This window comes from Streptomyces sp. NPDC001594 (assembly GCF_042893675.1).
GTDB lineage: Bacteria > Actinomycetota > Actinomycetes > Streptomycetales > Streptomycetaceae > Streptomyces.
In genome coordinates this window covers 168,121-223,641 of record NZ_JBIAVB010000007.1, presented here as the reverse complement: position 1 = coordinate 223,641, position 55,521 = coordinate 168,121, and the positions used below count along the sequence as shown (strand labels likewise).

Annotated in this window: 55 protein-coding genes (2 of these 55 cut by a window edge); 42 read left to right on the top strand and 13 right to left on the bottom strand. The window is 73.3% G+C overall.

Features of this window, described 5'->3' with window-relative positions:
• Nucleotides 1-175, top strand: the 3' portion of a protein-coding gene (locus tag ACFY0O_RS16830; RefSeq protein ID WP_388947435.1) for an ABC transporter ATP-binding protein. The gene continues 536 nt to the left of window position 1, outside the view; the window shows 175 of its 711 coding nt (coding positions 537-711); the start codon falls outside the window, past its left edge; it ends in the stop codon at nt 173-175.
• Nucleotides 176-264: 89 nt separating this feature from the next.
• Here the strand turns inward: ACFY0O_RS16830 and ACFY0O_RS16825 are convergent, their stop codons facing one another.
• Complete coding sequence (locus ACFY0O_RS16825) at nt 265-1,068, bottom strand: IclR family transcriptional regulator (RefSeq protein WP_358894918.1); 804 nt, start codon at nt 1,066-1,068, stop codon at nt 265-267.
• Between the two features lie 335 nt (nt 1,069-1,403).
• Between ACFY0O_RS16825 and allB the strand changes: the two genes are divergently transcribed.
• The gene (allB, locus tag ACFY0O_RS16820) at nt 1,404-2,738 is read left to right on the top strand and encodes an allantoinase AllB (protein WP_388947529.1); all 1,335 of its coding nucleotides are present in this window, start codon (nt 1,404-1,406) and stop codon (nt 2,736-2,738) included.
• Between the two features lie 2 nt (nt 2,739-2,740).
• Nucleotides 2,741-3,859, top strand: a complete 1,119-nt coding sequence (gene alc, locus ACFY0O_RS16815) for an allantoicase (RefSeq protein ID WP_358894916.1) — start codon at nt 2,741-2,743, stop codon at nt 3,857-3,859.
• Nucleotides 3,860-4,019: 160 nt separating this feature from the next.
• Here alc and ACFY0O_RS16810 read toward each other — a convergent pair whose 3' ends face one another.
• On the bottom strand, nt 4,020-4,754 hold the full coding sequence (locus ACFY0O_RS16810; RefSeq protein WP_388947434.1) for an SDR family NAD(P)-dependent oxidoreductase: 735 nt from the start codon (nt 4,752-4,754) through the stop codon (nt 4,020-4,022).
• 181 nt (nt 4,755-4,935) lie between these two features.
• Between ACFY0O_RS16810 and ACFY0O_RS16805 the strand changes: the two genes are divergently transcribed.
• Nucleotides 4,936-5,553 (top strand): dihydrofolate reductase family protein, encoded by a 618-nt coding sequence (locus ACFY0O_RS16805; protein ID WP_388947433.1) that lies wholly within the window; start codon nt 4,936-4,938, stop codon nt 5,551-5,553.
• Between the two features lie 124 nt (nt 5,554-5,677).
• On the opposite strand, the gene ACFY0O_RS16800 is transcribed toward ACFY0O_RS16805, so the two are convergent.
• Nucleotides 5,678-6,682 carry a Gfo/Idh/MocA family oxidoreductase gene (locus ACFY0O_RS16800; protein ID WP_388947432.1) on the bottom strand — a complete coding sequence of 335 codons (1,005 nt, stop codon included), beginning with the start codon at nt 6,680-6,682 and terminating at the stop codon, nt 5,678-5,680.
• A 143-nt stretch (nt 6,683-6,825) separates the two neighbouring features.
• Between ACFY0O_RS16800 and ACFY0O_RS16795 the strand changes: the two genes are divergently transcribed.
• The 12 genes from ACFY0O_RS16795 (at nt 6,826) to ACFY0O_RS16740 (ending at nt 16,799) form a co-directional block, all read left to right on the top strand.
• Nucleotides 6,826-7,836 carry a sugar ABC transporter substrate-binding protein gene (locus tag ACFY0O_RS16795; RefSeq protein WP_388947431.1) on the top strand — a complete coding sequence of 337 codons (1,011 nt, stop codon included), beginning with the start codon at nt 6,826-6,828 and terminating at the stop codon, nt 7,834-7,836.
• Nucleotides 7,833-8,870 (top strand): ABC transporter permease, encoded by a 1,038-nt coding sequence (locus ACFY0O_RS16790; protein WP_388947430.1) that lies wholly within the window; start codon nt 7,833-7,835, stop codon nt 8,868-8,870. Before ACFY0O_RS16795 ends, ACFY0O_RS16790 begins: the two co-directional genes overlap by 4 nt.
• On the top strand, nt 8,867-9,724 hold the full coding sequence (locus ACFY0O_RS16785) for an ATP-binding cassette domain-containing protein (RefSeq protein WP_388947429.1): 858 nt from the start codon (nt 8,867-8,869) through the stop codon (nt 9,722-9,724). Before ACFY0O_RS16790 ends, ACFY0O_RS16785 begins: the two co-directional genes overlap by 4 nt.
• A complete protein-coding gene (locus ACFY0O_RS16780; protein WP_388947428.1) occupies nt 9,721-10,881 on the top strand; it encodes an ROK family glucokinase in 1,161 nt (386 codons plus the stop codon). The genes ACFY0O_RS16785 and ACFY0O_RS16780 overlap by 4 nt, the downstream gene beginning before the upstream one ends.
• Nucleotides 10,878-11,468: a hypothetical protein gene (locus ACFY0O_RS16775; protein ID WP_388947427.1), complete on the top strand. Its 591-nt coding sequence runs from the start codon at nt 10,878-10,880 to the stop codon at nt 11,466-11,468. Before ACFY0O_RS16780 ends, ACFY0O_RS16775 begins: the two co-directional genes overlap by 4 nt.
• A gap of 24 nt (nt 11,469-11,492) precedes the next feature.
• Nucleotides 11,493-12,125 (top strand): MBL fold metallo-hydrolase, encoded by a 633-nt coding sequence (locus ACFY0O_RS16770; RefSeq protein ID WP_388947426.1) that lies wholly within the window; start codon nt 11,493-11,495, stop codon nt 12,123-12,125.
• 30 nt (nt 12,126-12,155) lie between these two features.
• Nucleotides 12,156-12,935, top strand: coding sequence for an exodeoxyribonuclease III (locus ACFY0O_RS16765; protein WP_388947425.1), 780 nt, complete (start codon nt 12,156-12,158; stop codon nt 12,933-12,935).
• 63 nt (nt 12,936-12,998) lie between these two features.
• Complete coding sequence (locus ACFY0O_RS16760; protein WP_388947424.1) at nt 12,999-13,442, top strand: DUF6278 family protein; 444 nt, start codon at nt 12,999-13,001, stop codon at nt 13,440-13,442.
• Nucleotides 13,443-13,582: 140 nt separating this feature from the next.
• A complete protein-coding gene (locus ACFY0O_RS16755) occupies nt 13,583-14,326 on the top strand; it encodes an amino acid ABC transporter ATP-binding protein (RefSeq protein WP_388947423.1) in 744 nt (247 codons plus the stop codon).
• 10 nt (nt 14,327-14,336) lie between these two features.
• Nucleotides 14,337-15,263: a glutamate ABC transporter substrate-binding protein gene (locus ACFY0O_RS16750; protein ID WP_388947422.1), complete on the top strand. Its 927-nt coding sequence runs from the start codon at nt 14,337-14,339 to the stop codon at nt 15,261-15,263.
• A gap of 16 nt (nt 15,264-15,279) precedes the next feature.
• The gene (locus ACFY0O_RS16745) at nt 15,280-15,924 is read left to right on the top strand and encodes an amino acid ABC transporter permease (protein WP_388947421.1); all 645 of its coding nucleotides are present in this window, start codon (nt 15,280-15,282) and stop codon (nt 15,922-15,924) included.
• Nucleotides 15,921-16,799 (top strand): amino acid ABC transporter permease, encoded by an 879-nt coding sequence (locus ACFY0O_RS16740; RefSeq protein ID WP_388947420.1) that lies wholly within the window; start codon nt 15,921-15,923, stop codon nt 16,797-16,799. The genes ACFY0O_RS16745 and ACFY0O_RS16740 overlap by 4 nt, the downstream gene beginning before the upstream one ends.
• Nucleotides 16,800-16,828: 29 nt before the next feature.
• Here ACFY0O_RS16740 and ACFY0O_RS16735 read toward each other — a convergent pair whose 3' ends face one another.
• Nucleotides 16,829-18,421, bottom strand: a complete 1,593-nt coding sequence (locus tag ACFY0O_RS16735; RefSeq protein ID WP_388947419.1) for an alpha/beta fold hydrolase — start codon at nt 18,419-18,421, stop codon at nt 16,829-16,831.
• A 143-nt stretch (nt 18,422-18,564) separates the two neighbouring features.
• Complete coding sequence (locus ACFY0O_RS16730) at nt 18,565-19,791, bottom strand: Ig-like domain-containing protein (protein WP_388947418.1); 1,227 nt, start codon at nt 19,789-19,791, stop codon at nt 18,565-18,567.
• A gap of 293 nt (nt 19,792-20,084) precedes the next feature.
• On the opposite strand from ACFY0O_RS16730, the gene murJ reads away from it, so the two are divergent.
• From murJ to ACFY0O_RS16705, 5 genes are read left to right on the top strand one after another with little or no spacing between them, the layout of a single operon-like run.
• Entirely contained in the window at nt 20,085-21,731 is a 1,647-nt protein-coding gene (gene murJ / locus ACFY0O_RS16725) for a murein biosynthesis integral membrane protein MurJ (protein ID WP_388947417.1), read from the top strand.
• A 42-nt stretch (nt 21,732-21,773) separates the two neighbouring features.
• On the top strand, nt 21,774-22,454 hold the full coding sequence (locus ACFY0O_RS16720) for a response regulator (RefSeq protein WP_388947416.1): 681 nt from the start codon (nt 21,774-21,776) through the stop codon (nt 22,452-22,454).
• A 9-nt stretch (nt 22,455-22,463) separates the two neighbouring features.
• On the top strand, nt 22,464-23,927 hold the full coding sequence (locus ACFY0O_RS16715) for an ATP-binding protein (protein ID WP_388947415.1): 1,464 nt from the start codon (nt 22,464-22,466) through the stop codon (nt 23,925-23,927).
• The gene (locus ACFY0O_RS16710) at nt 23,924-24,430 is read left to right on the top strand and encodes a hypothetical protein (protein WP_388947414.1); all 507 of its coding nucleotides are present in this window, start codon (nt 23,924-23,926) and stop codon (nt 24,428-24,430) included. The genes ACFY0O_RS16715 and ACFY0O_RS16710 overlap by 4 nt, the downstream gene beginning before the upstream one ends.
• 48 nt (nt 24,431-24,478) lie before the next feature.
• Entirely contained in the window at nt 24,479-25,825 is a 1,347-nt protein-coding gene (locus ACFY0O_RS16705) for a cytochrome P450 (RefSeq protein ID WP_388947413.1), read from the top strand.
• Here ACFY0O_RS16705 and ACFY0O_RS16700 read toward each other — a convergent pair.
• Nucleotides 25,785-26,510: a hypothetical protein gene (locus ACFY0O_RS16700; protein ID WP_388947412.1), complete on the bottom strand. Its 726-nt coding sequence runs from the start codon at nt 26,508-26,510 to the stop codon at nt 25,785-25,787. The genes ACFY0O_RS16705 and ACFY0O_RS16700 overlap by 41 nt on opposite strands.
• 101 nt (nt 26,511-26,611) lie before the next feature.
• On the opposite strand from ACFY0O_RS16700, the gene ggt reads away from it, so the two are divergent.
• Nucleotides 26,612-28,423, top strand: a complete 1,812-nt coding sequence (gene ggt, locus ACFY0O_RS16695; protein ID WP_388947411.1) for a gamma-glutamyltransferase — start codon at nt 26,612-26,614, stop codon at nt 28,421-28,423.
• 3 nt (nt 28,424-28,426) lie between these two features.
• Here ggt and map read toward each other — a convergent pair whose 3' ends face one another.
• Complete coding sequence (gene map, locus ACFY0O_RS16690; protein ID WP_388947410.1) at nt 28,427-29,194, bottom strand: type I methionyl aminopeptidase; 768 nt, start codon at nt 29,192-29,194, stop codon at nt 28,427-28,429.
• 64 nt (nt 29,195-29,258) lie between these two features.
• Between map and ACFY0O_RS16685 the strand changes: the two genes are divergently transcribed.
• Entirely contained in the window at nt 29,259-29,513 is a 255-nt protein-coding gene (locus tag ACFY0O_RS16685; protein WP_358894890.1) for a helix-turn-helix transcriptional regulator, read from the top strand.
• Between the two features lie 308 nt (nt 29,514-29,821).
• Nucleotides 29,822-30,979, top strand: a complete 1,158-nt coding sequence (locus ACFY0O_RS16680; RefSeq protein WP_388947409.1) for a hypothetical protein — start codon at nt 29,822-29,824, stop codon at nt 30,977-30,979.
• Nucleotides 30,980-31,017: 38 nt separating this feature from the next.
• On the opposite strand, the gene ACFY0O_RS16675 is transcribed toward ACFY0O_RS16680, so the two are convergent.
• Both ACFY0O_RS16675 and ACFY0O_RS16670 read right to left on the bottom strand, forming a co-directional pair.
• Complete coding sequence (locus ACFY0O_RS16675) at nt 31,018-31,440, bottom strand: hypothetical protein (protein WP_388947408.1); 423 nt, start codon at nt 31,438-31,440, stop codon at nt 31,018-31,020.
• A gap of 13 nt (nt 31,441-31,453) precedes the next feature.
• On the bottom strand, nt 31,454-31,915 hold the full coding sequence (locus tag ACFY0O_RS16670; protein WP_388947407.1) for a MarR family winged helix-turn-helix transcriptional regulator: 462 nt from the start codon (nt 31,913-31,915) through the stop codon (nt 31,454-31,456).
• A 179-nt stretch (nt 31,916-32,094) separates the two neighbouring features.
• Between ACFY0O_RS16670 and ACFY0O_RS16665 the strand changes: the two genes are divergently transcribed.
• The 6 genes from ACFY0O_RS16665 (at nt 32,095) to ACFY0O_RS16640 (ending at nt 39,368) form a co-directional block, all read left to right on the top strand.
• The gene (locus ACFY0O_RS16665) at nt 32,095-33,408 is read left to right on the top strand and encodes an MFS transporter (protein WP_388947406.1); all 1,314 of its coding nucleotides are present in this window, start codon (nt 32,095-32,097) and stop codon (nt 33,406-33,408) included.
• 192 nt (nt 33,409-33,600) lie between these two features.
• Nucleotides 33,601-34,443, top strand: a complete 843-nt coding sequence (locus ACFY0O_RS16660; RefSeq protein ID WP_388947405.1) for a nitrilase-related carbon-nitrogen hydrolase — start codon at nt 33,601-33,603, stop codon at nt 34,441-34,443.
• Complete coding sequence (locus tag ACFY0O_RS16655; RefSeq protein WP_388947404.1) at nt 34,440-35,735, top strand: aspartate aminotransferase family protein; 1,296 nt, start codon at nt 34,440-34,442, stop codon at nt 35,733-35,735. The genes ACFY0O_RS16660 and ACFY0O_RS16655 overlap by 4 nt, the downstream gene beginning before the upstream one ends.
• Before the next feature lie 9 nt (nt 35,736-35,744).
• Nucleotides 35,745-37,145 (top strand): dihydropyrimidinase, encoded by a 1,401-nt coding sequence (hydA, locus tag ACFY0O_RS16650; protein ID WP_388947403.1) that lies wholly within the window; start codon nt 35,745-35,747, stop codon nt 37,143-37,145.
• A 13-nt stretch (nt 37,146-37,158) separates the two neighbouring features.
• Nucleotides 37,159-38,175 (top strand): TIGR03842 family LLM class F420-dependent oxidoreductase, encoded by a 1,017-nt coding sequence (locus ACFY0O_RS16645; protein WP_388947402.1) that lies wholly within the window; start codon nt 37,159-37,161, stop codon nt 38,173-38,175.
• Nucleotides 38,176-38,537: 362 nt separating this feature from the next.
• Nucleotides 38,538-39,368 (top strand): alpha/beta hydrolase, encoded by an 831-nt coding sequence (locus ACFY0O_RS16640; RefSeq protein WP_388947401.1) that lies wholly within the window; start codon nt 38,538-38,540, stop codon nt 39,366-39,368.
• 15 nt (nt 39,369-39,383) lie between these two features.
• Here ACFY0O_RS16640 and ACFY0O_RS16635 read toward each other — a convergent pair whose 3' ends face one another.
• Nucleotides 39,384-40,466 (bottom strand): S1C family serine protease, encoded by a 1,083-nt coding sequence (locus tag ACFY0O_RS16635; protein ID WP_388947400.1) that lies wholly within the window; start codon nt 40,464-40,466, stop codon nt 39,384-39,386.
• A 175-nt stretch (nt 40,467-40,641) separates the two neighbouring features.
• Here ACFY0O_RS16635 and ACFY0O_RS16630 point away from each other — a divergent pair, with 175 nt between their 5' ends.
• From ACFY0O_RS16630 to ACFY0O_RS16620, 3 genes are read left to right on the top strand one after another with little or no spacing between them, the layout of a single operon-like run.
• Nucleotides 40,642-41,493 (top strand): inositol monophosphatase family protein, encoded by an 852-nt coding sequence (locus ACFY0O_RS16630; RefSeq protein ID WP_388947399.1) that lies wholly within the window; start codon nt 40,642-40,644, stop codon nt 41,491-41,493.
• Nucleotides 41,494-41,532: 39 nt separating this feature from the next.
• Nucleotides 41,533-42,951 carry a phytoene desaturase family protein gene (locus ACFY0O_RS16625; RefSeq protein WP_388947398.1) on the top strand — a complete coding sequence of 473 codons (1,419 nt, stop codon included), beginning with the start codon at nt 41,533-41,535 and terminating at the stop codon, nt 42,949-42,951.
• Nucleotides 42,951-43,466: an O-acetyl-ADP-ribose deacetylase gene (locus ACFY0O_RS16620; protein WP_388947397.1), complete on the top strand. Its 516-nt coding sequence runs from the start codon at nt 42,951-42,953 to the stop codon at nt 43,464-43,466. The genes ACFY0O_RS16625 and ACFY0O_RS16620 overlap by 1 nt, the downstream gene beginning before the upstream one ends.
• A gap of 76 nt (nt 43,467-43,542) precedes the next feature.
• Here ACFY0O_RS16620 and ACFY0O_RS16615 read toward each other — a convergent pair whose 3' ends face one another.
• On the bottom strand, nt 43,543-44,304 hold the full coding sequence (locus ACFY0O_RS16615) for a GNAT family N-acetyltransferase (protein WP_388947396.1): 762 nt from the start codon (nt 44,302-44,304) through the stop codon (nt 43,543-43,545).
• Between the two features lie 81 nt (nt 44,305-44,385).
• On the opposite strand from ACFY0O_RS16615, the gene ACFY0O_RS16610 reads away from it, so the two are divergent.
• Nucleotides 44,386-45,348, top strand: coding sequence for a phosphotransferase family protein (locus ACFY0O_RS16610; protein ID WP_388947395.1), 963 nt, complete (start codon nt 44,386-44,388; stop codon nt 45,346-45,348).
• Here the strand turns inward: ACFY0O_RS16610 and ACFY0O_RS16605 are convergent.
• Nucleotides 45,339-46,892 carry an AMP-binding protein gene (locus ACFY0O_RS16605; RefSeq protein ID WP_388947394.1) on the bottom strand — a complete coding sequence of 518 codons (1,554 nt, stop codon included), beginning with the start codon at nt 46,890-46,892 and terminating at the stop codon, nt 45,339-45,341. The two genes, ACFY0O_RS16610 and ACFY0O_RS16605, sit on opposite strands and share 10 nt — an antisense overlap.
• A gap of 73 nt (nt 46,893-46,965) precedes the next feature.
• Here ACFY0O_RS16605 and ACFY0O_RS16600 point away from each other — a divergent pair, with 73 nt between their 5' ends.
• Nucleotides 46,966-47,880, top strand: coding sequence for a LysR family transcriptional regulator (locus ACFY0O_RS16600; RefSeq protein WP_388947393.1), 915 nt, complete (start codon nt 46,966-46,968; stop codon nt 47,878-47,880).
• A gap of 12 nt (nt 47,881-47,892) precedes the next feature.
• On the opposite strand, the gene ACFY0O_RS16595 is transcribed toward ACFY0O_RS16600, so the two are convergent.
• The gene (locus ACFY0O_RS16595) at nt 47,893-48,375 is read right to left on the bottom strand and encodes an Lrp/AsnC family transcriptional regulator (RefSeq protein WP_358894874.1); all 483 of its coding nucleotides are present in this window, start codon (nt 48,373-48,375) and stop codon (nt 47,893-47,895) included.
• A 166-nt stretch (nt 48,376-48,541) separates the two neighbouring features.
• On the opposite strand from ACFY0O_RS16595, the gene ACFY0O_RS16590 reads away from it, so the two are divergent.
• The 7 genes from ACFY0O_RS16590 to ACFY0O_RS16560 form a co-directional block, all read left to right on the top strand.
• Nucleotides 48,542-49,549 carry a DMT family transporter gene (locus ACFY0O_RS16590; RefSeq protein ID WP_358894873.1) on the top strand — a complete coding sequence of 336 codons (1,008 nt, stop codon included), beginning with the start codon at nt 48,542-48,544 and terminating at the stop codon, nt 49,547-49,549.
• Nucleotides 49,542-50,738 (top strand): aromatic amino acid transaminase, encoded by a 1,197-nt coding sequence (locus ACFY0O_RS16585; RefSeq protein WP_388947392.1) that lies wholly within the window; start codon nt 49,542-49,544, stop codon nt 50,736-50,738. The genes ACFY0O_RS16590 and ACFY0O_RS16585 overlap by 8 nt, the downstream gene beginning before the upstream one ends.
• A 130-nt stretch (nt 50,739-50,868) precedes the next feature.
• On the top strand, nt 50,869-51,492 hold the full coding sequence (locus ACFY0O_RS16580) for a hypothetical protein (protein ID WP_388947391.1): 624 nt from the start codon (nt 50,869-50,871) through the stop codon (nt 51,490-51,492).
• Nucleotides 51,489-52,697, top strand: coding sequence for an MAB_1171c family putative transporter (locus ACFY0O_RS16575; protein ID WP_388947390.1), 1,209 nt, complete (start codon nt 51,489-51,491; stop codon nt 52,695-52,697). The genes ACFY0O_RS16580 and ACFY0O_RS16575 overlap by 4 nt, the downstream gene beginning before the upstream one ends.
• Nucleotides 52,694-53,638: a DNA-binding protein gene (locus tag ACFY0O_RS16570; RefSeq protein WP_388947389.1), complete on the top strand. Its 945-nt coding sequence runs from the start codon at nt 52,694-52,696 to the stop codon at nt 53,636-53,638. Before ACFY0O_RS16575 ends, ACFY0O_RS16570 begins: the two co-directional genes overlap by 4 nt.
• Before the next feature lie 99 nt (nt 53,639-53,737).
• Nucleotides 53,738-54,223 (top strand): DUF3574 domain-containing protein, encoded by a 486-nt coding sequence (locus tag ACFY0O_RS16565; protein ID WP_388947388.1) that lies wholly within the window; start codon nt 53,738-53,740, stop codon nt 54,221-54,223.
• 179 nt (nt 54,224-54,402) lie between these two features.
• A protein-coding gene (locus ACFY0O_RS16560) for a SpoIIE family protein phosphatase (protein ID WP_388947387.1) crosses the window boundary here: on the top strand, nt 54,403-55,521 show its 5' portion. Its footprint extends 942 nt past the window's final position; the window shows 1,119 of its 2,061 coding nt (coding positions 1-1,119); it begins with the start codon at nt 54,403-54,405; its stop codon lies beyond the right edge, outside the window.

The following is a 55,521-nucleotide window of genomic DNA, read 5'->3' as shown; positions in this document are numbered from 1 at the left end:
GGCCGTCCTCGACCTGCTGGTCACCCTGACCCGCGAGCGCTCCACCGCCACCGTGCTGGTCACGCACGACCACGCCCACCTGGACCGGATGGACCGCACGGCGACCATGACCGACGGCCGCCTCACCCACGGCGCCCGGCCCGCCGAGCCCTCCGCGGCCGCCCCGGCGGCCTGACCCGGCCCACCCGGGCCCGCGCACGCGAGAGCCCCGGCCGCCCCCCACAGGGGGAGGGGCGGCCGGGGCTCTCGTACGCGCGGACTCCCCTAGGCGGGGGTCTGGCTCTGCAGGGCCACCGACAGCTCCGCGGCCACGCCCTGCAGGATCGGCACGAAGGACTCGGCCACCTCCTGCGTCACCCGGCCTGCCGGTCCCGAGATCGAGATCGCGGCGGCGGTCGGCGAGTTCGGCACCGACACGGCCAGGCAGCGGACCCCTATCTCCTGCTCGTTGTCGTCGACCGCGTACCCCGCCCTGCGGACCTGCTCCAGCGCCTCCAGGAAGCCCTCGGGCGTGGTGATGGTCTTCTCGGTCGCGGCCGGCATCCCGGTGCGCGCCAGCAGGGCCCGTACCTCCTCGGCCGGGGTGTGGGCGAGCAGCGCCTTGCCCACGCCGGTGGAGTGCGGCAGGACCCGGCGGCCGACCTCGGTGAACATGCGCATGGAGTGCTTGGACGGCACCTGGGCGACGTAGACGATCTCGTCCCCGTCGAGCAGGGCCATGTTGGCGGTCTCGCCGGTCTCCTCGACCAGCCGGGCGAGGTAGGGGCGCGCCCAGGTGCCCAGCAGCCGCGACGCGGACTCGCCGAGGCGGATCAGGCGGGGGCCGAGGGAGTACCGTCGGTTGGGCTGCTGCCGGACGTAGCCGCAGGCGACGAGGGTGCGCATCAGGCGGTGGATGGTGGGCAGCGGCAGGCCGCTCGCGGCGGAGAGCTCGCTGAGACCGACTTCGCCCCCGGCGTCGGCCATCCGTTCGAGCAGATCGAAGGCGCGCTCGAGGGACTGGACGCCACCGCTGGCGGCGGTGGGCTTGGCGGAAGCGTCGGTGGTGCTGGCGCTGGACGTCGGCACGGCGCGGTCCTTTCGGTGCTGGCAGGCAAGGGAGCAGCCTACCGGTCGGTCGACGTCGGCCCTAGAGCCGGGCCTCGGCCGTCCCCGCCGGTCAGAGGCGGTTTGTCCTGGTGGCGGACGTCCTCGGAAGTTACCGGCCCGGGGGCCGGTGGTGGTAGCTACATTCTGGATAGTGAAATCTTAATTCCATCTCGTGGAAACATCCAATTGCGGTGCCTACGCGTCAGCGGTCCCTCCGGGCACTCTTGACTGGCCCCGGATCGGGATGGAGACTCCGTCAACAGAACGTTGAATTTCGCTCTGTGGAAGTAGATGGGGAGGTTCCGGTGGCCGACGTGCCTGTGGAACTGGTACTGCGCTCGACGCGCGTCATCACCCCCGAGGGGACGCGCGCCGCCTCGGTGGCCGTCGCCGGCGGGAAGATCGCGGCCGTGCTGGCGTACGAGGCCGAGGTACCGGCCGGGGCCCGGCTCGAGGACTTCGGCGACGACGTCCTGCTCCCCGGTCTCGTGGACACCCACGTCCACGTCAACGACCCGGGCCGCACCGAGTGGGAGGGCTTCTGGACGGCGACCCGCGCGGCCGCCGCCGGCGGCATCACCACCATCCTCGACATGCCCCTCAACTCCCTGCCGCCGACCACCACGGTCGACAACCTCCGCGTCAAGCAGGAGGTCGCCCGGACCAAGGCGCACGTGGACGTGGGCTTCTGGGGCGGCGCCCTGCCCGACAACGTCAAGGACCTGCGCCCGCTGCACGACGCCGGGGTCTACGGCTTCAAGTGCTTCCTGTCGCCCTCCGGCGTGGACGAGTTCCCGCTGCTGGACCAGGAGCAGCTGGCCACCTCCCTCGCCGAGATCACCGGCTTCGGCGGCCTGCTGATCGTGCACGCCGAGGACCCGCACCACCTGGAGTCCGCCCCGCAGAACCCGGGCCCCAAGTACGCCGACTTCCTGGCCTCCCGGCCCCAGGACGCCGAGAACACCGCGATCGAGAACCTGATCGCCCAGGCCAAGCGGCTGAACGCCCGCGTGCACGTCCTGCACCTGTCCTCCGCCTCCGCGCTGCCGCTGCTCGCCGCCGCCAAGGCCGAGGGCGTGCGGATCACGGTCGAGTCCTGCCCGCACTTCCTCACCCTCACCGCCGAGGAAGTCCCGGACGGCGCCACCGAGTTCAAGTGCTGCCCGCCCATCCGCGAGGCCGCCAACCAGGACGTCCTGTGGGACGCGCTCGCCGACGGCACCATCGACTGCATCGTCTCCGACCACTCGCCGTCCACCGCGGACCTGAAGACCGGTGACTTCGCCACCGCCTGGGGCGGCATCTCCTCCCTCCAGCTGGGCCTGCCGGCCATCTGGACCGAGGCCCGCCGGCGCGGCCGCACCCTGGAGGACGTCGTCCGCTGGATATCCGCCGCCCCGGCCGCCCTCGCCGGACTGGCGCAGAAGGGCGCCATCGAGGCCGGCCGCGACGCCGACTTCGCCGTCCTGGCCCCCGAAGAAACGTTCACCGTGGACCCGGCCGAACTCCACCACCGCAACCAGGTCACGGCGTACGCGGGCAAGACCCTGCACGGCGTCGTGAAGTCCACCTGGCTGCGCGGCACGCGGATCGCCGACCACGGCACCCCGACCGAGCCCACGGGCCTCCTCCTCGAAAGGCAGAACTGACAGTGGCGATTGAATCCTTCACCGGCAACGCGAACCCGTACGGGGGCGGCGACCCGTACGCGGACTACCGCACCGCGGACTTCCCGTTCACCCAGTACGCGAACCTCGCCGCCCGTGAGCTGGGCGCCGGTGTCATCGCCGCCAACGACGAGTTCTTCGCCCAGCGCGAGAACCTGCTGATCTCCGAGGCCGCGCACTTCGACCCCGAGGACTTCGGCCACAAGGGCAAGGTCATGGACGGCTGGGAGACCCGCCGCCGCCGCGGCGTCTCCGCCACCCAGCCCTGGCCGACCCCCGAGGACCACGACTGGGCGCTCGTACGCCTGGGCGCCCCCGGCGTGATCCGCGGCATCGTCGTCGACACCGCCCACTTCCGCGGCAACATGCCGCAGGCCGTCTCCGTCGAGGGCACCAACTGGGAGGGCGCCCTGGCGCCGACCCCGGAGGAGCTCCTGGGCGACGACGTGAAGTGGACGACCCTCGTCGAGCGCACCCCGGTCGGCGGCCACGCGGCCAACGGCTTCGAGATCGCCGTGGAGCAGCGCTTCACCCACCTGCGCGTCAACCAGCACCCCGACGGCGGCATCGCCCGCCTGCGCGTCTACGGCGAGGTCCTGCCGGACCCGAAGTGGCTCGCGGCGCTCGGCTCCTTCGACGTGGTGGCGCTGGAGAACGGCGGCTCGGTCCAGGACGCGTCCAACCGCTTCTACTCCCCGCCGACCAACACCATCAACCCGGGCCGCTCCCGCAAGATGGACGACGGCTGGGAGACCGCGCGCCGTCGTGACAACGGCAACGACTGGATCCGCTACCAGCTCGTCACCGAGTCCGAGATCCGCGCCGTCGAGATCGACACCGCGTACCTCAAGGGCAACTCGGCCGGCTGGGCCTCGCTGTCCGTCAAGACGGGCGAGGAGGGCGAGTGGACGGAGTTCCTGCCGCGCACCCGCCTGCAGCCCGACACCAACCACCGCTTCGTGCTGGACACCCCGGCGGTCGGCACGCACGTCCGGATCGACATCTTCCCGGACGGCGGCTTCTCCCGCCTGCGCCTCTTCGGCTCGCTGACGGAGAACGGCGCGGCCGCCCTGGCCGCCCGTCACCAGGAGCTGGGCGGCTGATCAGGCCCGCCTCCGACCCGCCCCGGGGGCCGACACCCCCGGGGTAAGGAAGACGCCGACGGGGCGCACCACTTCGGTGGTGCGCCCCATCGGCGCCTGCCGGGCCCGGGCCCGGCGGGGGCGGCAGCCGCACCGCAGCCCGCACGCCCGGCCCCGAGGGCTACGCGGCGTGGCCGCCGTCCACCGAGAACTCCGCCCCGGTGACGTACCCGGCGTCCGGTCCCGCGAGGAAGGACACCATCGCCGCCACCTCCTCGGCGGTGCCGTAGCGCCCGAGCGCGGTCAGCTCCCGCTGCGGGTCCGCGTACGGTCCGTCGGCCGGGTTCATGTCGGTGTCCGTGGGCCCCGGGTGGACCAGGTTGGCGGTGATGCCGCGGCCGCCGAGCTCCCGGGCGAGGGCCTTCGTCAGGCCCGTCATCGCCGCCTTGCTCATCGCGTACAGCGTGCCGCCCGGGCCGGGGACCCGCGCCACCATGCAGCTGCCGATGGTGACGATCCGTCCGCCGGGGCCCATGTGCCCGGCCGCCGCCTGAGCGGCCAGGAACGCGCCCCGGACGTTGACGCCGAGGACCCGGTCCACATCGGCCGCGCCGAGCGCCTCCACCGGGCCGAGCACGCCCACGCCGGCGTTGTTGACCAGCACGTCGAGCCGTCCGAGGGTGCGGACGGTCTCCTCCACCGCCGTCCGCGGGCCCTCGGGGGCGCCCGCGTCGGCCCGTACCGCCAGGCCCCGTCGGCCGAGCGCCTCGATCCTGCCGACCACCTGTGCCGCGGCCCGTGCGCCGTCCACGTAGGTGAGCGCCACGTCGAAGCCGTCCTCGGCCAGCCGCAGCGCGGTGGCCGCCCCGATCCCCCGGCTGCCGCCCGTCACCAGAGCCACCGTGTCGCCGTTCATTCCCGTTACCTCCCGGAGCAATTGGTTGCGGGTTCAATCAAATCTCGGCGGGCCCGGTGGCGCTGGCGGGAATCCGACCCCGCGTTCACGCGCGCCGCGGCGACGAGTTCCCGGGCGCCCGGGAGTCTGGAACAGGACAGGACAGGACCGGACAGGGCACCGACACGAGGAGCGCCGACCCATGGGCAAGCTGACCCTCACCACCTTCCTCACCCTCGACGGGGTGATGCAGGCCCCCGGAGCGCGGGCGGAGGACGACAGCGACGGCTTCGCCTACGGGGGCTGGCTCGCCCCCCACGCGGACGCGGGCATGCAGGAGTTCATGGAGGAGGTCTTCGGCCGCGCCGGAGCCTTCCTGCTCGGCCGGCGCACGTACGAGATCTTCGCCGCGTACTGGCCGCACCACGACGACCCCGCCAGCCCGATCGCGCACCGGCTGAACCGGCTGACGAAGTACGTCGCCTCCACCACCCTCAAGGAGCCCGCCTGGGGGCCGGCCGCCGTCCTGGACGGGGAGCAGCTCCAGGCGGAGGTCGTGCGGGCCAAGGACGCCACCGAGGGGGAGCTCCAGGTGCACGGCAGCGGGCGGCTCGCGCAGTGGCTGCTCGCGCGGGACCTGGTCGAGGAGCTGAACCTGCTCGTCTTCCCGGTCTTCCTGGGCGCGGGCCGGCGCCTGTTCCCCACCGGCGGGCTGCCCACGGCCTGCGAGCTGACCGCCTCGCGCACCACCGCCAGCGGCACCGCCATCCACACCTACCGCCCCACGGGCCGGGCCCCCTTCCGCGACTTCGAGGCCTGAGCCGGCCGGCCTGGGGGCGGCGCGCGGCGGGCTGAGCCCCGGCGGGCCCGCCGACGGGGCGATTGGCCGACAATCGCCTCATCCGGATTTGATCACCGGGCCTACTGTGACCCGCATGCCCGCCCTACAGGTCCGGGAGCTCCTCCAGCCGTACCGGGCGCCGCTCCCGGCGCGAGCGCTCGCACGCCTCCGCCACCCGGAAGGCGGCCAGTGCCTCCCGCCCGTCGCACGGATTGGCCCCCTCGCCGCGCACCAGTCGCACGAAGGCCGCGAGCTCCGCCTCGTAGGCGGGGCCGAACCGCTCCAGGAACCCGGACCACGGCTTGCTCGCCGGGGGCGGGCCGTGCGGCTCCGTCGAGGCGATCGGCGTCCGGTCGTCCAGCCCGCAGGAGACCTGGTCCCGTTCCCCGGCGAGCTCCATCCGCACGTCGTACCCGGCGCCGTTGCAGCGGGTGCCGGTACAGGTCGCCAGGGTCCCGTCGGCCAGGGTCAGGACGGCCGCCGCCGTGTCGACGTCACCGCTCTCGCGGAAGACGGCCGGCCCGGCGTCCGAACCGGCCGCGTACACCTCGGCGACCTCCCCTCCGGTCACCCAGCGCGTCATGTCGAAGTCGTGCACCAGGCAGTCCCGGTACAGGCCCCCGGAGGCGGCGAGGTAGGCGGCGGGCGGCGGCGCCGGGTCGGCGGTCATCGTGCGGACGGTGTGCAGCCGCCCCAGGGCACCCGAACGGACCAGCTCCCGCGCGGTCCGGTACCCGGCGTCGAAGCGGCGCATGAAGCCGACCTGGAGCACACCGCCGGCGGCGGCCACCTCGCGCAGCACCGCCAGGGTCCGCGCCAGGTCGGGGGCCAGCGGCTTCTCGCAGAACACCGGCAGCCCGCCGCGCACCGCCCGGACGACGAGACCGGCGTGCCCCTCGGTGGAACAGGCCACGACCAGCGCGTCCACGCCCCAGGTGAACACCTGGTCGACGGAGGGCGCGGCGGTCGCGCCCAGCCGCTCCGCGAGCCGCGCGGCCCGCCCCGGTTCGGCGTCGGCCAGCAGCAGCGAGCCGGCATCCGGGTGGCGGGCCAGGGAGGCCGCGTGGAAGGAGCCGATCCGGCCCGTTCCGATGAGCCCGATGCGCATGCACTCAACGTGACCCCGTACGGGGGACCTGTCAATCCGCTCCCGCACGCCCCGATGACCCTTCATGGTCCACTGTGGCGGATACTGGGCGGCTGACACCGGAAATGACCGATTCATGACGGACGAGGGAAGGGCACGGGGACGTGGCTAGGGTTCGGACAGGGGTACGCGTCGTCGGCGCCGTGCTCGCGGCGGTACTGGGGGCCTCCCTCGCGGGCTGCAGCAGCACGGGCGGCAAGCGTGCCGAGGAACGGGCGAAGGCCGCGGAGGCGGGCCGGCCCGCCGTGTCCACGCCGCGCTGGACCTTCGCGATGGTCACGCACGCGGGCGACGGCGACACCTTCTGGGACATCGTGCAGAAGGGCGCCAAGGAGGCGTCGGCGAAGGACAACATCAACTTCGTCTACTCGCACGACGACCAGGCGCAGCAGCAGGCCCAGTTCGTGCAGAACGCCATCGACCAGAAGGTCGACGGGATCATCGTCAGCCTCGCCAAGCCCGAGGCCCTCAAGGACGTCGTCGGCAAGGCGGTGAAGGCGGGCATCCCCGTCATCACGGTCAACTCCGGCTCCGCCCAGTCCGCCGCGTACGGGGCGCTGGCCCACATCGGCCAGGACGAGGAGATCGCCGGCGAGGCCGTCGGCACCGAGATGACCAAGCGGGGCCTGAAGAAGGCGGTCTGCGTCCTGCACGAGCAGGGCAACGTCGGCCACGAGCAGCGCTGCGCCGGGGCGAAGAAGACCTTCGGCGGCAGCCTGGAGAACCTCTACGTCGAGGGCACGAACATGCCCTCCGTCCAGGCCGCCATCCAGGCCAAGCTCCAGGCCGACCCGTCCGTCGACGGCATCCTCACCCTGGGCGCCCCCTTCGCCCCCACCGCCGTCAAGGCCAAGGAGGCGGCGGGCAGCAAGGCCGAGGTGGACACCTTCGACCTCAACGAGTCCGTCGCCCGCGACCTGAAGTCCGGCGCCCTCGGCTTCGCCGTGGACCAGCAGCCCTACCTCCAGGGGTACGAGGCCGTGGACCTGCTGTGGCTCTACCGCTACAACGGCGACGTGCTCGGCGGCGGCCGCCCGGTGCTGACCGGACCGCAGATCGTCACCGCCGACCAGGTCGCCAAGCTGGAGCCGTTCATCAAGCGGGGCAGCCGATGAGCACCGCCGCCCCCGCCGCCGACGAGCGGCTCGCGCCCGTCTCCTCCGTGCGCCGGCTGCTGGGCCGCCCCGAGCTGGGCGCGGTCGTCGGCGCCGCCGCCGTCTTCGTCTTCTTCTCGTTCGCCGCCGACAGCTTCCTGAAGGCCGCCAGCCTCAGCACGGTCCTGTACTCGGCCTCCACCATCGGGATCATGGCCGTCCCGGTGGCCCTGCTGATGATCGGCGGCGAGTTCGACCTGTCCGCCGGCGTCATGGTGACCACCTCGGCGCTGTTCAGCTCGATGTTCAGCTACCAGATGACCGCCAACGTCTGGGTGGGCGTCGGGGTGTCCCTGCTGGTCACCCTCGCCATCGGGTTCTTCAACGGGTTCATGCTGACCCGCACCAGGCTGCCCAGCTTCATCATCACGCTCGGCACCTTCCTGATGCTGACCGGCCTGAACCTCGGCTTCACCAAGCTGATCAGCGGCACCGTCTCCACCAAGACGATCGCCGACATGGAGGGCTTCCCCTCCGCCCGCGCCCTGTTCGCCTCCCAGTGGAACGTCGGCTCGGTCACCCTCAAGGTCACCATCCTGTGGTGGCTGGCCCTGGTCGCCGTCGCCACCTGGATCCTGCTGCGCACCCGCGCCGGGAACTGGATCTTCGCCGTGGGCGGCGGGGCCGACGCGGCCCGCGCCACCGGCGTCCCCGTCGTCAAGACCCGCATCGGCCTCTACATGGGCGTCGCGCTGTGCGCCTGGATCTCCGGGCAGCACATCCTCTTCTCCTTCGACGTCGTCCAGTCGGGGGAGGGCGTCGGCAACGAGTTCCTGTACATCATCGCGGCCGTCATCGGCGGCTGCCTGATGACCGGCGGCTACGGCTCCGCGATCGGCTCGGCCGTCGGCGCGTTCATCTTCGGCATGGCCAGCAACGGCATCGTCTACGCCCAGTGGAACCCCGACTGGTTCAAGTTCTTCCTCGGCGCCATGCTGCTGCTCGCCACGCTGCTCAACGCATGGGTCCGCAAGCGGGCGGAGGCACGGTCATGAGCGAGCCCCTGGTCAAGCTGACCGGAGTCAGCAAGTACTACGGCAGCATCCGCGCCCTGCGCGACGTCTCCCTGGAGGTGTCGGCCGGCGAGATCACCTGCGTCCTCGGCGACAACGGCGCCGGCAAGTCCACCCTCATCAAGATCATCGCGGGGCTGCACCGGCACGACGCCGGAACCTTCGAGATCGAGGGCGAGGAGACCGTGCTGGCCAACCCGCGCGCCGCCCTCGACCGCGGCATCGCCACCGTCTACCAGGACCTCGCCGTCGTCCCCCTGATGCCGGTCTGGCGGAACTTCTTCCTCGGCTCCGAGCCCACCCGGGGCCGCGGCCCCTTCCGCCGCCTCGACGTGGCCCTCATGCGCGAGACCACCCGCGCCGAGCTGCTGCGCATGGGCATCGACCTGCGGGACGTGGACCAGCCGATCGGCACCCTCTCCGGCGGTGAGCGCCAGTGCGTGGCCATCGCCCGCGCGGTCCACTTCGGCGCGAAGGTCCTCGTCCTGGACGAGCCCACCGCCGCGCTCGGCGTCAAGCAGTCCGGCGTGGTCCTCAAGTACGTCGCCGCGGCCCGCGACGCCGGCCTCGGCGTGGTCCTCATCACCCACAACCCGCACCACGCCCACCTGGTCGGGGACCGCTTCGTGCTCCTCAAGCGCGGCACCATGGCGGGCAGTCACACCCGCGACTCCATCACCCTCGACGAGCTCACCCGGCAGATGGCCGGGGGCTCCGAGCTGGAGGAGCTGAGCCACGAACTGGAGCGGGTGGCAGAATCAGCACCGGACACCCCGTCCGGCTCCCTCCCCGCCACCCCCGCCACCGCCTCCGACAGGGACGACACGACTCGATGACCACCTACCGGGACTTCTCGCTCACCCCCCGCGGGTCGGCGCGAGGCACCGTCCTGCGGACCATCGGGACCCGTGAGCGCCGCTCCCACCTGACCGCCCCGCGCGTCCCGACGGTCGGCATCGACATCGGCGGCACCAAGGTGATGGCCGGCGTCGTCGACGCCGACGGGGTCATCCTGGAGAAGATCCGCGCCGAGACCCCCGACAAGTCCAAGAGCCCCAAGGTCGTCGAGGACACCATCGTGGAGCTGGTCCTGGACCTCTCCGACCGGCACGACGTGCACGCCGTGGGCATCGGCGCTGCCGGCTGGGTCGACGCCGACCGCTCCCGGGTCCTCTTCGCCCCCCACCTGGCCTGGCGGGACGAGCCCCTGCGCGACGCCCTCCAGGCCCGGCTCGCCGTCCCGGTCATGGTGGACAACGACGCCAACACCGCCGCCTGGGCCGAATGGCGCTTCGGCGCCGGCCGCGGCGAGGACCACCTGGTCATGATCACGCTGGGCACCGGCATCGGCGGGGCCATCCTGGAGGGCGGCCAGGTCAAGCGCGGCCGCTACGGGGTGGCCGGCGAGTTCGGCCACATGCAGGTCGTCCCCGGCGGACACCGCTGCCCCTGCGGCAACCGCGGCTGCTGGGAGCAGTACAGCTCCGGCAACGCCCTGGTCCGCGAGGCGCGCGAGCTGGCCGCCGCCGACTCCCCGGTGGCGCACGACATCATCGCCCGGGTCGGCGGCAACGTCCACGAGATCACCGGGCCGCTGATCACCGAGCTGGCCCGCGAGGGCGACGCCATGTGCGTCGAGCTGCTCCAGGACATCGGCCAGTGGCTCGGCGTCGGCATCGCCAACCTCGCCGCCGCCCTCGACCCCTCCTGCTTCGTCATCGGCGGGGGCGTCAGCGCCGCCGACGACCTGCTCATCGGCCCCGCCCGGGACGCCTTCCGGCGCCACCTCACCGGCCGCGGCTACCGCCCCGAGGCCCGCATCGCCAAGGCCGAGCTGGGCCCCGAGGCGGGCATGGTCGGCGCCGCCGACCTCGCCCGGCTGGTCGCCCGCCGCTTCCGGCGCGCCACCCGCCGCCGGGTCGAGCGCCACGAGCGCTATGCGCAGTTCGGCCGGCGCGGCGCCGCCGGCCCCGAGGACCAGGAACAGCCGTGACTCCGCCCGCCCTGCCCCGCCAGGCCTCTTCGCCCGAGGCCGGCGGCGACCGGCCGCCCACCGCCGCGGAGCGGCGCCGTACCGTGCGCCGGCGCTGGATCACCGCGATCGTCATCCTGCTGCTCGTCGGCGTCCCGGCCGGCTACCTGGCCATCTCCGCCCAGCAGAGCCGCGAGAGCGGCCGGGACAAGGCGGCGCGGGTCGGCGCCGTCAAGGTCCGCCCGGACTGGCCGTCCAAGGTGCAGCGCAGCATCTACGAGGTGCCGATCCCGATGATGGCCTCGCACGTCGGCTACCTGGAGACCAACAACTGGCACACCAGCCGGCTGTACGTCCAGTTCCAGGTCACCCCCCAGCAGCTGGACACCTTCCTGGCCGACATCGGCACCAGCGTCGGGGCCCTGACCCCCGGCGTCTCGGTCTCCGAGCGCGACGCGCACGTGGCGGGCTGGAGCTGGAGCCCCGCGCACCAGTGGTCCGGGACCACCCTGGAGGCCCAGGACCCGCGCCCCACCCGGGACGTCACGGTCGACTTCACCAACCCCGACGCCCCCCGCGTCTACGTGGTCTCCACCACCGTCCCGTAGTCCGCGCGGCATAGGGTGGGGATCATGAAGCTCACCAAACGGCTGCACTCCTGCGTCCAGTTGGAGAAGGACGGGCAGACGCTCGTCATCGACCCGGGCGCCTTCAGCGAACCGGACGCGGGCCTCGGGGCGGACGCCCTGCTGGTCACCCACGAGCACCCCGACCACTTCGACGAGGGTCGGCTGCGCGCCGCCCTCGACGCCAACCCGGCGGCGGCCCTGTGGACCCTGCGCGGCGTCGCCGAGCGGATGGCCGCCGCCTACCCGGGCCGGGTGCACACCGTCGGGCACGGGGACACCTTCACCGCCGCCGGGTTCGAGGTCCAGGTCCACGGCGAACTGCACGCCGAGATCCACCCGGACATCCCGCGCGTCACCAACGTCGGCTACCTCGTCGAGGGCTCCCTCTTCCATCCCGGGGACGCGCTGACCGTCCCCGGCGCCCCCGTCGACACCCTGATGCTGCCGGTGCACGCCCCCTGGAACAAGATCGCCGAAGTGATCGACTACGTGCGCGAGGTCAAGCCGCGCCGGGCGATCGACATCCACGACGCCTACCTCGCGGACATCGCCCGGCCGATCTACGACACCGCCCTGGCCAACCTCGGCGGCGCCCCCCACAGCAGGCTCGGGGCCGGAGAGAGCGCCGCCCTCTGAGTGTCGGTGCCGGGCGGTAGGTTGGTGGGCATGCGTATCGCCACCTTCAACGTCAACTCGATCACCGCCCGGCTGCCCCGCCTGCTGGCCTGGCTGGAGTCGTCCGGCACCGACGTGCTCTGCGTCCAGGAGACCAAGTGCACGGTCGAGCAGTTCCCGGCCGACGCGCTGCGCGAGCTGGGCTACGAGTCGGCCGTGAACGCCACCGGCCGGTGGAACGGCGTCGCCCTGCTCTCCCGGGTCGGGTTGGAGGACGTCGTCACGGGGCTGCCCGGCGGCCCGGACTACGAGGGCGTGCAGGAGCCCCGCGCCATCTCCGCCACGTGCGGCGGGGTGCGCCTGTGGTCGGTGTACGTGCCCAACGGCCGCGAGGTCGAGCACGACCACTACGGCTACAAGCTGGACTGGTTCCGCGCCCTCACGGCCGCCGTCGCCGAGGACGCGGCCGGTCCCCGCCCCTTCGCGGTGCTCGGCGACTACAACGTGGCCCCCACCGACGAGGACGTGTACGACCCGGCCGTCTTCGAGGGCCTGACCCACGTCACCCCGGCCGAGCGCGCCGCCCTGGAGGCGCTGCGCGGCGCCGGCCTGTCCGACGTGGTGCCGCGCCCCCTCAAGTACGACCGCCCGTACACGTACTGGGACTACCGCCAGCTCTGCTTCCCCAAGAACAGGGGCATGCGCATCGACCTGGTCTACGGCAACGAGCCCTTCGCCAAGGCCGTCAAGGACGCCTACGTGGACCGCGAGGAGCGCAAGGGCAAGGGCGCCTCCGACCACGCCCCGGTCGTGGTCGACCTCGACCTGTAGAAGCCTCCGGAACCGGGGCGCGCCCTGTGGCCAGCGGCGCGTCCGGGTGCCACGCTGGCGGGTATGCGCATCCCCTTCCTGGCCAACTGGCTCCACCGGGACCAGACGGAACACGGCGCCGCGGGACTGGCCGCCTCCCTCGCGGAGGATCCCGAGGGCATCGGCGAACTGTTCGCGGAGTGCGAGCTGCTGCGCGCCCAGGCGAGGTCCGCGGGACTGGAACTGGACCAGACCCCGGACTCGTTGGAGGCCCTCGACCAGCTGATGCCCCGCTGGCGCCGCGACCCGGAGGCGGTGCCCTGGCTCGGCAACGACGCGGGCTTCTACCTCGGGACCGTGATCGTCCGGACCGTGCCCGGTACCGGCTGGCAGATCCGGCCGGGCGGGCAGCCCGTGATCCGGCTGGCCTCGGGGCGGGAGCTGAACGTGGTCGAGTCGGGGGTGTCCTGGGCGATGACCGGATCCCCCGAGCTCAGCCAGGCCTACGCCGAGGCCTCCGAGGGCTGAGCGTGCCGCCGCGCCCCAGGGGCCGCATTAAAGGGGCTATGTGCTTTATGTACCTTTCGGGCGTGTCGCTGTGAAGTGCCCTGTGCGCGCTGGATAGTTTGCGCTGACCTCGACACACCGACAAGTGGGCAGGGCAGCGTATGGCCGTCGAACCGTTGATCGAGCTGCGGGACGTCAACAAGCACTACGGGAATCTGCACGTCCTCCAGGACATCAACCTCACCGTCGGCCGCGGGGAGGTGGTGGTGGTCATCGGCCCCTCCGGCTCCGGGAAGTCCACCCTCTGCCGGACCATCAACCGCCTGGAGACCATCGGATCCGGCGAGATCCTCCTCGACGGCCGGCCGCTGCCCGACGAGGGCAAGGAACTGGCCCAGCTGCGCGCCGAGGTCGGCATGGTCTTCCAGTCCTTCAACCTCTTCGCCCACAAGACCGTCCTCGCCAACGTCTCCCTGGCCCAGGTCAAGGTCAGGAAACGGGGCAGGGAGGAGGCCGACAAGCGCTCCCGCGAGCTCCTGGACCGGGTCGGCCTCGCCGACCAGGCCGAGAAGTTCCCCGCCCAGCTCTCCGGCGGACAGCAGCAGCGCGTGGCCATCGCCCGCGCCCTGGCCATGAACCCCAAGGCCCTGCTCTTCGACGAGCCCACCTCCGCCCTCGACCCCGAGATGATCAACGAGGTGCTGGAGGTCATGCAGCAGCTCGCCGCCGAGGGCATGACCATGGTCGTGGTCACCCACGAGATGGGCTTCGCCCGCTCCGCCGCGAACCGCGTCGTGTTCATGGCGGACGGCAGGATCATCGAGGACCGCACCCCGGAGGCGTTCTTCACCGCCCCGGAGAGCGAACGGGCCAGGGACTTCCTCTCCAAGATCCTCAAGCACTGAGGGCGGCCCGATGAACCACACCCGCCGCGCCCTGCGCGCCCTCGTCCTCGCCGTCGTCGCCCTGGTCCTGCTCGCGGCCGCCTCGGGCTGCGGGAAGAGCGGCAGCCCTCCGGTCAAGGGGCCGCAGCCCGAGGACCTGCCCGTCTACCACGTGGACACCGGCTTCACCCTGCCCGCCTCACCCACCTGGGAGAAGGCCAAGCGGCGCGGCCACCTCGTCGTCGGGGCCAAGGAGGACCAGCCGTACATGGGCGAGAAGGACCCCGCCACCGGCCGCTACTCCGGCTTCGACACCGAGATCGCCAAGATGATGTCCGCCTCGCTCGGCTTCGACCCCAAGACGATCGAGTTCAAGACCATCGCCTCGGCCAACCGCGAGACCGCCCTGCAGAACGGCCAGATCGACTACTACGTGGGCACCTACACCATCAACGACAAGCGCAAGAAGCAGGTCGGCTTCGCCGGGCCCTACTACATGGCCGGCCAGTCCCTGCTGGTCCGCCGGAACGAGAAGGACATCAAGGGCCCCCAGGACCTCGCCGGCAAGCGGGTCTGCTCGGCCGCCGGCTCCACCCCCTACCAGCGTCTCCAGAGCGACTACCCCAAGGCGGTGCTCGTCGCCTACGACACCTACTCGGTGTGCGTGGACAACCTGCTGACCTACCAGGTCGACGCCGTCTCCACCGACGACTCCATCCTCCTCGGCTACGCCGCCAAGGTCCCCGAGGAACTCAAGGTCGTCGGCAAGCCCTTCTCCCGGGAGCCCTACGGCATCGGCGTCCCCCGCTCCGACAACGCCCTGCGCTTCGCCCTCGACGACGCCCTGGAGGCGCACGAGAGGAACGGCGACTGGAAGAAGGCATACGAGGCCACCCTCGGCCTCTCCGGCCGGCCCGCCCCGCAACCGCCCGCCATCGACCGCTACCCCGCGGGCTGAGGGGAGAGCCACCACCATGCACGTACTCACCGAGAACTTCGCCCTCTACGGCAAGGGCTTCCTCGGCACCGTCGAGCTCACCGTCTTCGCCTCGCTGCTCGCCCTGGTCCTCGGCTTCCTGATGGCCTCCTTCCGCGTCGCGCCCGTCGGCTCCTTCCGGGTCTTCGGCACGGTCTGGGTGACCGTGCTGCGCAACACCCCGCTGACCCTGCTGTTCTTCGCCGTGCTGCTGGGGCTGCCGCGCTTCGGACTGGTGCTGCCGTTCCAGCTCTTCGCCGTCCTCGCGCTCGGCTGCTACACCTCGGCCTTCATCTGCGAGGCCCTGCGCTCGGGCATCAACACCGTGCCCAAGGGGCAGGGGGAGGCCGCCCGCAGCCTCGGGATGAACTTCGGGCAGACCCTGGGCACGGTCGTGCTGCCGCAGGCCTTCCGCTCCGTCATCCCGCCCATCGGCTCCACGCTGATCGCCCTCGCCAAGAACTCGGCCATCGCCGGCGCCTTCAGCGTCACCGAGCTGCTGGGCACCTACAAGACCCTCAACGAGCTGGGCTACAGCATCATCTGGACCTTCGTCTGGATCGCCGTCGGCTACCTGATCATCACCCTGTCCATCAGCGCGCTCTTCAACGTGCTGGAGAAGCGCTACGGAGTCGCCCGATGACCGCGCACGCGCTGCACGGGGACCAGCAGTCGACCGCCCTCTACGACCTGCCCGGCCCGAACACCCTGCGCCGCCACTTCCTCTACGGGATCGTCTCGACGGTGGTGATCCTCGGCCTGCTCGCCTGGATCCTCCACCTGCTCTTCGACACCCACCAGTTCACCGGGGCCAAGTGGCGCCCCTTCGCCTACCAGGGCATCCAGGACCTGCTGCTCAAGGGCCTGGGCAACACCCTGAAGGCCTTCGTGTACGCCTCGGTGCTCTCGCTGCTGCTCGGCGCGGTGCTGGCCACCGGACGGCTCTCGGTACACCGGCCGGTGCGCTGGCTGGCGACGCTGTGCGTGGAGTTCTTCCGGGCCATGCCCGTCCTGGTGATGATCTTCTTCATCTTCGTCGCCCTGAAGGTGCAGCCGCTGCCCGCCCTGGTGGCGGGGCTGACCCTGTACAACGGCTCGGTGCTGGCCGAGGTCTTCCGTACGGGCGTCAACTCCGTCGAGCGGGGCCAGCGCGAGGCCGCGTACGCGCTCGGCATGCGCAAGACCCAGGTGATGACCTTCGTGCTGGCGCCGCAGGCGGTGCGGGCGATGCTGCCGACGATCATCAGCCAGCTGGTGGTGGCCCTGAAGGACACCTCGCTGGGCTTCCTGATCACCTACGAGGAGTTCCTGCACGCGGGGAAGCTGATCGCCTCGAACCTGGACTACGACCTGCCGTTCATCCCCGTCGTGATGGTCATCTCGCCGATCTACATCGGGATGTGCATGCTCCTGTCCTGGCTGGCCACCTGGGTGGCCCGGCGGGAGCGCCGCAGCCTCAAGACCAGGGCCGTCGAGGTCGCCCCCGCCGAGCCGGGGCCGGTGCTGCCGGGGAGGTAGGCGCGCGGCCCCCCGGCAGCAGCCGGCGATCACTGCTCGCGCAGGGGCACCGAGACGTACGAGGGGTCGGTGCGCGGCGAGGAGAAGGTCAGCTGCGCGCCGGTGGGGTTGTGCTCGATGTAGAGCGGGTCGACGGTGTCGACGACGAGGGCGAGCCGGTGGCCCTCGGGCACGTCGTAGGCGGTGGAGAAGAGGTCCAGGTCCACGCCGAAGGACTGTCCGGGGGTCTTCCCGTGGAAGGTGTACGGGGCGTTGCTGACCAGTTTGCCGACGCCGAGGGGGCCGACGTCGTAGAGGTAGGCGACGAAGGTCCCGTCGCCCTTGGTGGGGGTGACGGTGGTGTGCAGCCGGACGGTGCCGCGTACGCGGCGCTCCCGCTCGTAGCGCGGGGACTGCCAGACGGCGGCGAAGGCGCGCGGCAGCAGCGGGACGGAGACGACCGGGGGCGCCTTGGCGAACTGGTCGAGGACGCTGGACAGCAGGACGATCCCGCCGTCGGCGCCGGAGTCCACGTTCGCCCGGAGGTGCTCGGTGTCGGCGAGGGGGATCCGCTCCTGGCCGCCGGCGCCGACCGACTTCCAGTCGGGGTAGCCCTCGTAGCCGCCGGTGCTGCGGGACTTGATCCGGACGGGGGCTTCGGTGTCCACCCCGTTGCGCTCGCCCTTGAGGTAGCGGTCGAACCAGCGGTGGGCGTCGGTCCAGGTGTCGTTGGGCAGTCCGAACAGGCCGGTCGCCTCGGCGGTGGCGTGGTCGCCGGGGCGGAACTCCAGCCGCTTGGGGCCGGTGAGCTTCTCGAAGAAGTCCGCGTACTGGTTGGGCGGGAAGACGGTGTCGCCCCAGGCGTTGCCCAGCATGACCGCCGCGCCGTTGGCGTTGATCCGGTCGACCTGCTCGGCGGCGGAGCGCTTCCGGCCCCAGTCGATCATCGACTGCTCGTTCTCCAGCCGGGAGCCCAGGAAGTCGCCGAGGACCTTCTGGAGTTCGGGGCCGGGGCGGCCGGTGAGGTAGCCCGCGGCTCCGAGCAGCCCGGCGGCCTGGAGGTGCTGGGTGCGGCCGGAGTAGATGGACTCGATCAGGTCGGCCCAGCCGCTGAGCGCGACCACGGCCTTGACGCGGGGGTCGTGCGCGGAGGCCAGCAGGCTGATGCCCGCGCCGTAGGAGACCCCGCCCAGGCCCACGTGGTCGGGGTCGGCGGGGGTGTGGGCGAGGGCCCAGTCGATGACGGCGGAGACGTCGGCGACGTCGGCCGGGCCGGCCGTCTCGATCTGCCCGCCGGAGAGCCAGAAGCCCCGTGAGGTGTAACTGACCACGGTGTAGCCGGAGTCGGCCAGTTGCTTGGCCTGGGCGAGGTATTCGATCTGCGGCATGCCCCAGCTGGTGGGGAGCACGATCAGCGGGTACTTCCGGCCCGGCTCGGCGCCGGCCGGGGTGAAGACGTTGCCCTTGAGGGTGATGCCTCCGGAGCCGGGGATGTCGTGGAAGGCCAGGTCCGACGATGACGCCTGGGGGGAGGGCGGCGGGGCGGCGGTTGGGGCCGCCTGGGCCTGGTGGGGGGCCAGGCCCAGCGCGGTGGCCGCGACCAGGGCGGCCGCTGCCGCTGCGGTGTGGGGGCGGGCTCTCATCGAACGCTCCTCGCGTGCGCCGGTGTCCGAAAGTGACCCGACGGTAACGGGAGGGGCTTACTCAAGGTAACCCGCCAGTAAGTTACGTAGCGGTAACAATTGGTGGAACTTCAGGATCCGCCGACGCCCGCACCGGGCCGCGCTCAGCCCGCCTGGGTGGCTCCGGTCAGCGCGCTCTTGGCCTTCCACTGGTCCCAGGGCAGGTTCCACTCGCCGTAGCCGTTGCCGAGGTCCGCCTTGCCCTTCGAGCCGCTGCCGACCACCTCCAGGGGGTCGCCCGGCTGCGCCTGCTCGTAGACGGCCTTGGCGTTGGCGTCGCTCATCCCCACGCAGCCGGAACTGGCGTTGGTCCTGCCGAACTTGTCGTCGTTCCACGGGGCGGCGTGCACGTACATGCCCGACCAGGTCAGCCGCATCGAGTAGTCGACCATCTTGGCGTAGGAGTCGCCGAGGCCCACCGTCTGCGAGTCCATGAAGATGGTGCCCTCCTTCGCCATCAGCACCATCTTCCCGGACCAGGAGGCCTTCTCACCGCCCGGAGTGCCCGCCGAGACGGGAACCGTCTTGACGACCTGGCCGTCCTCGGTGATGGACATCTTCTTGGTGTCGAGGCTGACCTCCATCCGATGGTCCTTGCCTATCTTGAACTCGGTGGTGTAATCGCGGGCGAAGAGTCCGCCGCCGGCGCCGGAGTCCACGCCGTTCAGGTTCATTTCCACCTTCACGTCGGTGCCGGACTTCCAGTAGTCCTTGGGGCGCCAGTCCACCCGGTCGTTGCCGGAATAGTCCTTGACCCAGCCCCAGGAACCCTCGGTGTTGTTCGAGGTGGTCACCTTCAGCTGCTTCTCGACCTCGGCCTTGTTCTTCACCGGATTGTCGAAGACCAGCGAGACCGGCATCGCGACCCCGACCGTGCTGCCCTTCGGGATGTTGATGGAGACCTTGTTCACCTTGTCGGCGGCCGAGGTCTTGAACTGCGTGCCCGCGCTCTGGCTGTCCGTGCTCTGCGCCTCGACCTTGTAGTCCGTGTTCGGTGCGGCGTTGCGGCCCGAGGTCCAGCTCTTGCCGTCGGAGGCGATCTGCCCGGCCAGCTCCCCGCCCTTGCCGTCCGTCACCTTCACCTGGGCCAGCTTGCCGTCGGCGATGGTCACCTTGACCGGCTCGCCCGACTTGACCTGGCCGTCCGTCAGGTTCACCGAAACGGCCATGGGCGCCTTGTTCTTCGCGTCCGCGGCCTTGCCGCCGCCGTTCGCACCGTCGCCGGAGCCGCCCGAGCAGGCGGTCAGCGCGGCGGCCAGCAGTGCGGTGCCGGCGAGCGCGGCATGGCGGACCCGGCGGCGCGGGAGTGCGGTACGGCGTGAGCGGCTCAAGGAAAATCCCTCCGAAGCAATGATCGTCCACAAGGGAGGAGTGAACGGGACGACTTTAGGTTGCGCATTCCCCGGAAAAGACCTTCCCCGGCCTTGTGACGTGGGCCGCAGCGAAACGGTTGCCGAACCGTCACATTCCGCTTCCGAAAGCCGTGTCGGTCCGGATAAAGGACTTCCGGCCCGCGGAAAGGGTCGAACGGCCCCTTCCGGATACGAATTCCGGGGCGGGGGCCGCCGCCCGCGCGGGGTACCCTCCACGTTCGACCCCCGCCCCCGAACCTGGGAGACCGCCCGTGACAGCCACCGACACCAGGCCGGCTCCGGCGGACCAGCCGGCGCCGGCCAAGACCTCGGTGCTGCGCAGCGGCGCCCTCATGGCGGCCGGCTCCGTCGTCTCCCGCGCCACCGGCTTCGTCCGCTCCGCGGTGGTCCTCGCCGCGCTGGGCACCGCGTTCCTCGGTGACGGCTACGCCGTCGCCAACACCGTGCCGAACATCATCTACATGCTGCTCATAGGCGGCGCGCTCAATGCCGTCTTCGTCCCCGAGCTGGTCCGCGCGGCCAAGGAACACCGCGACGGCGGGGCCGCCTACACCGACCGGCTGCTGACCGCCTGCACCGTGGCGCTGCTCGCGCTGACCGCCGCCGCCGTCCTCGCCGCACCGCTGGTCGTGGACGCGTACACCCCCTCCTCCTACACGGACGCGGAGCGCAACACGGTCGTCGCCCTCGCCCGCTTCTGCCTGCCGCAGATCCTCTTCTACGGCCTGTTCACCCTGCTCGGCCAGGTACTGAACGCCCGCGGCCGGTTCGGCGCGATGATGTGGACGCCGGTCCTCAACAACTTCGTGATCATCGCCGTCTTCGGCTGGTTCCTGTACGCCTCCGGCGGCGGCCGGAACGGGCTGACCGCCTCCGAGACGCGGCTGCTGGGCCTCGGCACCACCGCGGGCATCGTCGTCCAGGCCCTCGCCCTGGTCCCCGCCCTGCGCGCCGCCCGCTTCCGCTGGCGCCCCCGCTTCGACTGGCGCGGCAGCGGCCTCACCCGTCCCCTGCGCAACGCGGGCTGGCTGGTCGTGCTCGTGCTCACCAACCAGTTCGCCTACTGGGTGGTGACCAGCCTGTCGACCACCGTCCAGGACCAGCCCGGCGGCGCCGGCTTCGGCTACGCCGCCTACAGCAGCGCCTACCAGCTGTGGATCGTCCCGCAGGGCATCGTCACCGTCTCCCTGGTCACCGCCCTCATGCCCCGGATGAGCGCGGCCGCGGCCGCGGGCGACCTCGGCGCCGTCCGCCGGGACGTCTCCTATGCCCTGCGCTCCAGTGCCGCCCTCGTCCTGCCCGCGGCGACCCTCTTCGCCGCCCTCGCCCCCTGGGTGATGGACTGCGTCTCCGGATACGGCTCCGTCACCACCGAGGGCGTCTCCGCCATGGCCGGCATGCTCATGGCCTTCGCCCCCGGGCTGGTCGCCTACTCCGCCCAGTACGTGCTCGCCCGCGGCTTCTACGCCCTCTCCGACACCCGGACCCCCTTCTTCCTGAACCTGGTCGTCGTGGCCCTCAACGCCGGCCTCTCCTACGCCGCCTACCTGCTGCTGCCCGCCCGCTGGGCGGTCACCGGCATGGCCGCCGCCACCTCCCTCGCCTTCATCGGCGGCGCCGCCGTCACCGCCGCCACCCTCTCCCGCCGGCTCGGCCCGCGCACCGGCCCCCGCGGCGCCACCGCCCTGCACACCCACCTGCGGCTGCTCGCCGCCTGCCTGCCCGCGGCCGCCGCCGGGTACGCGGCCGCCCGCGCCGCCGACGGCCTCGGCGCCTTCGCCGCGGCCGGAGCGGGAACCGCCGCGCTGGCCCTGGTCGTCGTACTCCTCGCCAGGCCCCTGCGCCTGACGGAGATCACCGACCTGCTGGACTCCCTGCGCCGCAAGACCGGCCGGTAGCGGGAGGAAAGGCGGGCAGAACACCTTGGGACACTGGACCGGATGCCACGCGTACTGCTGATCGAGGACGACCCTTCCATCCGGGAAGGCGTCGCCCTCGGCCTACGCCGCAGGGGACACGAGGTCAGAGCAGCCGGCACCGGGGAGGAAGGCCTCGCCCTGACGGGCACCTTCCACCCCGAGCTCGTCCTGCTCGACCTGATGCTCCCCGGGATCAACGGCGTCCAGGTCTGCCGCCGGATCCGCGAGACCAGCCTCGTCCCGATCATCATGCTCACCGCGCGCGGCGACGACTTCGACATCGTCGTCGGCCTGGAGGCCGGGGCCGACGACTACATCGTCAAACCCGCCCGCACCGCGATCATCGAAGCCCGCGTCCGCGCCGTCCTGCGCCGCCGCCCCGCGCCCGGCGGCGGCCTCGGCGTCGAACACCACGGCGAGCTCACCGTCGACCGCGCCGGCCTGACCGTCTCCCGGAACGGCGAACGGCTCGCCCTCGCCCCCAGCGAGATCAAACTGCTCCTCCACCTGTCGGCCGCCCCGGAACAGGTCTTCTCCCGCCAGCAACTGCTGGAGGGCGTGTGGGAGCACAGCTACCACGCCGACGCCCGGCTGGTGGACGCCTGCGTCCGCCGGCTGCGCCACAAGATCGAGGACCCCGCCCACGCCCCCCGCTACATACAGACGGTGCGGGGCTTCGGCTACCGCTTCGGGCCGCTCTAGGAGACCCCTGTGCCCAGCCGCGCGCCGTTCGGCCTGCGCACCCGCCTGATCGCCGCGTTCCTCCTGGTCGCCGCGATCTGCGCGGTCAGCACCGCCGCCCTCACCTACCGGCAGGCGCGCAGCGCCGTCCTCACCCAGAGCCAGGACACCGCCGTCGGCACCCTGCGCGAACAGCTGGAGGCCGTGGCCCTGACCCTCCCGCTGGACCAGCGCCAGCTCCAGCGCGTCGTCGACGACGTCGGCAGGCGCGGCAAGCCCCACCCCTGGGTGGTCTTCGGCGAGTACGGCACCCTGCGCGCCTCCTCCGCCGACCTCGGCGCACCCGTCTCCGACGTCCTCACCGACACCCTGCGCACCCAGGTGTCCACCCACCCCCACGGCGCCTTCCAGCGGGTCACCGACGACCGCGGCGAGCCCTATCTGACCATCGGCATGCCCGCCGTCTTCCTCCACAACGGCGCCCGCGAGGCGACCGGAGCCGTCCTCTACGCCGTCATGCCGCTCTCCACCGAACAGCAGACCGTGGACGCCATGGTCCAGGCCGCCAAGCAGGGCGCCGTCCCGGGCCTGGCGATCTCCGTCGTCCCCGCCCTGCTCGCCGCGCGCAGCGTCCTGCGGCCCGTGCGCGACATGCGCCGCGCCGCCCAGAACCTGGGCCGCGGCCGTCTCGACACCCGGATCGAGGTCCGCGGCGCCGACGAACTGGCCGGCCTCGCCCGCACCTTCAACGAGACCGCGGGAGCCCTGGAGGAGTCCGTGGCCGAACTGCGGGAGGCCGAAGCCCGGGCCCGCCGGTTCGCCGCCGACGTCTCCCACGAACTGCGCACCCCGCTCGCCGGGATGCTCGCCGTCACCGAGGTCCTCGACGAGGACGCCGAACAGCTCGACCCCGACACCGCCAAGGCGCTGCGGCTGATCAGCGCCGAGACCGGCAAACTCGCCGTGCTCGTCGAGGACCTGATGGAGATCTCGCGCTTCGACGCCCGCGCCGCCGGGCTCAACCTGGACGACGTGGACGTGGCCGAGGCCGTGGGCAAGACCCTCCAGCGCCGCCACTGGGACGACGGACGGGTCGTCACCGACCTGCCCGACGGGGTCCGGGCCCGCCTCGACCCCCGCCGCTTCGACGTGGTCCTCGCCAACCTGGTCGGCAACGCGCTGCGGCACGGCGCCGCCCCCGTACGGGTCGCCGTGCGCACCGCCCCCGCGGCGCAGGGGGAGCGGCTCGTCGTGGAGGTCGCCGACAGCGGGCCCGGCATCGGCCCCGAGGTGCTGCCCCACATCTTCGACCGCTTCTTCAAGGCCGACGCCGCCCGCACCCGCTCCGCCGGGAGCGGCCTCGGCCTCGCGATCAGCCAGGAGAACGTCCGGCTGCACGGCGGCACCCTCACCGCCGCCAACACCCCGGAGGGGGCGGACGGCTTCGGGGGAGCGGTGTTCACCCTCGACATGCCGCTGGAGGCCGCCCCGTGAGCCCCCGGCCGCTGCGCCGCCCGGCCGTGGCCGCCGTCCTGCTGGCCCCGCTGCTCGCGGCCACCGCCTGCGGGATCAAGCCCACCGGCGTCGTGGAGAGCGGCGCCGCCGCACGGGTGGCCGTCGCCCGGGCCGGAGCCGCCACGGCCTACTTCGTCACCCACGACGGGCGTCTGGCCCCCACGCCGCTGCCCGAGTACACCCAGGGCGGGCCCCGGGGCAGCGTGATCGGGCTGCTGCGCGGGCCCGGGCCGGCGGAGCAGGACGCGGGGCTGGGCACCCGGGTGCCGGTGCTGGGGGAGGAGGCGGCCGAGGGCGGGGTGAGCGTGACGGTCACCGACCGGCTGGAGGTGAGCCTACCCTTCCCCGTCGCCGGCCTCGGCCCGCTGGGCCGCCGTCAGCTGGTGTGCAGCGCCCTGTCCACGGTGGACCCGGTGTACGAGGTGATCCTGCGCGGCACCGACACGGCCCTGGACCCGGCCCGCTGCGACGCGGGGTACTGACTGACTGTCCCTTGTGGCCGCTGCCCGTGTGGCGGCACCTTGTGGACCATGGAACCCGCCGCACACGATCCCGCCGTTCCCGCCGATCCCGCAGCCCCCTCCGCCTCCCGGGCGCCGGGCGTGCCCGACGTGTTCGACCCGCGCCTGTACGCCGCGGGCGTCCCCCACGAGAGCTACCGGGTGCTGCGCGAGCGGTACCCGGTGGCCTGGCAGGAGGAGCCCGAGGTGGACGGGTGGCCCGCCGGGACCGGCTTCTGGGCCGTCACCCGGCACGCCGACGTCGTCCGCGTCCTGCGCGACCACACCGTGTACTCCTCCTGGCTCGGCGCCACCCAGATCCGCGACCCCGACCCCGCCGACCTGCCCTTCCTGCGCCGCACCATGCTCAACCAGGACCCTTCCCCTCGGCCCTGCGGGCCTGGGGAGACCCCTACCGAGCACGGCCGGCTGCGCCGCCTGGTCTCCCGCGCCTTCACCCCGGGCCGGGTCGACGCCTTCGCCGCCCGCGTCCGCGAGCGCGCCCGTACGCTCCTGGCCGCCGCCCGGGACGGCGCCGAGGACGGCTCCGCCGACCTGGTCCGCGCCGTCACCGACGAGTACGCCCTGCTGAACCTCACCGACCTGCTCGGCGTCCCGGCCGCCGACCGGGGCCTGCTGCTGGAGTGGACCGTACGCGTCATCGGCTACCAGGACCCCGAGGACGCCCCCGCCCCGCTCCTCGGCCCCGACGGCAGGCCGCTCAACCCCCGCTCACCGGCCCTGCTCGGCGAGATGTTCGGCTACGCCCGCGAACTCGCCGCGCACAAGCGCCGCCATCCCGGCGACGACGTGATGACCGTCCTCGCCCAGGGCGGACTCGACCCCGCCGAGCTGGAGATGTTCTTCTTCCTGCTGACCGTCGCCGGGAACGACACCGTCCGCAGCGCGGCCCCCGGCGGCCTCCTCGCCCTGGCCCGCGACCCGGGCGCCTACCGCGCCCTCGCCGACGGCGGCGTCCCGTTCGACCGGGCCGTCGAGGAACTGCTGCGCGTCCACCCGCCGGTGCTCAGCTTCCGCCGCACCGCCGTCCGTGACACCGAACTCGCCGGGACCCCGATCCGCGCCGGGGACAAGGTGGTGGTCTTCCACGCCTCCGCCAACCACGACGCACGCGTCTTCGCCGACCCGCACCGCCTGGACCTCGGCCGCTCCCCGAACCCGCACGTCTCCTTCGGTGACGGCCCGCACGTCTGCCTGGGCGCCCACTTCGCCCGGCTCCAGCTGCGCACCCTCTACGAGGAGTGGCGCACGGCCATGCCCGCGCCCGAACTCGCCGGGGAGCCGCGCCGACTGGTCTCCAACTTCATCAACGGGATCACGCGGCTGCCGCTGCGGGTGTCCGGGCCGCCGGGGTGACGTCCGCGACCAGCTCCGTCACGTCCGGGCCGTACGCGTCGGAGTTGACCACCTTCAGCAGGAGGCAGAAGGGCGCGTCGCGGTAGGTGCGCGCCAGCTCCTCGTGGTGGCGGGCGAGGTAACGGGCCGCGGCCTGGTTGCTGTTGGCCGTCTGCCCCGACAGAAGGAACACCGGGCGTGCGCCCTGGTCCGTCGTCAGCCGCGCCAGCAGCACGTACTCGACCAGGCCCGGCTCCCACCGGTACGCCTCCCCGCCGACGCTGATCGCCCCCCGGTGTTCCTGGTGCGGTTCGGGGGAGAGGTCCACCTGTACCCCCGGCAGCATGGAGCGCAGGTGCGCCACCGTACGGGAGTTGGAGGCGGGCCCGCCGACGCAGAACTCGGCGCGCTCGCCGAACCCCTGGCGCTCCTCGTGGGTGACGATCCGCACCGTCGCCCCGCAGTCCCTGATCAGGGCGGATATCTCCAGCAGCGCGAAGGCGTCGTTGCGGTGCAGCGAGGATTCCGTGCCGCCCATCTGCCGGTTGGCCACGAACAGGCAGTCGGACCCCGCCGGCAGCCCGAAGAAGGCCTGCTTGCGGCGCAGTGCCCTGCGCCACAGGTACGTACGGGTGAACCAGCCGGAACCGCCGCTGATGGCGGTGGCCACCACCCCGAGCACGATGTTGCGCACGTCGTCGTTCATGCGGCGGATGCTAACGGCCGCACCGCCTCCATGACGCGGGGGGTGCGGCGAAGCTAGGCTGCCGGTCCATGGTCTGACAGGCAGTCGACTGGAGGAACCGGATGCGCGCTTCCGCAGCACGTCAGTTAGCGTTCGCAGCCCTCGCCGGGGCGCTCGTCTCCACCGGAGCCGCCGCACCGCCCTCGGCCCCGGCCGCGGCGGAGGCCGCACCGGCCAAGGTGCCGGTGGCCGTCGGCTACGGAGGGGCCGTCGCCAGCGTGGACGCCGACGCCTCGGCGGCCGGGATCGCCGTCCTGCGGGCCGGGGGCAACGCCGTGGACGCGGCCGTCGCCACCGCCGCCGCGCTCGGGGTCACCGAACCCTATTCGGCCGGTGTGGGCGGCGGCGGGTACTTCGTCTACTACGACGCCGCCTCCCACCGGGTGCAGACGATCGACGGCCGTGAGACCGCGCCCGCCACGGCCACCGCGACCCTGTTCCAGGAGAACGGCGCCCCCATCCCCTTCGAGGAGGGCCAGACCAGCGGCCGCAGCGTCGGTGTCCCCGGCACCCCCGCCACCTGGAAGACCGCCCTCGACGCCTGGGGCACCACACCGCTCTCCCAACTCCTGCGCCCGGCCGAGAAGCTGGCCCGTGACGGTTTCACCGTCGATGCCACCTTCCGGGCCCAGACCGAGGCCAACCAGGGCCGGTTCAAGGACTTCCCCGCCACCCGGAAGCTGTTCCTGCCCGGCGGGCAACTCCCGGTCGTCGGCTCGACGTTCAAGAACCCCGACCTCGCCGCCACCTACGCCGAACTCGCCCGCAAGGGCACCGGGGCGCTCTACCGGGGCCCGATCGCCGACGACATCGTCCAGGCCGTGCGCAAGCCCCCCGTCGACCCGGCCGCCACCCGCAAGGTCCGCTCCGGGGACCTGACCGCCGCCGACCTGCGCGCGTACGGGACGAAGCGGCAGGCACCGACCCAGGTGAACTACCGGGGGCTGGACGTCTACAGCATGGCGCCCTCCTCCTCCGGCGGCACCACCGTCGGCGAGGCGCTGAACATCCTGGAGCGCACCGACCTGTCGAAGCTCACCGAGGCCCAGTACCTGCACCGGTTCATCGAGGCCTCCCGGATCTCCTTCGCCGACCGGGGGCGCTGGGTCGGCGACCCGGCCGCCCAGGACGTGCCGACCCGCGAGCTGCTCTCCCAGCGGTTCGCCGACTCGCGCTCCTGCCTCATCCGGCCGGACGCCACCCTGACCAGCCCGCTCGCCCCCGGCGACCCGCGCCACCCGGCGGCCTGCGGCGCCACCGGGCAGACCGCCCCGACCACCTACGAGGGGGAGAACACCACGCACCTGACGGTCGCCGACCGCTGGGGCAACGTGGTCTCGTACACCCTGACCATCGAGTCCACGGGCGGCAGCGCCATCACGGTCCCCGGACGCGGCTTCCTGCTCAACAACGAGCTGACCGACTTCTCCTTCGCCCCGGCCGCCCCCGGCGTCCCGGACCCCAACCTGCCCGGCCCGGGCAAGCGGCCGCGCTCCTCCATGTCCCCGACCATCGTCCTCGACCACGGCCGCCCGGTCCTGGCCGTGGGCTCCCCGGGCGGCGCGACCATCATCACCACCGTCCTGCAGACCCTGACCGGCCATCTGGACCGGGGCCTGCCGCTGGTCGACGCGATCAAGGCGCCGCGCGCCAGCCAGCGCAACCAGACGACGACGGAGCTGGAACCGGCGCTGTGGAACAGCCCGCTGCGCACCGAACTGGAGGGCCTGGGCCAGGCGTTCCGGCAGAACCCGGAGATCGGCGCCGCCACCGGGGTCCAGCGGCTGCCGGACGGCCGCTGGCTGGCGGCCGCCGAGACCACCCGGCGGGGTGGGGGCTCGGCGATGGTCGTCCACCCGCGGGGGAAGCCGTAGCCCTTACGGCGCCGTCAGGATCCTGGGGCCGCCGGCGGTGATCGCGACCGTGTGCTCCACGTGCGCGGCGCGGGAGCCGTCGGTGGTGCGCAGGGTCCAGCCGTCGGGGTCGCAGACGTAGTCGTCCCCGCCGCCCGCGATCAGCATCGGCTCGATCGCCAGGACCATGCCGGGGCGCAGCCGCATGCCCTGCCCCGGCGGCCCCTCGTTGGGGACGCCGGGGTCCTCGTGCATGCTCCGGCCCACGCCGTGCCCGCCGAAGCCCTCCGGGATGCCGTAGCCGGCGGCGCGGCAGACGCTGCCGACGGCGTGCGCGATGTCGCCGATCCGGTTGCCGGGGACGGCGGCGGCGATGCCGGCCGCGAGGGCCGCCTCGGCGGTGGCGATCAGCCGCAGGTCGGCGGGGCGGGCCCGGCCGACGCTGAAGCTGACCGCCGCGTCCCCGACCCAGCCGCGCAGCCTGGCCCCGCAGTCGATGCTGACCAGGTCGCCTTCGCGCAGCCGGTAGCCGCCCGGGACCCCGTGCACGATCGCGTCGTTCACCGAGGCGCAGACGACCCCCGGGAAGGGCACCGGCGCGAAGTGGGGGCGGTAGCCGAGGAAGGGGGAGGTGGCCCGCGCCTCGCGCAGGACGGCGCGGGCCACCGCGTCCAGCTCCAGGAGGGAGACCCCGACGCGGGCCGCCTCCCGTACGGCCGTCAGGGCGTGCGCCACCACTCGGCCCGCGGCACGCATCTCGTCGATCGCTCGGTCTGTCTTCAAGTGCACCATGCCGATAACTATACCGGTATAAGTTTAACGGGATAGTTATGGGCGCGCGGGGTAGGATGGGGGCATGGTGCGAACCCCCCTGACCCCGGAAGAGCGTGAGCGCGGCGAGCGGCTGGGCGCGCTGCTGCGCGAGGCGCGCGGCGGCCGCAGCATGGTCGAGGTCGCCGCCGGCGCCGGCCTCTCGCCCGAGACCCTGCGCAAGATCGAGACGGGCCGGGCGCCGACCCCCGCCTTCTTCACGGTGGCGGCCCTGGCCGGGACGCTGGGCCTCTCCCTGGACGAGGTCATCCGTCGCTGCGCACTGGTCCCGGCCGCCTGACGCCCGGGGCCCCTCGGGGGTCGTCTCCGGCGGCCGGACGGCGCAACGGGTGATCGGTGCGGTCCGGTCCGGGGCAAGGGTGGAGGCGTGTCGACCAGGAACTCGTCCAAGCGGCTCGGTCTCGCGCTCCTCGGTGCCGTCCTGGCGGCCGGCCTGCTGGCCGCCGCCTGCTCCACTCCGGCGGACGCGGGCTCGCCGTCAAGGTTTGAGACTCCCGTAGCGCGCCCGTAACGCTGGTGCGGTGCACTGCGGGGATGGAGACGCCGACTGCGCTCGTGATCGGTCAACTCACCGCATACTTACGGGAGTTGACGCGGAGACTGGACCCCGGGGCCGGCTGGTACGGGGAGTTCCTGCGGCGGGACCCGGAGGGGATGCGGGCCTGCCTCGACGGGGTCGCCCTACCGCCGTGGGACGTACTGGAGTCCCTCCTGCTGGACCTGCCGGGGGCGCCGGGGACCACCGCGCGGGAAGCGGCGTACGCGGCGGGGCTGCGGGCCGCCGCCGTCGCCGTGTGGGACGTACGGCCCGAGGGGGCGCGGGAGCTGCGGAGCCTGCTGGCCACGGCGGCCGAGCAGCGGGCCGCCGCGGAGGAGGCCGTGCGGACCCTGACCGCGCGGCTCGACGCCACGGCCGATCCGGAGCGGGCGCAGACCCTGTCCCGCGAACTGGCGTGGACCCACGACGACGCCGTCCGGGCGGCGTCCCGGCAGGCGGACCTCCAGGCCCGGCTCTCCGCCCTCCCGCTCCCGGCCGTCCCCCGCCAGCGCGCCCCGTTCCCCACCCCCCGACCGACCGCCCCACCCGCCGCGCCCCTCACCCCGCAGCCCGCCCCACACGAGCCCCCGCCCACTGCCGACCCCACCGGCTCCGCGCCCGCCAGCGCCGCGTCTGCGGGGGCCGTGCCGCCCGGGGCCGGGCCCGTGGGGGCGGTGGCCGCCGGGGGCCCGCGGGGGGCCTTCGTGGATGGGTTGCTCACACTGCGGGCGCAGGGGCGCAGTGGCGAGGCGCACGCCCTGCTGTGCGAGGCGGCCCTGTGGCCGCCCGGGGAGCTGCCCGGCCTCGCCGAGGAGCTCGGGCACGCCGGGCTGGCCGCCGACTGGGCCACCCTCCTGTGGGAGGCCGCCTCACTCCCGCCGGACCGGCTCGCCGCGGCCGCCGGGGCCCTGGGGGAGGCCGGCCGGGAGGACGACGCGGCCCGGCTGCTGCGCCAGGGCGTGGCGCGCCCGGCCGTCGAGGTCGCCGCGACCGCCCTCGCCCTCGGCGCGGCCGGCCACGACCGCGAGACCCGGGCCCTGCTGGAGGCCTACGTCCGGCTGCGCACCGCCGACGAGACCGCCGCCCTGGCCCGCCACGACCCGCACTGGCTCACCCCCCGCCTGCTCCGGGCCGCCCGCGCCCTCTCCGCCAACCGCCACCGCGACCTCGCCCACGCGCTGCGCGCGGCCGGGCTCCCGGCGGCCTGAGGGGCACCCGGGAGCGCGTCCGGGAGCGGTCCGGGCCACTACGGCGCGGCCGCCTCCAGGACCCGCTTGAGTTCGGCGAGCTCGGTGTCGACCAGGGCGGTCTGCTCGTCGAAGGACGCGTCCGTGAAGCCGGGCGGCTGGAAGAAGGTGATCATGAACTCGGCGCCCTCGCCGTTCGGCACCACGCGGGCGGGGACCCGCCAGGCGGCCTCGGCGTCCACGTAGTCGTGGTCGAGCACCCCCAGTGCGGCGTCGCCCCGGATCCTCAGCCGGGCGGTGCCGCGGGGGGTGGTCATCAGCCACCAGTCGGGGTCGTCGGTGGCCTCGACGGCCTGGACGTTGACGACGGCCCAGGCGGGCCAGTTCGCCGGATCGGCCACGAAGTCGAAGACGGCCCCGGGCGTGCGCCGGATGCCGACGGTCTTGGTCACCGAGCGGGCGGTGGTCGGCAGGATGTTCATGATGGGGCCCCTTTCAGGGGGAGGGGGGTGCCGCGTGGTCGCGCCGCCCTTCGTCCACCAGGGCGCGGATCCAGTCCTCCAGGTGGCGGCGCCGGTCGGGCGCGAGCGCGGCGAAGAAGTGGGCGTCGTTGCGGTCGGCGATCTCCGCGAGCCGCGGCACGAGGTCGCGGCCGCTCTCGGTGAGGGTCAGGCGCAGGGTGCGCCGGGACGCCGGGTCCGGCTCGCGGGCCATCAGGCCCTTGGCAGCCAGCCGGTCGACCAGCCGGGAGACGGCTCCGGCGTCGATGTCGACGTACCGGGCCACCTCCCGGGTGGTCGTGGCGTCCCCGCGGTGGACGGTGATGAGCACCGCCCACTGCGAGACGGTCACGCCGTGCTCGGCGAGCTGCCGCTCGAAGCGGCCGTGCACCTCGTCGGAGAGCCGGCGCAGCCAGTACCCGAGGTGGTCGCGCAGTCCACTGGTCCGTTCTGTCACTCCTCCAGGCTGCATGCCGCGACAACTGTTGTCAAGACAACAGTAAGTACCGGGGTCTCCGCCCCGGTCGCGGCCGAGATGCGCCCCCGCCCGCCGGCGCCGACCATGAGGGGCGTCACCGCACTCCGCGGGCCCGACCGGCTCGCCCGATGCCCGAGCGGCGGTCTGGGAGCGTGCCGATGGCCGGTCACGAGGACACGGAAGTCGCCGCCGCGACGGGCGGCGGACCCACCGCACCGGGGCCGGCCGCACCCGGCCGGGCCGCAGGCGGCCCGGCCGCCCCCGCCGCCCCCGCCGCGGCCGGACCCGCTCCCGGGGCGGAGCGGCCCTCGTCCGCCGCCTGGCTCAACCTCGCCGTCGCCACCGTCGGGTTCACCCTCACCTTCTGGGCCTGGGACCTCGTCGCCCCGCTGGCGAGCGATCTCGACGAGCGGCTGCACATGAGCTCCCTCGCCCAGTCCGTGCTGGTCGCCCTGCCCGTCCTGGTCGGCTCGGTCGGCCGGGTGCCGGTCGGGGCCCTGACCGACCGTTTCGGCGCCCGGCGGATGTTCCCGCTGGTCAGCGCCCTGACCATCGTGCCCGTCCTGCTGCTCGTTCCCGCCAAGGGCTCGTACGGGGCCCTGCTCGCGGTCGGCTTCCTCCTGGGCCTGGGCGGCACGACCTTCGCCATCGGCGTCCCCCTGGTCAACTCCTGGTTCCCGCCCCGGCACCGCGGCGCGGCCCTCGGCGTCTTCGGCATGGGCACGGGCGGCGTCGCCCTGTCGGGCTACTTCACTCCGCGGATGTACCGGCACGGCGAGAACCTGCCGTTCCTCGTCCTGGCCGCCGCCCTGGCCGGGTACGCCCTGCTCGCCGCCCTCCTGCTGCGCGACCGGCCCGGACGGCCCGTGCCGACGACCCCCCTGGCCGCCCGGCTGGCCGCCGCCGGCCGGCTGCGCGTGACGTGGGAACTGTCGGCCCTGTACGCGATCGGCTTCGGCGGGATCGTGGCGTTCGGGGTGTACCTGCCGACCTACCTCAAGACCTGGTACGGCCTCGGCGCGACCGACGCCGGCACCAGGGCCGCCGGATTCGCCCTGGTCACCGTGGTGTTCCGGCCGATCGGCGGCTGGCTGGCGGACCGGGTCCACCCGGCCGTGGTGACGGCCTGGGCGCTGGGCGCGGTGGCCGTCCTCGCGGTCCTCCAGGCCTTCGACCCGGCGCTGGTGCCCACCGCCACGGTCTGCCTGCTCCTCATGGCCGCCGGACTGGGCACGGCCGGCGGCGCCGTGTTCGCCCTGGTCTCCCGGGTGACCCCGCAGCCGAGCGTCGGCAGCGTCACCGGGATCGTGGGCGCCGTGGGCGGCCTGGGCGGCTTCGTCCCGCCGCTGGTCATGGGTGCCGTCTACAGCGCCCAGTCCTCCTACTCCATCGGCTTCATGCTGCTGTCCGACCTCGCGCTGGCCGGCTGCGTCTACGCGTACGGCCGGATGCGCACCGCCGGATCCGGCTGATCCCACCCCGCGCCAAACGTCCATCGGGTGACCGCAAACAACCGCGGACGACCGCCCGGCGACGTAACTTGATCGACTACTCCAACCGCGCACGGCGCTCTTGCCCCACGCTGAACCGGGGCCTACCTTCGACTCCCTACGCACACCGTCTACGTGCGTAGAAGTCGGCGGTACCGTCGCGAGGAGCAGCTCATGGCCCAAGTCGTCCGCGCCGCACTCGTCCAGGCCACCTGGACCGGAGACACCGAGTCGATGATCGCCAAGCACGAGGAGCACGCCCGCAGGGCGGCCGCCCAGGGCGCGCGGATCATCGGCTTCCAGGAGGTGTTCAACGCCCCCTACTTCTGCCAGGTCCAGGAGCCCGAGCACTACCGCTGGGCCGAGCCCGTCCCCGACGGCCCCACCGTCCGCCGGATGCAGGAACTGGCCCGCGAGACCGGGATGGTGATCGTCGTCCCGGTCTTCGAGAAGGAGAGCGAGGGCTTCTACTACAACACCGCCGCCGTCATCGACGCCGACGGCAGCTACCTCGGCAAGTACCGCAAGCACCACATCCCCCAGGTCAAGGGCTTCTGGGAGAAGTACTACTTCCGCCCCGGCAACCTCGGCTGGCCCGTCTTCGACACCGCCGTCGGCCGCGTCGGCGTCTACATCTGCTACGACCGCCACTTCCCCGAGGGCTGGCGCCAACTCGGCCTGGCCGGGGCCCAGCTGGTCTACAACCCGTCCGCCACCTCCCGCGGCCTGTCCGCCTACCTGTGGCAGCTGGAACAGCCGGCGTCCGCCGTCGCCAACGAGTACTTCGTCGCCGCCATCAACCGCGTCGGCCAGGAGGAGTACGGCGACAACGACTTCTACGGCACCAGCTACTTCGTCGACCCCCGGGGCCAGTTCGTCGGCGAGGTCGCCAGCGACAAGGAGGAGGAACTCCTCGTCCGGGACCTCGACTTCGACCTGATCAAGGAGGTCCGCGACCAGTGGGCCTTCTACCGCGACCGCCGCCCCGACGCCTACGGAGGGCTCGTTCAGCCGTGACCAACCCCACCCCCCTGCACAGCCGCCACCGCACCGTCCTGCCCGACTGGCTCGCGCTCTACTACGACCGCCCCATCGAGCTCACCCACGGCGAGGGCCGCCACGTCTGGGACGCCGACGGCAACCGGTACCTCGACTTCTTCGGCGGCATCCTCACCACCATGACCGCCCACGCCCTGCCCGAGGTCACCAAGGCCGTCTCCGAGCAGGCCGGGCGGATCATCCACTCCTCCACCCTCTACCTCAACCGGCCCATGATCGAGCTGGCCGAACGGACCGCCGCCCTGTCCGGCATCCCCGACGCCCGGGTCTTCTTCACCACCTCCGGCACCGAGGCCAACGACGCCGCCCTGCTGCTCGCCACCACGTACCGCCGCTCCAACCAGATCCTGGCGATGCGCAACAGCTACCACGGCCGGTCCTTCTCCACCGTCGGCATCACCGGCAACCGCGGCTGGTCCCCGACCAGCCTCTCCCCGCTCCAGACGTACTACGTCCACGGCGCCGTCCGCACCCGCGGCCCCTTCGCCGCCCTCGACGACGCCGCCTTCACCGCCGCGGCCGTCGCCGACCTGGAGGACGTGCTCGGCCAGGCCCGCGGGGGAGTGGCCGCCCTCATCGCCGAACCGGTCCAGGGCGTCGGCGGCTTCACCTCACCCCCCGACGGGCTCTACGGGGCCTTCCGCGAGGTCCTCAACCGGCACGGCATCCTCTGGATCAGCGACGAGGTGCAGACCGGCTGGGGCCGCACCGGCGACCACTTCTGGGGCTGGCAGGCCCACGCGCAGAGCGGCCCGCCCGACATGCTCACCTTCGCCAAGGGCATCGGCAACGGCATGTCCATCGGCGGGGTCGTCGCCCGCGCCGAGGTGATGAACTGCCTCGACGCGAACTCCATCTCCACCTTCGGCGGTTCCCCGGTGACGATGGCCGCCGGCCTCGCCAACCTCGCCTACCTCCTGGACCACGACCTCCAGGGCAACGCCCGCCGCGTCGGCGGCCTCCTCCTGGAGCGGCTGCGCGCCCTCGCCGCCGCCTCGCCCGCCGTACGGGAGGTCCGCGGCCGGGGCCTGATGGCCGGACTGGAGCTCACCGAGCCCGGCACCGACCGCGCCGACCCGCAGGCGGCCGCCACCGTCCTGGAGGCGGCCCGCGCGGGCGGCCTGCTCATCGGCAAGGGCGGCGGACACGACACCAGCGTGCTGCGCATCGCGCCGCCGCTCTCCCTCACCGTCGCCGAGGCGGAAGAGGGGGCCGAGATCCTCGGACAGGCGCTCCGCAGCATCGAGTAGGGGGACCGAATGAGCATCCGCACCCTGATCAGAGGCGGCCTGGTCGTCACCGCCGCCGACGAGCTCCACGCGGACGTCCTCATCGAGGACGGCCGCGTGGCGGCCCTCGCCGCCACCGGCTCGGCCGCCGCCGGAGCCTGGACGGCCGACCGCACGATCGACGCGAGCGGCAGGTACGTCATCCCGGGCGGTGTCGACGCCCACACCCACATGGAGCTGCCGTTCGGCGGCACCTCCGCCTCCGACACCTTCGAGACCGGCACCCGCGCCGCGGCCTGGGGCGGCACGACCACGATCGTCGACTTCGCCGTCCAGAGCGTGGGCCGCTCCCTGCGCGAGGGACTCGACACCTGGTACGACAAGGCCGACGGCAACTGCGCGATCGACTACGCCTTCCACATGATCCTCTCGGACGTCAACGAACACACCCTGAAGGAGATGGACCACCTCGTCGGCGAGGGCGTCACCTCCTTCAAGCTGTTCATGGCCTACCCGGGCGTCTTCTACAGCGACGACGGACAGATCCTGCGCGCCATGCAGCGGGCCTCCGGCAACGGCGGGCTGATCATGATGCACGCGGAGAACGGCATCGCCATCGACGTCCTCGTCGAACAGGCCCTCGCCCGCGGCGAGACCGACCCGCGCCACCACGGCGAGGTCCGCAAGGTGCTCCTGGAGGCCGAGGCCACCCACCGGGCGATCCAGCTCGCCCGGGTGGCCGGCGCCCCGCTCTACGTGGTCCACGTCTCGGCGGAAGAGGCCGTCGCCGAACTCGCCGCCGCCCGCGACAAGGGCCTGCCGGTCTTCGGCGAGACCTGCCCCCAGTACCTGTTCCTGTCCACCGACAACCTCGCCGAGCCGGACTTCCAGGGCGCCAAGTACGTCTGCTCCACGCCGCTGAGGCCGCGCGAACACCAGGCGGCCCTGTGGCGGGGGCTGCGCACCAACGACCTCCAGGTGGTCTCCACCGACCACTGCCCGTTCTGCTTCCGGGGCCAGAAGGAGCTGGGCCGGGGCGACTTCTCGAAGATCCCGAACGGGCTGCCGGGGGTGGAGAACCGCATGGACCTCCTCCACCAGGCGGTCCTGGACGGGCACATCAGCCGCCGCCGCTGGATCGAGATCGCCTGCGCGACCCCGGCCCGGATGTTCGGCCTCTACCCGCAGAAGGGCACCATCGCGCCGGGCTCCGACGCCGACATCGTCCTCTACGATCCGCACGCCGAGCAGGTCATCTCCGCCGAGACGCACCACATGAACGTGGACTACTCGGCGTACGAGGGCAGGCGGATCACCGGACGCGTCGACACGGTCCTGTCCCGGGGCGAACTCGTCATCGACCGCCGCGAGTACACCGGCCGGGCCGGCCACGGGGCCTTCGTCCACCGCTCCACCTGCCAGTACCTGTAAGGAGAGTCCCCGCATGGACTTCGGCCTCGTCCTGCAAACCGACCCGCCCGCCTCGCAGGTGATCAGCCTGATGAAGCGGGCCGAACGCAACGGCTTCCGCTACGGCTGGACCTTCGACTCCGCCGTGCTGTGGCAGGAGCCGTTCGTCATCTACAGCCAGATCCTCGCCAACACGCGGAAGCTCCACATCGGCCCGATGGTCACCAACCCGGGCACCCGCACCTGGGAGGTCACCGCCTCCACCTTCGCCACCCTCAACGACATGTACGGCAACCGCACCGTCTGCGGCATCGGCCGCGGGGACTCGGCGATGCGGGTCGCCGGCCGCGCCCCCAACACCCTGGCCCGCCTCGGCGAGGCCATCGAGGTCATCCGCGACCTGGCGGAGGGCCGCGAGGCGGTCGTCGACGGCAACCCCATCCGCATCCCCTGGATCAAGGACGGCAGGCTCCCCGTCTGGATGGCCGCCTACGGTCCCAAGGCCCTGGCCCTCACCGGCCAGAAGGCCGACGGCTTCATCCTCCAGCTAGCCGACCCCTTCCTCACGGAATGGATGGTCAAGGCGGTCCGCGACGCCGCCGCGGCGGCCGGCCGCGACCCGGCGTCGGTCACCATCTGCGTCGCGGCCCCCGCCTACGTCACGGCCGACGGCTCACCGGCCGCCCTCGCCCACGCCCGCGACCAGTGCCGCTGGTTCGGCGGCATGGTCGGCAACCACGTCGCCGACCTGGTCTCCCGCTACGGCGAGCACTCGGGGATGGTCCCCGACGAACTCACCGAGTACATCAAGGCCCGCCAGAGCTACGACTACAGCCACCACGGCCGCGCCGGGAACCCGTCCACCGACTTCGTCCCCGACGAGATCGTCGACCGCTTCTGCCTCCTGGGCCCGCCCGAAGCCCACGTCGGGAAGCTGCGCGCCCTGCGCGACCTGGGAGTCGACCAGTTCGCCGTCTACGCCATGCACGACGCCCGGGAGGCCACCATCGACGCGTACGGCCAGCACATCATCCCGGTACTACGCGACTGACTCCACATGCTCGTTGGCGGGCGCGGGTCACCGGGTGGGCGACGAGGCTTGTCCGATAAGCCTAAGAGGGCGGGCTAAAATGCCACGTCACACGCACTCTGCCCCTCGCGGCCCTGTCGCAAAGCTGCTGTAGGTGCGATTCCGTACGGGCGTTCCGCCCCGCACCTTGGAGAGTTCCCGCCGTGTTCGGACAGCCTTCCCGTTCGCATGCCGTCACGGCCGGCGTCGCAGTCGCGGCACTGGCCGTTTCGCTCGTCGGTTGTGGGAGCCCCGAGGGAGGGACGGGGAAAGGGACTGCGACACCGGCGAGCAGTCACGCCGCAACGGCCGCGCCTTCCCCCTCGGCCGAAGGGAGGGTGCGGATGCCGACCGGCCCGGCCGTGAGCATGGCCAAGGCCCGGGACACCGCCGTCGGCCCGATCATGGTGACCAGGCTGGCCGGACCGAAGTCCGGGGTGACCGGCCAGGTGTGGGTCTGGCTCCCTCCCGAGTACAACGACCCCGCGTACGCCAAGACCGGCTTCCCGGTGCTGACCCTGTTCGCGGGCGGCCAGAGCAACGGCTACAACACCTGGGCCGGCAGCGAGCTGCCGATCCAGGAGGAGGACGTGCGGCTGGCCAAGGCGGGCAAGGCCCATCCGTTCATCATGGTCATGCCGGTGCAGAACTTCAGCAGCGACGAGAAGAGGGCGCTGGACTGCTCGGACATCCCCGGCCAGCCCAAGATGGCGACCTGGATGACCCAGGACATCCCGGACTGGGTCCGTTCCCATTTCCGCACCCTCAAGGGCCGCGACAGCTGGGGCGTCATGGGCGCCTCGACGGGTGGGTTCTGCAGCGCCAAGCTCGCACTGCAGTACCCGGACGTCTACCGGGCCGCCGCGCCGATCGACGGCTACTTCGTCCCGGACTCGCGCCTGTGGCAGGGGCACGAGGCGGAGAAGGCGGCCAACAGCCCCGACCAGCTGGTAGCCCAGGGCAAGGCCGACGTGAAGATGCTGGTCACGGCCGGCGGGGCGGACGCGTACGAGAAGGGTGTGGTCAAGAGCTGGATGGCCAAGGCGGCCCCGCCGGTCGCCATCGAGTACTACGAGCAGCCCGGCGGCAAGCATCTGACCTCGGACTTCAAGAAGATGATCCCGGACGCCCTGCAGTGGTTCACCAAGAACCTCGAGGGCCCCGCCCACGACTGACGCCCCGGGGGACCGCTACTGCCGGCCCTTGCCGACGACGAGGTCGGTGTTCCAGGTGTCGCCCGCCTTGATCTTCTTGCCGGTCTCGTCGGTGAAGTCCTCGGTGTAGATGCCGGTCAACGGCAGCGTCTCGCCCGGCGAGGCGGACTGGAGCACGTCGCAGACATCCGCGTAGGAGGCCACCGGGTTGTCCTTCATCTCGGTGATGACGTCGAGTTGCTGCAGTTTCGCCTTCTGCGCGGCCGAGTTGGTGGTCACCTCCGTGACGATCATGCCTTCGACGTCCGGGAACCGCTTCTGGATCTTCTCGACCGCGGGGGCGTCCTCCGCCACGAAGGAGTCGGGCAGCGCGGGGTCGTGCAGGTACGACAGCTCCCACCCGGGATCGTTTCTCTTCTCGCCGGCGGCCAGCGTGTCGATCAGCGGCCGGGCGTGGTCACTGCTGATGGCGTAGAACTGCCCCTCCACTCCGGCGCTCCCGTTGCCGAGCGTGTTGATCCCGACCACTTCGGCCTTGCCGTTGAGCAGCGGACCACCGGAATTGCCGGGATTGACGGTGGCGGAGTGCTGCAGCGTGGAGGGGTAGCGCGGCAAGGACGGGTCCGGGGCGGCGTCCTTCACGTCAGGATTCTGTACGGCACCCGTGGTGAAGACGGGCTTCTGCGAAGTCCCCTGTTCCTCGAACGTGGCGGGATATCCGAGCGCGGTCACGTTGTCGGCGAAGGCGACGTCCTTGCTCTTGCCGAACTTGAGTTCCTTCAGGTCCGGTTGGGGGGACGAGAACGCCAGCACCGCAAGGTCCTCGCAGGGGTCGATGCCGAGCACACGGGCGCTCACGGGCGCCCGGTCCTCCACCTTGACCCGCAACGAGGGCTCCCCCTGAACGACGTGGGCGTTGGTGACGATGAGCCCCTTGGCGGCGTCGTAGATGATCCCGCTGCCGCTTCCCTTCGGGCCGGTGATCTTCACCGTGGCAGGTGCGGCCCGTTCGTAGATCTGCTTGGGGGAGAGGTCGTCGGCGAACACCATCCCATGGCTGCTGGTTGCGAGTACCGCCATCGTGGCGATCGCCACGGTGGTCCCGGCGCGTCCCTTCATGAGCCCGCCGCCTTTCTCCACGCACGGACGACCCCTGTTTTCAGGCTAGCCCCGCCACCGGAAGGTGTCTCGCCGACGCCCGGACGGCCGGGTTCACCTCGGCGTCACCCGGTGTCCCGCCGGACGTCGGGGGCGGGCGGTGGGTCCCGACGGCCCGCCGTGATGAGATGGGGGCATGATCGATGAGTTCCTGGCCCAGGGCCTGCCCGAGGTGGAAGAGGCCGTCCGCAAGGCGGCGGCGGTCGAGATCATGCCGCGGTTCCGGCAGCTCGCCCAGCACGAGGTCGACGAGAAGAACGGCCCGCACGACCTGGTCACCGTCGCGGACCGCAAGGCCGAGGAGCACCTCACGGCCGCGCTGAGCCGGCTGCTGCCCGGCTCCGCCGTCGTCGGCGAGGAGGCCGTGCACGCCGACCCGGAGGTCTACACGGCACTGCGCGGCGACGCGCCCGTGTGGATCGTCGACCCGGTCGACGGCACCCGGCAGTTCGTGGAGGGCGACCCCCACTTCTGCACCCTCGTCGCCCTCGCGCGGCACGGTGAGATCCTCGCCTCCTGGACCTACGCCCCGGCCCTGGACCTGCTGGCCACCGCCGTGCGCGGGCAGGGCGCGTACGCCAACGGCGAGCGGATCCGCAGCGGTTCGCCCGAGCCCGGCGCCGATCTGCGGGTGGCGACCGCCCACCCGCTGTACACCTCCGAGGAGGACCGGCGCTTCCTGTCCCGCCTCGACGTGCCCGGCATCGCCGCCCGGCCCTGCGGCTCGGCGGGCCTGGAGTACCTGCGGGTGGCGCGCGGCGAGATGGACGCGCTGGCCTTCACCTGGCCCTCCGCCTGGGACCACGCGGCCGGGCTGCTGCTGGTGGCGGAGGCGGGGGGCGCGCAGAGCACCGTCGACCGGGTCCCGTTCCGGATCGACCGGGACAACGCCCTGCCGTTCGCGGTGGGCCGTGACCAGGCCACCACGCTCCGCATCCGCGAACTGCTGCGCGGCGAGGACCGAGGAGCCACCAGCCCCACCCCCTAGGCTGGGGGCAGTGGCCGACGTCGGACGAAGGAGCTCTCAGTGCCGTCGATTCTCGACGCAGTCGTGGTGGGGGCGGGGCCCAACGGCCTGACGGCCGCGGTCGAACTGGCACGCCGGGGCCACTCGGTGGCCGTGTTCGAGGCCGCCGGATCGGTCGGCGGCGGGGCCCGCACCGAGGAGCTCACCCTCCCCGGCTTCCGCCACGACCCCTGCTCGGCGGTGCACCCGCTGGGCGCCGGCTCCCCGGTGTTCAAGACGATGCCGCTGAAGCGCTACGGGCTGGAATGGCTGCACGCCCCGCTGCCCATGGCGCACCCCTTCGACGACGGCACGGCCGCCGTCCTCTCCCGTTCCGTCGCGGAGACGGCGGCCTCCCTCGGGCCCCGGGACGCGGGGGCGTACCGGCGCCTGGTGGAGCCGTACCTCGGCCACTGGGACACCCTCGCCCGGGACTTCATGTCCCTGCCGAACACCGCCCTGCCCCGGGACCCGCTCCTGCTGGCCCGTTTCGGCCTCACCGGCCTGCCGCCCTCCACCTGGCTGATGCGCCGCTTCCACGACGACCGCGCCCGCGCCCTGTTCGCCGGGCTCGTCGCGCACGTCATCGCCCCGCTCAGCGGGATCGGCACCGGCGCCGTCGGCCTGGTCTTCGCGCTGGCCGCGCACGCGGGCGGCTGGCCGGTGGCGCGCGGCGGCTCGCAGTCGATCTCCGACGCCCTGGCCGGCTACCTCGCCGACCTCGGCGGCGCCGTCCACACCGGCTTCGAGGTCAAACGGCTCGACGACCTCCCGCCGGCCCGCGCGTACGTCTTCGACACCTCCCCGACCGCGCTGGCCAGGATCGCCCGGCTGGGCCGGGCCTACGACGGCTACCGGTACGGGGCCGCCGCCTTCAAGCTCGACTACGCCCTGGACGGCCCCGTCCCCTGGACCGCCGAGGCCCCCCGCCGGGCCGGCACCGTCCAGATCGGGCCCGGCAGCCGCGACATCGACGCCGCCCTCCAGCTGGCCACGGGCGGCCGCGCCCCCCGCAACCCCTTCCTGATCACCGCCCAGCCCAGCCTGGCCGACCCCGGCCGGGCGCCGGAGGGCAAGCACGTCTTCTGGGCGTACGGGCACGTCCCCGCGGGCTGGGACGGCGACCTCACCGAGGCGGTCGAGCGCCAACTGGAGCGGTTCGCCCCCGGCTTCCGCGACCTGGTGCTGGCCCGCGCCACCGCCGGCCCGCCGCAGCTCGCCGCCCGCAACCCCAACTACGTGGGCGGGGACATCGCCTGCGGCTCCGCCGCCGGACTCCAGCTGCTGCTGCGGCCCAGGATCACCCTCTCCCCGTACACCACCGCCCACCCGGCGGTGTTCCTCTGCTCCTCGGCGACCCCGCCCGGCCCCGGCGTGCACGGCATGTCCGGGCACAACGCCGCCAAGGCGGTCTGGCGCCACCTCAGGAAGGGACAGTGATGGCCAGGATCACCCTCGTCCAGGGCGACATCACCGCACAGGAGGTGGACGCGGTGGTCAACGCCGCCAACTCCTCGCTGCTCGGCGGCGGTGGCGTGGACGGCGCCATCCACCGGCGCGGCGGCCCCGAGATCCTCGCCGCCTGCGAGGACCTGCGCCGCTCCCACTACGGCAAGGGCCTGCCGACCGGCCGGGCCGTCGCCACGACCGCGGGCCGCCTCCCGGCGCAGCACGTCATCCACACCGTCGGCCCCGTCTGGTCGCGCACGGAGGACCGTTCGGAGCTCCTGGCCTCCTGCTACCGGGAGTCGCTGCGGGTCGCCGACGAGCTGGGGGCGCGGACGGTGGCCTTCCCCGCCATCTCCACCGGGATCTACGGCTGGCCCATGGACGACGGCGCCCGCATCGCCGTGGAGACGGTCCGGGGTGCCGGGACCGAGGTCGAGGAGATCAGGTTCGTCCTGTTCGACGAGCGCGCCTACGAGGTGTTCGCCGCGGCGATCGGTTCTTCTTGACAACGGGCGAATTTCCGCGAGCTCTCGGGGCAGCTCGTCGCCCCGGCCTGAGGCCGGACCGGCCGGGGCGCCGGCGTCAGGTGCGCTCGAAGCCGTGGTGGCGGCCGATGGCCGTGAACCCGCGGCGCTCGTACCAGTGGCGCGGCCAGTCGTCCGCGTCGGCGATCAGGAAACGGGTGGCGCAGTGCGCGTCGGCGGCCCCGCGCAGGGCGGTGGCCAGCACCGCGTCGGCGTAGCCCCTCCTGAGGTGGAGCTCGGAGGTGATCAGGTCCTCGATCTGGGCCGTGCCCGAGGCCGGGTCCAGGTAGAGGTCGGCCCACGCGGCGACCTCGCCCTCCGGGGTGCGGGCCCCGATGAACCGCACGGTGTCCGCCCCGCGCCGGGTGGTCTCCCGCCGGTCCACGAGCTGGCGGATCACCTCCTCGCCGACGTCGGGCAGATAGCCCCGCCAGCGGCGGGCCAGCGGCGCGCGGAGCGCCTCCAGGTCCACCTCCCGCGCCCCGCCGCCGGGCGGCACGGGGCCCTGGTGCAGCATGACCAGATAGGTGGAGCGGGTGTACCCGGCCCGGACCAGCGGTCCGGCGCAGGCCTCGCCCGCCTCGTCGTCCAGGACCGTGATCAGGCGGTGCGACAGGTGTCCCATGACCTCGTCGGCCAGGGCCGGCAGCGCCTCGGGGTCGGGCGTCCCGTCGACGACCACCTGGTTGTTGGAGTAGGACAGTGCGAACTCGTCGTCGAGCGCGGCGAATCCGCCGGGGAACGCGACGGTCCGCGCGGCCCTGCGGCGTGCGAAGCCCGCGAGGAAGGTGTTGATCTGGTGCATCTGCGAGCCGGCCATGGGGCGAGCGTAGGCGCCCGGCCCCCGTGACCGCCGCCGAATTTTCCCCCGGTCCGTGGCCTGTGCAACTAGGGTGGCGCCGTGGAGACGTCACCGGAGCCCGAAGAGGACTGGGCCGCCACGCGCGCCTGGGTGGAGAAGACGCTGTCCGGCGGGGAGCGAGTCGAAGGCGCGACCCCGCTGCGGGGCGGATGGACCTCGCGGATGCGCAGACTTCAGCTGACGGGCGGGGCGGCGGGCCCGCGGTCCCTGGTGCTGCGTTCCTTCGTGCGGCCCTTCTACCTCCGGGCCGCCGAAGGGCTGTTGACGCGAGAGGCGGACGTCCTGCGGCTGCTCGGCGGCACGGACGTGCCCGCCGCGGCCCTCGTGGCCGTGGACGCGACGGCCGAGCACTGCGACCACCCCTCGCTGCTGATGTCCCTGCTGCCGGGAACCGTCCGCCTCGACGGTGCGGAGGCGGACCCGCGCGCCGTGCTGATGGCCCGCCGGCTGCTGTCCGTCCACCGGCTGGAGGTGGACGAGCGGGACCGGCCCCGCGCCTACCAGGCGTGGACCTCCCCCGAGCGGGTGAGCGCGCCGGAGCACACCCGCCGGCCGGAGCTGTGGCGGCGGGCCGTGGACGTCATCCGCCGCGAACCCCCGCGGCACCGGGCCTGCTTCCTGCACCGGGACTTCCACCCCGGCAACGTCCTCTTCGAGGGCACCGGCGCGCAGCTGCGGATCAGCGGGGTCGTCGACTGGGTGGAGACCTCCTGGGGCCCGGCCGACCTCGACGTGGCCCACTGCTCGACCGCCCTGGCCCTGCTGCACGGGGTGCCGGCGGGCATGGCCTTCGCCGACCGCTACCTCGCGGCGGGCGGGACCCTGGCCGAGGACCCGGCCGACCACCTCTACTGGCGGCTGCTCGACGCGCTGGCCTTCGCCCCGGACGCCGAGAAGGTCGCCGTGCCCTGGCGCGCGCTGGGCCGCACCGACCTCACCCCGGCGGTGACGGCGGCCCGGCTGGAGGACTACCTCGACGCCCTCTTCGCCCGCTACGGCTGAGCCGGGGGCGGGCCGCCCGCCGCCCCCAGGACCGCCGCCAGCAGCCGCTTGTCCGGCTTGCCGACCTCGGTCAGCGGGATCCGGTCCACGGTGTGCACGGCCCGGGGCGCGTACATCGCCCCCTTGTGCCGGGTCACGTACGCCCGGATCACCCCGGCTCCCGCGTCCCGCCCCGGGACGGGCACGACCGCGGCGTGCACCTCCTCGGTCCCGTCCTCCCGGCGCACCCCGAACACCGCGCAGCGGGCGACGGCGGGATGGGCGAGGAGCAGCTCCTCCACCTCCGCCGGGTGGACGTGCCCGCCGACCACGACGACCCGGTCCCCGAGCCGGTCCACGACGAACAGGTGCCCCGAGGCGTCGAGGCAGCCGACGTCCCCGGTACGGATCCAGCCGTCGCGCAGCACCTCGGCGGTCGCCGCGGGCTGCCGCCAGTACCCGCTCATCGTCATCGGCGTCCGCACGACGATCTCCCCGGTCTCCCCGGCGGGCAGGGGCCGCCCGTCCGCGCCGCGGATCCCGATGGTGACGCCGGGTGCCGCCCGCCCCGCCGTCGGCCGGCCCCCGGGGCCCGTCACCCCGTGCTCGTGCGGCAGCACCTCGGCGATGTTGCCCGCCTCGGTCTGCCCGTACCAGCCGTGCAGCACCGGCCCGAACGCCCGGGCGGCCTCCCGCAGCCGCCCCGCCGAAGCGGCGGTGCCGCCGTAGAAGACGCGCCGCAGGGCGGAGAGGTCGGCCGCCGGACGGTCCGGATGGTCCAGCAGCTCGTAGAGCAGGGGCGGCAGGAGCCAGATGTCGGTGACGCGCTCACGGGCCAGGGCGGCGAGCACCTCGCCCGCCTCGAAGGCGGGCCGGAGCACGACCGTGCCGCCCGCCAGGAGGGTGATGTCCGCCAGGATGCCGGCCATGTGCGCGAGCGGGGTGCAGGCGAGCGCCCGGGGCCGGCTCCCGGCCGGGATCCGGCCCGCGTAGAGGGCCAGCATCGCGGCGTACGGGCCGTGCGCCATCCGCACGCCCTTGGGGATCCCGGTGGTGCCGCCGGTGAAACGGACGCACCAGTCGTCCCCGGGCCGGGCCGCGGCCGCCACCGGCCGGGGCGGGCGCAGCGCCGCGGCCGCCGTGACGTCCTCGAAGTCGGGGGAGGGCCCCAGCGACAGCACGGAGGGCACCGCCGCCCGGGCGAGGAGCTCCCCGGCGGCGGCCTCCGCGCCGGGTGCCATGAGCAGCGTCACCGGGTCGACGCCGCGCGCGATCCGGGCCCGGGCCTGCGCCGCCATGCCCTCGCCCAGGAACACCACCCGGGCGCCGAGCAGGTTCACCGCGTACCGGGCGAGGAGCGCCGCGGGCTGATTGCCCGTCAGGAACGCTACGGACGAGCCCCGTCCGACACCGCGCTCCGCCAGCTCCGCCGCCGTCCGCAGCACCCCCGCACGGAACTCCCCGGCGCGGACGGCGGGTCCGTCGGCGGGGACCAGGAGCTCCCGCCCGGGCTCACGCCCCAGCACCTCCAGCACGGCCTCCACGTAACTCATGTCATCGGTCATGTTCCGCAGGCTAGGAGCGCACCGCTCATGCGGTCCAAGACCGGTTCGGCCATGTAAGGATGCCTACACGGTTATGAAGGGGGACACCGCGATGGACCTGCTCGCCCTGCGCTGCTTCCAGGTCGTCGCACGCCACGAGCACATCAGCCGGGCCGCCGCCGAACTGCGCGTGGCCCAGCCCTCGGTGAGCCGCACCGTCGCCCGCCTGGAAGCCGAACTCGGCGTGGACCTCTTCGAGCGCCGCGGCCGCCGGATCCGCCTCAACCGGCACGGTGCCGCCTTCCTGCGGCGCGTCGACCGGGCGCTGGCCGAACTGGAGGACGGCCGCCGGGAACTGGCGGAGGCGGCCGGAGCCGGCAGCGGCGGCGTGACGGTGGCCTCCGAGACCCTGATGACCCTGGCCGCGCTCCTGCCGGGCTGGCGCCGGGCCCGCCCGGGCATGGACCTGCGGCTGCGCCAGTGCCCCGCCGACGCGATGGCGCACCTGCTGCGCACCCGGGAGGCGGATCTCTGCCTGGCCTCCGAGCCGCTCACCGGATCGGGACTGGAGTCGGTGGAGCTGCTGCGCGAGGAGGTGCTGCTCGCCGTGCCCGACGGGCACCGGCTGGCCGGGCGGGAGGACGTCGCCATGGCGGAGCTGGCGGGGGAGCCGTTCCTCACCCCCGGGCCGGGGCACTGGCAGCGGGAACTCGCCGACCGGCTGTTCGCCCGGGCCGGGCTGCGGCCGGCGGTCGTCTGCGAGGGGAACGAGCCCGGCGCGCTCCTGGACCTGGTCGGCGTGGGCCTGGGGGTCGCCCTGCTCCCGGCGATGGCCCGGGACGCCGGTCTGCGCGCGGACGTGGCCTGGGCGCGGCTGGAGGACGACGGGGCCCGGCGGGTGCTGTGGCTGGTCCGCGACCGCGAGGCCTTCGCACCCGCCGCCGTCCGGGACTTCGCCGCCTTCGCCGTCGCCCACTTCACGGGGGCGCCCACCGCCGGGAAGGCCTGACGCCCGGAGCCGTCAGACGGTCCGTGCGGCGGCCCCCGGAGTGGGCCGGGGGTAGGTGAGGGACCGCTTGACGCTGCCGAACGCGAAGCTCGACTCGATCGAGGCGATCCCGGGGATGGCGTGGATCCGGTGGCGGACCAGGGCCTCGTACGCCTCCAGGTCCTCGATCACCACGCGCAGCAGGTAGTCGCTGCTGCCCGCCATCAGATAGCAGTCCTGGATGTGCTCGATCACCGCCACGTGCTGCTCGAACTCGGCGACCGCCTCCTTGGTGTGCCGCTCCAGGCGGATCCGGACGAAGACGGTGATCGGCAGCCCGAACGCCACCTGGTCCACCACCGCCGTGTAGCCGCGGATCAGCCCCGCCTCCTCCAGCCGGCGGACCCGGCGCAGACACGGCGAGGGGGACAGCCGCACGCGGTCGGCGAGGTCCTGGTTGGACAGCCGCCCGTCCGCCTGCAGCTCCCGGATGATCTGGAGGTCGACGGCGTCCATGGCCACTCCCGGGGTTCCTCGGCGCCCTCTTCGGCGATTCTTGGCAGATCCTGCCCCAAACGTATGTCCGAGCGGCAGAACTGGCAATCGGCTGCCCCCGCCCAAGCCCTAACGTTGCCGGTGAACGGGCCGGACCGGTCCGCTCTCACAGGCAGGAGTGCATCCCTTGGTCGCGACCAGAACCGCCGGCGCGTCCGCGCCTGTCGAACCGGCGGGCCCGCCGGCCGGAGACACCGGCCGGTTCGGGCTCTCCCCGAACGGCCAGGGCATGCTCGCCCTGGCCGTGACCGTGGCCATCTGGGCCGCCTTCGCGCTCAGCGCCCGCGCCCTGAGCGCCTCCACCCTGCTGCCCGCCGACGCCGCCCTGCTGCGCTTCGGCGTCCCCGTCCTCGTCCTGGCCCCCGCCCTGTGGCGGCGCAGGCGCGCGATCGCCGCGGTCCGCCCCGGCGCCGCCCTGAAGATCGTCTGCGGGGCCGGGGTGCCCTTCTTCCTCGCGGCCATGCACGGCGGCTCCCTGACCTCCGCGGCCTTCGTCGGCTCGATCGTCCCCGGGATGGTCCCGCTCTTCGTCTCCGCCCTGATGGCCGCCCGCGGCCGCGGACTCCCCCGGGGCGCCCAGGCGGCCGGGCTGGCGCTGATCGCGGCCGGTGTGGCGGCCCTGGTCTGGCGCTACGTCGTCCCCGTCGACGCCGCCGTACTGGAGGGGACCGCCACCCTGCTCGTGGCCAGCGGCCTGTGGGCCCTGTACACCGTGGGGCTGCGCGAGGTGGAACTCGACCCCGTCGGCTCGATCGGCCTGCTCTGCCTGCCCTCCTTCGCCGTGATCGCGCTGCTGGTCCTCACCGGGGTCCTCCCGACGGGCCTGGCGCACGCGGCGGGCGCCGACATCGCCCTGTTCCTCGTGGTGCAGGGGCTGGGCGTCGGACTGTGCGCGGGCCTGCTGTACGCCTTCGCCATCCGCCGGCTCGGCGCCGAACGCAGCTCCGCCGTCGGCAGCCTCAGCCCCGTCGCCGTGGTCCTGCTCGCCGTCCCCGTGCTCGGGGAGTCCCCGACCGCCGCCGTACTCGTCGGCGTCCCCCTGATCACCGCCGGTGTCGTCCTCGCCCACCGGCGCCCCGGTCCCCGGACCCGTCCCTCCGCCCGCCCCCGTCCCGAGGTCCCCGCAGATGCTTGAGCTCCTCCCCCCGCCGCCCACCGACCCGCTGTGGGACCTGACGTACGAGTTCGGCTCCGACCAGCGGGCCGAGCGGCTGAACCTGGTGCTCGGCGTCTACCGCGACCACACGGGCCGCACGCCCGTCATGGCCGCCGTCCGCGAGGCGGAGATACGCCTCGCCGACCGCTCCGAGTCCAAGGAGTACCGGGGCCTGTCCGGCAACTCCGCCTTCAACCGGGCCCTGCTCAGCCTGGTCCTCGGCGACACCGGCCCGCAGGGCCCGGCCGGCCGGGCCGCGGCCGTCCAGACCGTCGCGGGCTCCGGCGCGCTGCGGCTGCTGGCCGACCTGATCTGCCGCACCCGCCCGGGCGCCACCGTGTGGATCAGCGACCCGGCGTACGTCAACCACCGCCCCATCCTGGAGGCGGCCGGGCTGGAGGTGCGCACCTACGGCTGGCGCGACGCCGAGGGCCGCTTCGACGCGGCCGGCGTCCTGCGCGACCTGGCGGCGGCCACCCGCGACGACGTGGTGCTGCTCCAGGGCTGCTGCCACAACCCCACCGGCGTCGACCCCGAGCCCGAGGACTGGGAGGCCCTGGCCGCACGGGCGGCCCGCGACGGCTGGGTGCCGTTCGTCGACCTGGCCTACCACGGACTCGGCGACGGGCTGGAGGCCGACCTGCGGGCCACCCGCCTGCTCGCCGAGCGGGTGCCGGAGATGCTCGTCGCCGTCAGCTGTTCGAAGAACTTCGGCCTCTACAGCGACCGCACCGGCTGCGCCATCGTCCTGGGCGCCTCGGAGCGGGCCGTGCGGCACGCCGAGACGGCCCTGCAGAACGCCGCCCGGACCCTGTACTCGATGCCGCCCGAGCACGGGGCCGCCGTCGTCACCACCGTCCTGGAGGACGAGGGGCTGCGGGCCGTGTGGCGGGCCGAGCTGGAGGTCATGCGCAGCCGCATCGAGGCCCACCGCACGAGCCTCGCCGCAGAACTGGCGGAGCTCGGCTGGGGTGCGCAGGCGGCCTCGCTCGCGCGGCAGCGGGGGATGTTCTCGATGCTGCCCCTGACCCCCGAGGAGATGCTCCGGCTGCGCCGGGAGTACGCCGTCTACGGGACCACCGCCGGGCGGATCAACATCGCGGGCATCGAGGCGGGCCGGATCCCCGGCCTCGCGCGCGCGGTGGCGGGCGTCCTCGCCGGCCGCTGACCGGACGGAGCGGTGCAGGTCGAAGGCCTCTGGAGAATGGCCGGATAGAACTCACAGAGGACGGTGGGCAGTTGGCCGTGTGGCATCATGGCCGCGTTGTCGACCGCTGGGTTCGCCGGAGGACTGAGGGATGAAGTTACCTGGCTCCGCGTTACCGGCGTCGGAGGACCGCAGGCTCAGGCGGCGGCTGAAGAGGGTGCGCCGGACCTGCGAAGGGCTGCTCGCGGAATGGGGCATGGAGCACGGCTGCGGCATCGACGAGCTCCACGCGCACCTCAGCGAGCGGCGCGGGCGTCCCATCCACCTGATCCCGACGGCCTTTCCCGAACGCCACCTGTTCGGGATATGGCTGAAAACGGATGACTTCGACATCATCGCCTTCGAGAAGGCGGCTTCGGCGTCGCACAAGGAACACATCATCGCCCACGAACTCGCCCATATCGCCTTCGACCACCAGGGGTCCCTGCAACTGGACCAGGCCGGACCCGCGACGCGGGCGCCGGAGGGGGCCGGCGGCGGGGGCGAGGCGGGGGCGCTGTTCTCCGACGTCGACCCCGAGGCCGTGCGCGGCGTCCTGATGCGCTCCCGCTACAGCGACGACGAGGAGCAGGAGGCCGAGACCATGGCCTCCCTGATCCTGGCCCGGGCCAACAAGCGGTGGACCGAGCCCGCCTGGGGGGTGCCGGAAGCGGCCGCCGAGATAGTGGCCCGGATAGAGAGCGGCCTGGGCAGGCCCGAGCAGGGGCCGGCGTGATCTACGCGATCCTCGCGTGGGTCTGTGCCTTCGTCGGCCTCGCGGCCTTCGCCTACCGGCTCCCGGACCTGCTGCGCCGACGGCACGACATCGCCCTGTGGGCGCTGTGCACCTACTTCCTCTGCTCCGGGATCAGCTTCCTGGTCGACCTGGACCTGCTGCGGCTGCACATCTCCGCCTTCTTCGGGCTGCCGAACATCACCTCGCTGATCACCCAGGCGGCGGTCGTGGTGCTCACCGCCGCGCAGCAGGTGGTCCTCGTCTACTGGTCCTCACCGCCCGCCGAGGCCCGCCGCATGGCCCGCCGGCGCGTCCTCGGCTTCGGCGGCGCGCTCGCGGTGCTCGTCGTCTCCTCCTTCTACGTCGGCCCCGTGGCCCACTCGGAGACGGCGACCTCCACCATCCTGCTCAGCATCCAGCACGGCGGATACGCCGTGTACATGTCGTTCTACCTGCTGATCTGCGCGGTCGGGCAGTTCGAGACCGTGCGCCTGTCGCTGCGCTTCACCACCATGGCCAACCGCCAGTGGCTCAAGGTGGGCATGCGCACCGTCACCGTCGGCGCCAGCATGATCCTCGTCTACTGCGTCACCCGCGGCGTCCAGATCGCCGGGACCCGCCTGGACTTCGACGGCAGCGCCCTCGACCCCATCCAGTGGACGGCCGGCAGCGTCGGCGCCCTGCTCCAGATCGCCGGCTGGACCATCCCCTCCTGGGGCATCCGCATCACCCGTGCCCGGGGCTGGATCCGCTCCTACCGCTCCTGGCGGCGGCTGCGGCCCCTGTGGTGGGCGCTGTACCAGGCCTCGCCCGACATCGCCCTGGACCCGCCGCGCTCCCGGCTGCGCGACCTCGTACCGCCCCGGGACCCGCACTACCGCCTCTACCGCCGCGTCATCGAGATCCGCGACGGCCAGCTGATCCTGCGTACCTCCCTCTCCCTGGAGGACTTCTCCCGCGTGGCCCGCTCCCTGGACCTCCCCGAGGACCCGACCTCGCCCCTGGGCGAGGCCCTCCAGGTGCGCGCCGTCCTCAGCCGGCCCGCCGAGGAGCGGGCCGAGCGCGCCGACGCCTCCGAGATCCCCGCGCGGCCGCCGTACGAGGACTTCCGCGACGAGGTGGAATGGCTGAGCCAGGTGGCCTCCTCGTTCAACCGGCTCGGCCAGGGCCGCCCCGGTCCGGTCGACGCGGGCCTGCCGTCATGACGGCACCCGGGCGGGAGGCGGGGGCACCCGCGGACCCCGCGGACCCCGCAGACCCCGGCGCCCTGGTCCCCCTGGCCGCGGGGGCCGTCGCACGCCTGGTCGCCCTCGACGCCGGGCGGGGCGCGACCGCCGCCGTGGCCGCCGTACGGGAGGCCGTGCGACCGCTCCCGCAGCTGGCGGCCGCTCCGCACACCCTGCGCGGGCTCGGCCCCGAGCCCCTCGCCGCCCTCGCCGAGCTGGCCGAGGTCATCGGCTGGATCCTCTTCGACGCGGGCCGCTACCGCCGCGCCCACCGGATGAACGCGCGCGCCCTGGCCCTGGCGGCCCTGTGTGGGGACCGCTGGACGGCCCGGCTCACCCTGCTCAACCACAGCATGCTCACCACCCACACCGGCCACCCCCGCGCCGCCCTGGACGCCGCCGCACGGGCCGCGGCCGGGTCGCGCCCGCTGCCCGCCCGCGTCGCCGGCCTCGTCCTGATCCGCCGGGCCCACGCCACCGCCCTGCTCGGCGCGGACCGCGAACCCCTGCGGCTGATCGCCCGGGCCCAGAGCCGCTTCCTCGACGGGATCTCGGCCCGCGACCCGCACTGGGCGTGGTGGATCGACCAGACCGAGCTCCTCGGCCACCTGGGCTGGGTCCATGCCCGGCTGCGCCGCTGGGACCGGGCCATCCCCCTGCTGTACGAGGCCGCCACCGCCCCCGGCCCCTCCTACCGGCACCTGTTCACCGCCGAGCTCCTCGCGGCCTTCGCCGGAGCCGGTGCCTGGCGGGAGGCGGAGGAGCTCATCGGGCGGATCGCCCCCCGGGCCGCCGCCATCGGCTCGGTCCGCACGACCGAGACGCTGGCCGCCACCGCGGTCGGCCTGCACCACCGCCGAGGGGCCCCGGCCTCCCTCCGGGACGCGGCCGTCCACCTGCGGCAGTCCCTGCCGGCCTAGCCGGCCCCCGGCCGCCCCCGGCGCGACGGACCCGCCGGGCGGCCCCCACCACGCGCGACACGGACCCACCACCCACCACTCCACAGATCGGACGACCCCATGCGCTCTCCACGGATCTCGACGCCCGCCGCCGGCCTGCTGGCCGCGGCGGCCCTCCTCTTCGCCTTCGGCGGTCCGGTGTCCCAGGCCGCCTTCGGCACGCCCACGGCCTCCGCCGCCGCCCCGGCCGCACAGCCCGCCGCCGACCTGCAGGGCACCCCGTACATCTCCACGCACCTCTACTTCGGCACGGGCCGGCACAACGGCAACCCGCCGATCACCGAGGCGGAGTTCAACAAGTTCCTCGCCGACGTCATCACCCCCCGGTTCCCCTCCGGGCTCACCCTCCAGGAGGGCCGCGGCCAGTGGCGTGACAAGGAGGGCGACATCAACAGCGAGAGATCGTACGAGCTCACCGTGATGTACCCGGTGCGCGAGGCCGCCGCCCGCAACGCCGACATCGAGTACATCCGCAGGCTGTACTGCAAGACCTGGGAGCTGGAGTCCGTGGGCCGGGCCGACGTCCACGCCCAGGTCGACTTCTGACCGTCCGGATCCAGACCGCTGCGGCGGACGCCCGGCGCCGGGGGAGCGGCCCCGGCGCCGGGCGCCCCCGCGCGCGCCGCCGCGCCCCCTCCGTTCCGCCCCCGCCACAGCGCCCCGCACCGAGCGCTCGGATAGGGTGAATCGGTACGAATCGGACCCCTCGGGGTGAGGTCGGTGCCTTGGACACGTACCAGTCGGCGAGCAGGGTGCCCGATCCGCCGGAAGCGGCCGTCGGGTACGCGGGCGTCCTGCGCGAGCTGCTGCCGATCGCCCTGTGGCGGGAGGACGCGGACGGCATCGTCGTGGAGTGGTCCCTGGCCGCCCAGGAACTCCTGGGCCACCGCCCCGAGGACATCCTCGGCCGCCCCGGCACCGCCGTCCTCGTCCCCGAGGCCAACCACGGGCTCGCCGACGACCTGACCCGCCGCGTCCAGGCGGGCGAGACCGTCGTCGGCACCCTCCCCGTCCGCCACCGCGACGGCCACCCCGTCGCCATGGAGATGTGGATCGTGCCCGCCGCCGACCCCCGCGGCCGCCGGGGCGCCATGCTCATCGCCGTCGAGACCTCCCAGGTCCTGCGCATGCGGGACTCCCTCGCCGCCCTCCAGAGCCTCTTCACCCAGTCCCCGATCGGCCTCGCCACCCTCGGCCCCGACCTGCGCTTCCTGCGCGTCAACGACGCCCTCGCCCGGATGAACGGCGTCCCCGCCGCCGACCACCTGGGCCGGCGCCTCACCGAGGTGGTCCCGGGGGTCAACGCCACCGCCCTGGAGGCCACCATGCGCCAGGTGCTGGAACGCGGCACCGCCGTTCTCGACGTCCGCCGCACCGGCCGCACCCCCGCCGACCCCGGCCACGACCACACCTGGTCCTGCTCCTACGCCCCGCTCCTCGACGGCAGCGGCCGCACCCTCGGCCTGATCGCCTCCCTCATCGACATCACCGAAGGGCAGCGCGCCCAGCTGGAGGCCGAACGCGCCCGCACCCGCTTCGCCCTCCTCGCCGAGGCCGGCACCCGCATCGGTACCACCCTCGACCTGGGCCGCACCGCCCAGGAGATCGTCGACGTGCTGGTCCCGCAGCTCGCCGACTCCGCCGACGTCCAACTCCTCGAAGCCGTCCTCGACCCCGACGAGACCCACGCCGCGCCGGCCGCGACCCACGGGGTCATGCGCCGCCTGGCCGCCACCTTCCCCGACCCCGCCGCCCCCACCGCCCGCCTGGCCCCCGGCCAGACCCTCCAGATCCCCGCCGGCTCCGTCTACGAACGGGTCATCGCCGAGGGCGTGCCCATGAAC

Excerpts from the sequence above, each read along its gene's own strand:
- ACFY0O_RS16810 (WP_388947434.1), bottom strand. The coding sequence starts at position 4,754 with ATGAACGGCGACACGGTGGCTCTGGTGACGGGCGGCAGCCGGGGGATC.
- ACFY0O_RS16805 (WP_388947433.1), top strand. The coding sequence starts at position 4,936 with ATGGGCAAGCTGACCCTCACCACCTTCCTCACCCTCGACGGGGTGATG.
- ACFY0O_RS16800 (WP_388947432.1), bottom strand. The coding sequence starts at position 6,682 with ATGCGCATCGGGCTCATCGGAACGGGCCGGATCGGCTCCTTCCACGCG.
- ACFY0O_RS16790 (WP_388947430.1), top strand. The coding sequence starts at position 7,833 with ATGAGCACCGCCGCCCCCGCCGCCGACGAGCGGCTCGCGCCCGTCTCC.
- ACFY0O_RS16785 (WP_388947429.1), top strand. The coding sequence starts at position 8,867 with ATGAGCGAGCCCCTGGTCAAGCTGACCGGAGTCAGCAAGTACTACGGC.
- ACFY0O_RS16780 (WP_388947428.1), top strand. The coding sequence starts at position 9,721 with ATGACCACCTACCGGGACTTCTCGCTCACCCCCCGCGGGTCGGCGCGA.
- ACFY0O_RS16770 (WP_388947426.1), top strand. The coding sequence starts at position 11,493 with ATGAAGCTCACCAAACGGCTGCACTCCTGCGTCCAGTTGGAGAAGGAC.
- ACFY0O_RS16765 (WP_388947425.1), top strand. The coding sequence starts at position 12,156 with ATGCGTATCGCCACCTTCAACGTCAACTCGATCACCGCCCGGCTGCCC.
- ACFY0O_RS16760 (WP_388947424.1), top strand. The coding sequence starts at position 12,999 with ATGCGCATCCCCTTCCTGGCCAACTGGCTCCACCGGGACCAGACGGAA.
- ACFY0O_RS16755 (WP_388947423.1), top strand. The coding sequence starts at position 13,583 with ATGGCCGTCGAACCGTTGATCGAGCTGCGGGACGTCAACAAGCACTAC.
- ACFY0O_RS16750 (WP_388947422.1), top strand. The coding sequence starts at position 14,337 with ATGAACCACACCCGCCGCGCCCTGCGCGCCCTCGTCCTCGCCGTCGTC.
- ACFY0O_RS16745 (WP_388947421.1), top strand. The coding sequence starts at position 15,280 with ATGCACGTACTCACCGAGAACTTCGCCCTCTACGGCAAGGGCTTCCTC.
- ACFY0O_RS16740 (WP_388947420.1), top strand. The coding sequence starts at position 15,921 with ATGACCGCGCACGCGCTGCACGGGGACCAGCAGTCGACCGCCCTCTAC.
- ACFY0O_RS16735 (WP_388947419.1), bottom strand. The coding sequence starts at position 18,421 with ATGAGAGCCCGCCCCCACACCGCAGCGGCAGCGGCCGCCCTGGTCGCG.
- ACFY0O_RS16720 (WP_388947416.1), top strand. The coding sequence starts at position 21,774 with ATGCCACGCGTACTGCTGATCGAGGACGACCCTTCCATCCGGGAAGGC.
- ACFY0O_RS16705 (WP_388947413.1), top strand. The coding sequence starts at position 24,479 with ATGGAACCCGCCGCACACGATCCCGCCGTTCCCGCCGATCCCGCAGCC.
- ACFY0O_RS16700 (WP_388947412.1), bottom strand. The coding sequence starts at position 26,510 with ATGAACGACGACGTGCGCAACATCGTGCTCGGGGTGGTGGCCACCGCC.
- ggt (WP_388947411.1), top strand. The coding sequence starts at position 26,612 with ATGCGCGCTTCCGCAGCACGTCAGTTAGCGTTCGCAGCCCTCGCCGGG.
- map (WP_388947410.1), bottom strand. The coding sequence starts at position 29,194 with ATGGTGCACTTGAAGACAGACCGAGCGATCGACGAGATGCGTGCCGCG.
- ACFY0O_RS16685 (WP_358894890.1), top strand. The coding sequence starts at position 29,259 with ATGGTGCGAACCCCCCTGACCCCGGAAGAGCGTGAGCGCGGCGAGCGG.
- ACFY0O_RS16675 (WP_388947408.1), bottom strand. The coding sequence starts at position 31,440 with ATGAACATCCTGCCGACCACCGCCCGCTCGGTGACCAAGACCGTCGGC.
- ACFY0O_RS16665 (WP_388947406.1), top strand. The coding sequence starts at position 32,095 with ATGGCCGGTCACGAGGACACGGAAGTCGCCGCCGCGACGGGCGGCGGA.
- ACFY0O_RS16660 (WP_388947405.1), top strand. The coding sequence starts at position 33,601 with ATGGCCCAAGTCGTCCGCGCCGCACTCGTCCAGGCCACCTGGACCGGA.
- hydA (WP_388947403.1), top strand. The coding sequence starts at position 35,745 with ATGAGCATCCGCACCCTGATCAGAGGCGGCCTGGTCGTCACCGCCGCC.
- ACFY0O_RS16645 (WP_388947402.1), top strand. The coding sequence starts at position 37,159 with ATGGACTTCGGCCTCGTCCTGCAAACCGACCCGCCCGCCTCGCAGGTG.
- ACFY0O_RS16640 (WP_388947401.1), top strand. The coding sequence starts at position 38,538 with ATGCCGACCGGCCCGGCCGTGAGCATGGCCAAGGCCCGGGACACCGCC.
- ACFY0O_RS16635 (WP_388947400.1), bottom strand. The coding sequence starts at position 40,466 with ATGAAGGGACGCGCCGGGACCACCGTGGCGATCGCCACGATGGCGGTA.
- ACFY0O_RS16630 (WP_388947399.1), top strand. The coding sequence starts at position 40,642 with ATGATCGATGAGTTCCTGGCCCAGGGCCTGCCCGAGGTGGAAGAGGCC.
- ACFY0O_RS16620 (WP_388947397.1), top strand. The coding sequence starts at position 42,951 with ATGGCCAGGATCACCCTCGTCCAGGGCGACATCACCGCACAGGAGGTG.
- ACFY0O_RS16615 (WP_388947396.1), bottom strand. The coding sequence starts at position 44,304 with ATGGCCGGCTCGCAGATGCACCAGATCAACACCTTCCTCGCGGGCTTC.
- ACFY0O_RS16605 (WP_388947394.1), bottom strand. The coding sequence starts at position 46,892 with ATGACCGATGACATGAGTTACGTGGAGGCCGTGCTGGAGGTGCTGGGG.
- ACFY0O_RS16600 (WP_388947393.1), top strand. The coding sequence starts at position 46,966 with ATGAAGGGGGACACCGCGATGGACCTGCTCGCCCTGCGCTGCTTCCAG.
- ACFY0O_RS16595 (WP_358894874.1), bottom strand. The coding sequence starts at position 48,375 with ATGGACGCCGTCGACCTCCAGATCATCCGGGAGCTGCAGGCGGACGGG.
- ACFY0O_RS16585 (WP_388947392.1), top strand. The coding sequence starts at position 49,542 with ATGCTTGAGCTCCTCCCCCCGCCGCCCACCGACCCGCTGTGGGACCTG.
- ACFY0O_RS16580 (WP_388947391.1), top strand. The coding sequence starts at position 50,869 with ATGAAGTTACCTGGCTCCGCGTTACCGGCGTCGGAGGACCGCAGGCTC.
- ACFY0O_RS16570 (WP_388947389.1), top strand. The coding sequence starts at position 52,694 with ATGACGGCACCCGGGCGGGAGGCGGGGGCACCCGCGGACCCCGCGGAC.
- ACFY0O_RS16565 (WP_388947388.1), top strand. The coding sequence starts at position 53,738 with ATGCGCTCTCCACGGATCTCGACGCCCGCCGCCGGCCTGCTGGCCGCG.